The sequence below is a fragment of the Hydrogenophaga sp. L76 genome, assembly GCF_057654755.1.
The window spans coordinates 1,660,553-1,717,054 of the sequence record NZ_CM172807.1 but is presented as its reverse complement, the minus strand read 5'-3'; the positions used below and the strand labels follow the sequence as shown (position 1 = coordinate 1,717,054).

At 65.4% G+C, this 56,502-nt stretch carries 53 protein-coding genes, 1 tRNA gene and 2 pseudogenes (2 of these 56 only partly in view); 45 read left to right on the top strand and 11 right to left on the bottom strand.

Features of this window, described 5'->3' with window-relative positions; genetic code table 11:
* Positions 1-38 (top strand): annotated as a pseudogene (locus tag AC23D4_RS08125) (transposase); its annotated part reaches 160 nt to the left of the window's first position; the annotation flags it as partial.
* A 269-nt stretch (positions 39-307) separates the two neighbouring features.
* On the opposite strand, the gene AC23D4_RS08120 reads toward AC23D4_RS08125, so the two are convergent.
* Positions 308-1,333, bottom strand: a complete 1,026-nt coding sequence (locus AC23D4_RS08120) for an IS110 family RNA-guided transposase (RefSeq protein WP_472890611.1) — start codon at positions 1,331-1,333, stop codon at positions 308-310.
* A gap of 77 nt (positions 1,334-1,410) precedes the next feature.
* On the opposite strand from AC23D4_RS08120, the pseudogene AC23D4_RS08115 reads away from it, so the two are divergent.
* The 5 genes and pseudogenes from AC23D4_RS08115 to AC23D4_RS08095 form a co-directional block, all read left to right on the top strand.
* A pseudogene (locus tag AC23D4_RS08115) lies at positions 1,411-2,187 on the top strand (IS5 family transposase); the annotation flags it as partial.
* Between the two features lie 909 nt (positions 2,188-3,096).
* Positions 3,097-4,608, top strand: coding sequence for an IS21 family transposase (istA, locus tag AC23D4_RS08110; RefSeq protein WP_472890610.1), 1,512 nt, complete (start codon positions 3,097-3,099; stop codon positions 4,606-4,608).
* On the top strand, positions 4,595-5,359 hold the full coding sequence (istB, locus tag AC23D4_RS08105) for an IS21-like element helper ATPase IstB (RefSeq protein ID WP_472888557.1): 765 nt from the start codon (positions 4,595-4,597) through the stop codon (positions 5,357-5,359). The genes istA and istB overlap by 14 nt, the downstream gene beginning before the upstream one ends.
* Entirely contained in the window at positions 5,356-5,538 is a 183-nt protein-coding gene (locus tag AC23D4_RS08100; RefSeq protein ID WP_305335885.1) for a hypothetical protein, read from the top strand. Before istB ends, AC23D4_RS08100 begins: the two co-directional genes overlap by 4 nt.
* 754 nt (positions 5,539-6,292) lie before the next feature.
* On the top strand, positions 6,293-6,661 hold the full coding sequence (locus AC23D4_RS08095; protein ID WP_472889557.1) for a DUF1428 domain-containing protein: 369 nt from the start codon (positions 6,293-6,295) through the stop codon (positions 6,659-6,661).
* 30 nt (positions 6,662-6,691) lie between these two features.
* Here the strand turns inward: AC23D4_RS08095 and AC23D4_RS08090 are convergent, their stop codons facing one another.
* The 10 genes from AC23D4_RS08090 to cobA all read right to left on the bottom strand — a co-directional run bounded on the left by AC23D4_RS08090 (position 6,692) and on the right by cobA (position 17,876).
* The gene (locus AC23D4_RS08090) at positions 6,692-6,976 is read right to left on the bottom strand and encodes a hypothetical protein (RefSeq protein WP_472889558.1); all 285 of its coding nucleotides are present in this window, start codon (positions 6,974-6,976) and stop codon (positions 6,692-6,694) included.
* A 136-nt stretch (positions 6,977-7,112) separates the two neighbouring features.
* Positions 7,113-8,384: a phosphoglycerate dehydrogenase gene (serA, locus tag AC23D4_RS08085; protein ID WP_472889559.1), complete on the bottom strand. Its 1,272-nt coding sequence runs from the start codon at positions 8,382-8,384 to the stop codon at positions 7,113-7,115.
* Positions 8,385-8,469: 85 nt separating this feature from the next.
* Positions 8,470-9,588, bottom strand: a complete 1,119-nt coding sequence (locus tag AC23D4_RS08080) for an HPP family protein (protein ID WP_472889560.1) — start codon at positions 9,586-9,588, stop codon at positions 8,470-8,472.
* Positions 9,589-9,627: 39 nt separating this feature from the next.
* Positions 9,628-10,323 carry a substrate-binding domain-containing protein gene (locus AC23D4_RS08075; RefSeq protein ID WP_472889561.1) on the bottom strand — a complete coding sequence of 232 codons (696 nt, stop codon included), beginning with the start codon at positions 10,321-10,323 and terminating at the stop codon, positions 9,628-9,630.
* A 224-nt stretch (positions 10,324-10,547) separates the two neighbouring features.
* Positions 10,548-11,762 (bottom strand): MFS transporter, encoded by a 1,215-nt coding sequence (locus AC23D4_RS08070; RefSeq protein WP_472889562.1) that lies wholly within the window; start codon positions 11,760-11,762, stop codon positions 10,548-10,550.
* A 313-nt stretch (positions 11,763-12,075) separates the two neighbouring features.
* Complete coding sequence (locus AC23D4_RS08065) at positions 12,076-12,888, bottom strand: ABC transporter ATP-binding protein (protein WP_472889563.1); 813 nt, start codon at positions 12,886-12,888, stop codon at positions 12,076-12,078.
* The gene (ntrB, locus tag AC23D4_RS08060) at positions 12,885-13,820 is read right to left on the bottom strand and encodes a nitrate ABC transporter permease (protein ID WP_472889564.1); all 936 of its coding nucleotides are present in this window, start codon (positions 13,818-13,820) and stop codon (positions 12,885-12,887) included. Before ntrB ends, AC23D4_RS08065 begins: the two co-directional genes overlap by 4 nt.
* Positions 13,821-13,966: 146 nt before the next feature.
* The gene (locus tag AC23D4_RS08055; protein WP_472889565.1) at positions 13,967-15,244 is read right to left on the bottom strand and encodes a CmpA/NrtA family ABC transporter substrate-binding protein; all 1,278 of its coding nucleotides are present in this window, start codon (positions 15,242-15,244) and stop codon (positions 13,967-13,969) included.
* A gap of 365 nt (positions 15,245-15,609) precedes the next feature.
* The gene (locus tag AC23D4_RS08050; RefSeq protein ID WP_472889566.1) at positions 15,610-16,902 is read right to left on the bottom strand and encodes a nitrate- and nitrite sensing domain-containing protein; all 1,293 of its coding nucleotides are present in this window, start codon (positions 16,900-16,902) and stop codon (positions 15,610-15,612) included.
* Positions 16,903-17,021: 119 nt separating this feature from the next.
* The gene (gene cobA / locus AC23D4_RS08045; RefSeq protein WP_472889567.1) at positions 17,022-17,876 is read right to left on the bottom strand and encodes a uroporphyrinogen-III C-methyltransferase; all 855 of its coding nucleotides are present in this window, start codon (positions 17,874-17,876) and stop codon (positions 17,022-17,024) included.
* Positions 17,877-18,087: 211 nt separating this feature from the next.
* On the opposite strand from cobA, the gene AC23D4_RS08040 reads away from it, so the two are divergent.
* The 39 genes from AC23D4_RS08040 to nuoN all read left to right on the top strand — a co-directional run.
* Positions 18,088-19,809: a cytochrome D1 domain-containing protein gene (locus AC23D4_RS08040; RefSeq protein ID WP_472889568.1), complete on the top strand. Its 1,722-nt coding sequence runs from the start codon at positions 18,088-18,090 to the stop codon at positions 19,807-19,809.
* A gap of 122 nt (positions 19,810-19,931) precedes the next feature.
* Positions 19,932-20,279: a c-type cytochrome gene (locus AC23D4_RS08035; RefSeq protein ID WP_472889569.1), complete on the top strand. Its 348-nt coding sequence runs from the start codon at positions 19,932-19,934 to the stop codon at positions 20,277-20,279.
* Positions 20,276-21,550: a cytochrome D1 domain-containing protein gene (locus AC23D4_RS08030; protein ID WP_472889570.1), complete on the top strand. Its 1,275-nt coding sequence runs from the start codon at positions 20,276-20,278 to the stop codon at positions 21,548-21,550. Before AC23D4_RS08035 ends, AC23D4_RS08030 begins: the two co-directional genes overlap by 4 nt.
* 98 nt (positions 21,551-21,648) lie before the next feature.
* The gene (ahbB, locus tag AC23D4_RS08025) at positions 21,649-22,656 is read left to right on the top strand and encodes a siroheme decarboxylase subunit beta (RefSeq protein WP_472889571.1); all 1,008 of its coding nucleotides are present in this window, start codon (positions 21,649-21,651) and stop codon (positions 22,654-22,656) included.
* Positions 22,640-23,140 (top strand): Lrp/AsnC family transcriptional regulator, encoded by a 501-nt coding sequence (locus AC23D4_RS08020; RefSeq protein WP_472889572.1) that lies wholly within the window; start codon positions 22,640-22,642, stop codon positions 23,138-23,140. Before ahbB (AC23D4_RS08025) ends, AC23D4_RS08020 begins: the two co-directional genes overlap by 17 nt.
* The gene (gene ahbB, locus AC23D4_RS08015) at positions 23,127-23,609 is read left to right on the top strand and encodes a siroheme decarboxylase subunit beta (RefSeq protein ID WP_472889573.1); all 483 of its coding nucleotides are present in this window, start codon (positions 23,127-23,129) and stop codon (positions 23,607-23,609) included. The genes AC23D4_RS08020 and ahbB (AC23D4_RS08015) overlap by 14 nt, the downstream gene beginning before the upstream one ends.
* 15 nt (positions 23,610-23,624) lie before the next feature.
* The gene (gene nirJ / locus AC23D4_RS08010) at positions 23,625-24,902 is read left to right on the top strand and encodes a heme d1 biosynthesis radical SAM protein NirJ (RefSeq protein WP_472889574.1); all 1,278 of its coding nucleotides are present in this window, start codon (positions 23,625-23,627) and stop codon (positions 24,900-24,902) included.
* A gap of 73 nt (positions 24,903-24,975) precedes the next feature.
* Positions 24,976-26,511: a cytochrome D1 domain-containing protein gene (locus tag AC23D4_RS08005; protein ID WP_472889633.1), complete on the top strand. Its 1,536-nt coding sequence runs from the start codon at positions 24,976-24,978 to the stop codon at positions 26,509-26,511.
* 2 nt (positions 26,512-26,513) lie between these two features.
* On the top strand, positions 26,514-27,200 hold the full coding sequence (locus tag AC23D4_RS08000) for a cytochrome c oxidase subunit 3 (RefSeq protein ID WP_472889575.1): 687 nt from the start codon (positions 26,514-26,516) through the stop codon (positions 27,198-27,200).
* A gap of 11 nt (positions 27,201-27,211) precedes the next feature.
* Positions 27,212-27,487, top strand: coding sequence for a cytochrome C oxidase subunit IV family protein (locus tag AC23D4_RS07995; protein WP_472889576.1), 276 nt, complete (start codon positions 27,212-27,214; stop codon positions 27,485-27,487).
* 110 nt (positions 27,488-27,597) lie between these two features.
* Positions 27,598-28,032, top strand: a complete 435-nt coding sequence (locus tag AC23D4_RS07990; protein ID WP_472889577.1) for a c-type cytochrome — start codon at positions 27,598-27,600, stop codon at positions 28,030-28,032.
* Between the two features lie 14 nt (positions 28,033-28,046).
* A complete protein-coding gene (locus tag AC23D4_RS07985; protein WP_472889578.1) occupies positions 28,047-29,498 on the top strand; it encodes a cbb3-type cytochrome c oxidase subunit I in 1,452 nt (483 codons plus the stop codon).
* Between the two features lie 19 nt (positions 29,499-29,517).
* On the top strand, positions 29,518-30,330 hold the full coding sequence (locus tag AC23D4_RS07980) for a CbbQ/NirQ/NorQ/GpvN family protein (protein WP_472889579.1): 813 nt from the start codon (positions 29,518-29,520) through the stop codon (positions 30,328-30,330).
* Between the two features lie 53 nt (positions 30,331-30,383).
* Complete coding sequence (locus AC23D4_RS07975) at positions 30,384-31,442, top strand: 4Fe-4S binding protein (RefSeq protein WP_472889580.1); 1,059 nt, start codon at positions 30,384-30,386, stop codon at positions 31,440-31,442.
* 1 nt (position 31,443) lies between these two features.
* Positions 31,444-33,279 carry a nitric oxide reductase activation protein NorD gene (locus AC23D4_RS07970; protein WP_472889581.1) on the top strand — a complete coding sequence of 612 codons (1,836 nt, stop codon included), beginning with the start codon at positions 31,444-31,446 and terminating at the stop codon, positions 33,277-33,279.
* A 74-nt stretch (positions 33,280-33,353) separates the two neighbouring features.
* Complete coding sequence (locus tag AC23D4_RS07965; protein WP_472889582.1) at positions 33,354-34,058, top strand: Crp/Fnr family transcriptional regulator; 705 nt, start codon at positions 33,354-33,356, stop codon at positions 34,056-34,058.
* Positions 34,059-34,134: 76 nt separating this feature from the next.
* Positions 34,135-35,211, top strand: a complete 1,077-nt coding sequence (gene tsaD / locus AC23D4_RS07960; RefSeq protein ID WP_472889583.1) for a tRNA (adenosine(37)-N6)-threonylcarbamoyltransferase complex transferase subunit TsaD — start codon at positions 34,135-34,137, stop codon at positions 35,209-35,211.
* A 147-nt stretch (positions 35,212-35,358) separates the two neighbouring features.
* A complete protein-coding gene (locus AC23D4_RS07955) occupies positions 35,359-36,648 on the top strand; it encodes a branched-chain amino acid ABC transporter substrate-binding protein (protein ID WP_472889584.1) in 1,290 nt (429 codons plus the stop codon).
* A gap of 27 nt (positions 36,649-36,675) precedes the next feature.
* A complete protein-coding gene (locus AC23D4_RS07950; RefSeq protein WP_472889585.1) occupies positions 36,676-37,866 on the top strand; it encodes a pyridoxal phosphate-dependent aminotransferase in 1,191 nt (396 codons plus the stop codon).
* 134 nt (positions 37,867-38,000) lie between these two features.
* Positions 38,001-38,267, top strand: coding sequence for a 30S ribosomal protein S15 (gene rpsO / locus AC23D4_RS07945; protein ID WP_472889586.1), 267 nt, complete (start codon positions 38,001-38,003; stop codon positions 38,265-38,267).
* Between the two features lie 263 nt (positions 38,268-38,530).
* The gene (gene pnp, locus AC23D4_RS07940; RefSeq protein WP_472889587.1) at positions 38,531-40,705 is read left to right on the top strand and encodes a polyribonucleotide nucleotidyltransferase; all 2,175 of its coding nucleotides are present in this window, start codon (positions 38,531-38,533) and stop codon (positions 40,703-40,705) included.
* 19 nt (positions 40,706-40,724) lie between these two features.
* A complete protein-coding gene (locus AC23D4_RS07935; RefSeq protein ID WP_472889588.1) occupies positions 40,725-41,714 on the top strand; it encodes an NAD(P)H-quinone oxidoreductase in 990 nt (329 codons plus the stop codon).
* A gap of 14 nt (positions 41,715-41,728) precedes the next feature.
* Complete coding sequence (gene tpiA / locus AC23D4_RS07930; RefSeq protein WP_472889589.1) at positions 41,729-42,478, top strand: triose-phosphate isomerase; 750 nt, start codon at positions 41,729-41,731, stop codon at positions 42,476-42,478.
* Between the two features lie 35 nt (positions 42,479-42,513).
* Positions 42,514-42,909 (top strand): preprotein translocase subunit SecG, encoded by a 396-nt coding sequence (gene secG / locus AC23D4_RS07925; RefSeq protein ID WP_472889590.1) that lies wholly within the window; start codon positions 42,514-42,516, stop codon positions 42,907-42,909.
* 182 nt (positions 42,910-43,091) lie between these two features.
* Positions 43,092-43,176, top strand: a tRNA-Leu gene (locus tag AC23D4_RS07920).
* A gap of 49 nt (positions 43,177-43,225) precedes the next feature.
* Positions 43,226-43,585, top strand: coding sequence for an NADH-quinone oxidoreductase subunit A (locus tag AC23D4_RS07915; RefSeq protein ID WP_305362421.1), 360 nt, complete (start codon positions 43,226-43,228; stop codon positions 43,583-43,585).
* 60 nt (positions 43,586-43,645) lie between these two features.
* Positions 43,646-44,125, top strand: coding sequence for a NuoB/complex I 20 kDa subunit family protein (locus AC23D4_RS07910; RefSeq protein ID WP_472889591.1), 480 nt, complete (start codon positions 43,646-43,648; stop codon positions 44,123-44,125).
* 41 nt (positions 44,126-44,166) lie between these two features.
* Complete coding sequence (locus AC23D4_RS07905) at positions 44,167-44,787, top strand: NADH-quinone oxidoreductase subunit C (RefSeq protein ID WP_472889592.1); 621 nt, start codon at positions 44,167-44,169, stop codon at positions 44,785-44,787.
* 1 nt (position 44,788) lies between these two features.
* On the top strand, positions 44,789-46,042 hold the full coding sequence (locus AC23D4_RS07900; RefSeq protein ID WP_472889593.1) for an NADH-quinone oxidoreductase subunit D: 1,254 nt from the start codon (positions 44,789-44,791) through the stop codon (positions 46,040-46,042).
* Positions 46,039-46,575 carry an NADH-quinone oxidoreductase subunit NuoE gene (gene nuoE / locus AC23D4_RS07895; protein WP_472889594.1) on the top strand — a complete coding sequence of 179 codons (537 nt, stop codon included), beginning with the start codon at positions 46,039-46,041 and terminating at the stop codon, positions 46,573-46,575. The genes AC23D4_RS07900 and nuoE overlap by 4 nt, the downstream gene beginning before the upstream one ends.
* On the top strand, positions 46,572-47,945 hold the full coding sequence (gene nuoF, locus AC23D4_RS07890; protein WP_472889595.1) for an NADH-quinone oxidoreductase subunit NuoF: 1,374 nt from the start codon (positions 46,572-46,574) through the stop codon (positions 47,943-47,945). The genes nuoE and nuoF overlap by 4 nt, the downstream gene beginning before the upstream one ends.
* A gap of 14 nt (positions 47,946-47,959) precedes the next feature.
* Positions 47,960-50,083, top strand: a complete 2,124-nt coding sequence (nuoG, locus tag AC23D4_RS07885; RefSeq protein ID WP_472889596.1) for an NADH-quinone oxidoreductase subunit NuoG — start codon at positions 47,960-47,962, stop codon at positions 50,081-50,083.
* The gene (gene nuoH, locus AC23D4_RS07880) at positions 50,080-51,162 is read left to right on the top strand and encodes an NADH-quinone oxidoreductase subunit NuoH (protein ID WP_472889597.1); all 1,083 of its coding nucleotides are present in this window, start codon (positions 50,080-50,082) and stop codon (positions 51,160-51,162) included. Before nuoG ends, nuoH begins: the two co-directional genes overlap by 4 nt.
* A 15-nt stretch (positions 51,163-51,177) precedes the next feature.
* Positions 51,178-51,714, top strand: coding sequence for an NADH-quinone oxidoreductase subunit NuoI (gene nuoI / locus AC23D4_RS07875; protein WP_472889598.1), 537 nt, complete (start codon positions 51,178-51,180; stop codon positions 51,712-51,714).
* A 21-nt stretch (positions 51,715-51,735) separates the two neighbouring features.
* A complete protein-coding gene (locus AC23D4_RS07870; RefSeq protein WP_472889599.1) occupies positions 51,736-52,374 on the top strand; it encodes an NADH-quinone oxidoreductase subunit J in 639 nt (212 codons plus the stop codon).
* On the top strand, positions 52,371-52,679 hold the full coding sequence (gene nuoK / locus AC23D4_RS07865) for an NADH-quinone oxidoreductase subunit NuoK (protein WP_177135809.1): 309 nt from the start codon (positions 52,371-52,373) through the stop codon (positions 52,677-52,679). Before AC23D4_RS07870 ends, nuoK begins: the two co-directional genes overlap by 4 nt.
* Positions 52,680-52,704: 25 nt before the next feature.
* Positions 52,705-54,738, top strand: coding sequence for an NADH-quinone oxidoreductase subunit L (nuoL, locus tag AC23D4_RS07860; protein ID WP_472889600.1), 2,034 nt, complete (start codon positions 52,705-52,707; stop codon positions 54,736-54,738).
* A gap of 13 nt (positions 54,739-54,751) precedes the next feature.
* On the top strand, positions 54,752-56,227 hold the full coding sequence (locus tag AC23D4_RS07855; protein WP_472889601.1) for an NADH-quinone oxidoreductase subunit M: 1,476 nt from the start codon (positions 54,752-54,754) through the stop codon (positions 56,225-56,227).
* A 28-nt stretch (positions 56,228-56,255) separates the two neighbouring features.
* Positions 56,256-56,502 carry the 5' end (the start) of an NADH-quinone oxidoreductase subunit NuoN gene (gene nuoN, locus AC23D4_RS07850; RefSeq protein ID WP_472889602.1) on the top strand. Its footprint extends 1,250 nt past the window's final position, so 247 of the gene's 1,497 nt are visible here — the first part of the coding sequence; the start codon lies at positions 56,256-56,258; its stop codon lies off the right edge, out of view.

The following is a 56,502-nucleotide window of genomic DNA, read 5'->3' as shown; positions in this document are numbered from 1 at the left end:
ACGAGACCATGCTGCGCATTCATTTTTTGCATGTATGGACCCGACGCCTTTTGCAAGCCCCTTTTGGTGATGTTCAACGGTCTGCACACATGTATACGGCTTGCTGATGGGCAGTCGTCGATGCATGCCCGCAGCCTTGATGAGATCCGCGCGTTCCGTCCTTAGCAGCAGTTCGGCTTGAGTGATCAGCCGACAGAAAGTGCAGGCTCCCGGAACGCTGGTCTAACCGGTTGTGTCATCACGTTTAAGAGGCTTCGCAAACCAGTGCGGGTGCTCTCCCTTTTTTTGTTTTTGAACACGGTCGCAGCTACGCCGCAACCATCGCGGGGCAGTAGTTGGTCTCGTGACTCAACATCGCCTGAATGATCCGTGCGTTCTTGTTTGCCAGCGCAACCGTCGCACGGTTGTACCCACGCCGGGCAATCAATTCCTGCAGCCAGCGACTTCGCGCATCAGATTTGCAGGCAACACGGATCAGTACCGATCGCGCCCCGTGGATAAGCAATGTCCGCAGATAGCCGTCACCGCGTTTACTGATGCCCAGCAGACGGTTCTTTCCGCCTGATGAGTGTTGCCGTGGAACCAACCCGATCCACGCAGCGAGATGTCGTCCATTCTTGAACGCTTTGGCGTCCCCCACCGCCGCAACGATTGCCGTTGCCGTAATGGCTCCCACACCAGGAATGGTTGCGAGTCGTTGGCACAGAGCCGAGTTCTTCATGAAGGATGTGATCCAGTCCTCGGCTCTACCTATCTGGTTTTCGATCACTCGGAACTGCTCAAGAAGCATGGTCAGCAAGGACTGGCAGAACGTGGTCAGCTCCCCATCCGGCTCCGAGAGGATGTCGGGAATGGAGCGTTTGAACGCCGCAGGTGACTTGGCGATGATGATCCCGCGCTCAGCGAGCAGCCCTCTTGCCTGGTTGATCAGGGCTGTGCGCTGGTGCACCAACAGCTCACGAACACGATGAACTGCCTGAATGTCTTGTTGCTCAACAGATTTGACAGGTACGAAGTTCATGCTTGGGCGGCAAGCAGCCTCAACAATGGCCTCGGCATCGTTCCTGTCGTTCTTGTTCGTTTTGACGAACGGTTTGACGTAGTGGGGGCTGATGAGCTGGACCTCAATGCCCAGTGCTTGGAACTGCCTGGCCCAGTGGTGTGCGGAGCTGCAGGCTTCCATAGCGATGGTTCGTGGACGAAGTTGACGAATCGTTTCCATCAGAGCTGGGCGCGATACTTTGGATCGGTGCATCGCCTGACCTCGGCGGTCTGCTCCGTGAAGTTGAAACACACGTTTAGCAAGGTCGATCCCCAGGATGTCGATTTCCATGATGAACCTCCGCATTTCAACGGTTGATGAGGGACACACAGTTTCGCCGGAGGGTGGCGTCGGGTCCATCTCAGTAGCAGTGGTTCGGCCTGTCGGACCTGGCCATGGAAGAAGCCCTGTTCGAGACGCCGCTGTACCGTGACTTCGCTGGTCTCTCGGGCAGCGAGCGCATTCCGGATCGCGTGAGCATCCTGCGCTTTCGCCACCTGCTCGAAGAGCACCAACTCAGCCTGCAGATACTGGCCACCGTCAACAGCACGCTGGCCGCCAAAGGGCTGCTGCTCAAGAACGGCACAGCCATCGACGCCACGCTGATCGCCGCACCCAGCTCGACCAAGAACAGCAGCGGCGAGCGTGATCCTGAGATGCACCAAACGAAGAAGGGAAACCAATGGCACTTCGGCATGAAGGCGCACATTGGCGTGGATGCCGATTCGGGACTGGTGCACACGATGGTGGGCACAGCGGCCAACGTCAACGACGTGACGCAGGCCAGCGCGCTGGTGCATGGTGAAGAGAGCGATGTGTTCGCTGACGCAGGCTACCAGGGTGTGGCCAAGCGCGAGGAGACGCAGGCGATCAATGCCAACTGGCACGTGGCCATGCGCCCGGGCAAACGCAAAGCGTTGGACAAGAGCACGCCCATGGGCGCGATCATGGACAAGCTCGAACATGTGAAGGCCAGCATCCGGGCCAAGGTGGAGCACCCGTTTCGGGTGATCAAGCGCCAGTTCGGGTTTGTGAAGGTGCGCTACCGCGGATTGGCCAAGAACACGGCGCAACTGCACACGCTGTTCGCACTTTCCAACTTGTGGATGGCGCGGCACCGGCTTTTGCAGAAGGCGCAGGGATGAGTGCGCCTGCAACGCGCCCATGGGCCTCGATGAGGCCCCGAAAGGCCGGTAAATCGACCTTTGAACGGTGGATGTGAACGGCTGTCAGTTTCCGCGTAAATCTGGTGTCGGGAGCAAGCCAGACGCGTTCACCCGCTTCAGTCAGCTGAATGCCTTGAACTTCCTTTGAGTTGAATGGGGGGTGCCCGTTCTGCAGGGCACTGAGGTGTGCCGGGGGGGGGGCGTGCCTGCTTTGGCCGTGGCATGGCGGGCATGAGTCAGCGCAGGGGTATGGCGCAGCGCTGGTGTTTTGCGTTACATATCGCCTACCCGTGTAAGAAGCAGGCGCGACAGTGACAGTCACTTTCCGGTAAACCCACTGTCGCGCCCCGAGACCCACCGCTTTGGAGGGCGCCGTTGCCGCTGTCAGTATTTCACGAAGCGGGCGTGGCTGTCCATAGCATGGGCTCACGCATGGGAATGGAGCGCCCATGCCCACTGCCCAGCCCGCGCCGTCACCACCGCCCAGACGCTTTGTGTGCGCCCTGTGCCGCTGCCCTGTGCTCATCTGCAGCCACTGCGACCGCGGCCAGCGCTACTGCAGCGCGGCCTGCTCGCACCAGGCCAGAAGTGGCGCCCAGCGCGCAGCCGGCAAACGCTACCAGGACAGCCGCAAGGGCCGTCACGCTCACGCCAGACGCCAGGGGCAATGGAGGGCGCGCCAGCAAACAGTGACGCATCAGGGTAGCCCACCACCGCCCTGCACTGATGTACTCCCACCCGGCGAAACAACCGCTCTGATCCCAGACGCAAGTCAACGCTGCAAGTGCCAGTTTTGCGGCCGTTCGGTCTCGAATTTTGTACGCCTGGACTATTTGCGTTGCCGCTTTCGTCGCCCATCGAAACCATCCGTATGGAGTACCGACTCACATGGCCATTTCACCTGAACTCACGGCGCAGATCCTGCGCTACCACCACGCCGAGCACTGGCCGGTGGGAACGATCTCGTCCCAGCTGGGCGTGCACCGCGAGACCGTCATGCGCGTGCTCACCCAGGCCGGCGCCGCCCCCATAGTGCCCGCACAACGCACCTCGGGCGTGAGCCCCTACCTGCCCTTTATTGAAGAGACCCTGAAGCAGTTCCCCAACCTCACGGCCAGCCGGTTGCACACCATGGTCGCCGAGCGCGGTTACGAGGGACGCCCCGACCACTTTCGCCACATCGTCGCCAGGCACCGTCCACGCCCCCCAGCACAGGCCTACTTGCGCCTGCGCACCTTGCCCGGTGAACAGGGGCAATGCGACTGGGGCCACTTCGGCCACATCCAGATCGGGCAAGCCAGGCGACCCCTGATGGCCTTTGTGATGGTCCTGTCCTGGTCCAGACGCATCTTCCTGCGCTTCTTCCTGGGCGCGCACATGGAGAACTTCCTGCGCGGCCACGTCCAGGCCTTTGAATCCTGGGAGTCCGTTCCCAGGGTCGTCTTGTACGACAACCTCAAGAGCGCGGTGCTCGAACGCAGGGGGCAGGCCATCCGCTTCAATCCCACCTTGCTGGCACTCTCGGCGCACTACCGCTTCGAGGCCAGGCCCGTGGCCCCGGCCCGGGGCAATGAGAAGGGCCGCGTGGAGCGGGCCATCCGCTACATCCGCACGGCCTTCTTCGAGGGACGCACCTTTGACGGCCTCGACGATCTCAATGCCCAGGCCGATGCCTGGGTGAACGGGGCAGCCAGCGCTCGGCGCTGCCCCGAGGACTCCCAGCTGTCGGTGCAGCAGGCCTTTGACCAAGAGAAGGCGCACCTGATGGACATCCCGGTCACACCGTTTTGTTGCGATGAGATCCGCGGCGTGACAGCGGCCAAGACACCCTATGTTCGCTTTGACCTGAACGACTATTCCATCCCCCACACCCACGTACAGCGCAGCCTGAGCGTGCACGCCAGCCTGCATGAGGTGCGTATTCTGGACGGCCAGCAGGCACTGGCCACGCACCCGCGTTGCTGGGACAAGGCTCAGCAGATCGAGATCGAGGCCCATGTGCAGGAACTGGTGCAGCACAAGCGAGCCGCGCGAGCCCATCGCGACACGGACCGCCTGGTGCACGCGCTGCCTCAGGTGCAGGATTTGCTGACAGAGGCGGCCAAGCGGGGTGAGCCGCTGGGACGCATCGCCCGTGAGTTGCAGGAACTCCTGGATGTGCATGGACGCACGCAGATGACGGCCGCCGTCGCCGATGCCATGAGCCGCGGTGTGCCGCACCCCCATGCGGTTCGTCTGGCGCTGCAACACCAACGCCAACGCCAGCGCCAGCAGCAAACCCCGCCCCCGCTGGGCGTGGCCCTGTCCGCGCAGGTGCGCGCGCGCGACATCGCCGTGCGCCCCCACAGCCTGGACAGCTATGACCGTCTCACGCAGGAGAGTGACGATGCCAGCAACTGATTCGGCCACACTCAAACACCGCGCCCAGGCGTTGCAACTGCACGGGGTGCTGGCCAACTGGAGTACCTGCTGCACCGAACCCTGGGTGGGCACATTGCTGGACTGGGAAGAGCAGGAGAGAACCCGCCGATCCATGGAGCGGCGCCTGCACAGTGCGCGCATCGGGCGCTTCAAGCCCTTGGTGGATTACGACTGGCGCTGGCCCGAGCAGATTGACCAGGCCAGCGTGAGCGAGCTGATGACGCTGCAGTTCCTGCAAAACGCCAGCAACGCCATCCTGGTGGGGCCCTCCGGGGTCGGCAAGACCACGATCGCGCAGAACATTGCGCACCAGGCGGTGTTGCAGGGACACACCGTCCTGTTCACCACCGCCGGCAAGCTGCTGGGCGAGCTGGCCAGTCTGGACAGCGATTCGGCACTGCGCACCCGGCTGCGCCACTACGCCAGGCCAGAGCTCCTGGCCATTGATGAGGTCGGGTATCTGTCGTATTCCAGCCGCTATGCCGATCTGCTGTTCGAGTTGATCAGCCGGCGCCACGAGCACAAGAGCACGCTGATCACCACGAACAAATCGTTTGCCGAGTGGGGTGAAGTGTTCCCCAACGCGGCCTGCGTGGTCGCACTCGTGGACCGCCTGGTCCACCACGCCGAAATTGTCGGTATCAAGGGCCAGTCGTACCGGCACAAGGAGGCACAAGAACGCGCCCGGGCGCGCACCGCAAAGCGCAAACCGTCGAAGGAAACAGCATGAAGCCGTGGCACCCGCCTTCAGGACTGCACCATGGGCTGCCCTTCACGGTGGACGACACCTGGACACCAGAGCAGGCCTTGGCGGTGATGGAGTTGCTTGATGATCTGCGCGATCGCGTCTGGACCCATTACGGCCGGGTCATCCAGAACCTGCTGCGCGAGCAGCGCGTGACACAGTGAATCGCTGGACGACTTTGACCCGGAGTTGCCGTTCTGAACAACGACGAATCTCCCACGCCAACAGCAAGGGCCCCTGACGGGGCCCTTGCTGTTGGTGGCGCACTCAGCACCGAAAGCCGCCACCAGAATCCGCCGCCACAAATGACCACCGGATTCCGTCACCATTTACCGCCGCCAGATTTACGCGGGTTTAGATCGCCGCTAACAGTGGAAACTGATCGAAACGGGCACGGCGGTTTCATGTCGCGAGATCCATGCCCTCAACGCCCTTCACCGCTCCGGTTTTGAACATCATCCCTATTCGAACAAGGACTCAGCCATACGGCACGTGTAGAACATCAACGCCGCTAGAAGAAGGCAATTTTCTTCTTGTCCTTAGTTTTGTTGATGGGCTTGGCAGAGCGGGGGAGAGGACATACCGTCTCAGCCGAGAGAGTGGTCATCCTCATGCTGGCCTCAAGTTCCGGCGCGTTGATTCCTAACCTACGCTCAACCGGATCCGCTAAGGCAGGTCGGTCAGCTCGGACGTTGATCGACTGCTTTTCGCTTTGAGCATTGGCCGCTCATGGCCGGTAGCGCAGCGGCGGGCGACCTGGCAGACATGCTGCAGCGGCACTGCTCTAGCAGCGCCCCCACAGGGCGAGTGTTCTCCTGCTGGGGCAGGCCATGTCGATTTGGCACCCCGTTGTTCGTCGAAGGGGTACGGGGCGTCAACAGGCGGACGCTGACCGATCAACCCAACAGGAGTGAAGACATGTCATACATCGATGGTTTCGTGATCGCGGTGCCCACCGCCAACAAGCAGAAGTTCATCGAGCACGCGCGCCATTTCGACTCGTTGTTCATCGAGCTGGGCGCCATCCGGGTGATCGAGGGGTGGGGTGATGACGTTCCCGACGGCAAGGTCACCGACTTCCGCCGCGCGGTCCAGGCCACGGCCGATGAGACGGTGGCCTTTTCGTGGGTCGAATGGCCGGACAAGGCCACGCGCGACGCGGGCATGAAGAAGATGATGGAAGACCCGCGCATGGATCCGTCCACACCCGGCAACCCGCCGATGCCTTTCGACGGCAAACGCATGATCTTCGGCGGCTTCGAACAGGTGGTCGAAGTGAAGGTTTGAGTGGCGGCCGGGGTCTGACCGCGAGTCTCTTCAGCTCGGCTGCATGGGCTGGAACCGGTCCGCCCTATCGACCAGGCTGCGCATCTGTTCGGCCGCGTGGATGGTGACCGTGTGGGGCGTGTAGCCCGGCCGGGGCGAGATGTAGCTGGCCATTTCGCGCGCCAGCGCCTGTTGCTCGGGCGGTGCGTTGGCCAGCAGGGCGATGACCATGTTTTCCAGCGCGACCACGCGCACGCGCAGTTGCACCAGCTCGGCGTTGCTCAGGGCGGGGCTGTCGCTCGATGCGGGGGAAATGGGGTGCAATTTCTCGGACATGTTGTGCTCATGCTTGGGGGCGCGCGGTGCCGCGCCAGCACCATTGTGGAACCGTTGATTTCCAGCGCAACCCGGGTCTTTGCGCTGGCGTTCGGGGGCATTCTGTTGTTGGCTGGCTAGCGCGCTGCGCCGGCCTTCAGAACAGCACGCGGCTGCGCAGGGTGCCGGGCACGCGCGCGAGTTCGGCCAGCGCCAGCTCGGAGTGCGCGGCGTCGATGTCCATCACCACGTAGCCCACGTCTTCGCGCGTTTGCAGATACTGCGCCGAAATGTTGATCTGGTGATCGGAGAAAACCCGGTTGATACCGGAGAGCACACCGGGCACGTTGCGGTGAATGTGCAGCAGGCGGTGTTTGCCGGGGTGCGCGGGCAGGGCCACTTCGGGGAAGTTGACGGCCGAGGTGGAGGTGCCGTTGTCACTGTACTTGACGAGCTTTTCCGCCACCTCGATGCCGATGTTTTCCTGCGCCTCCAGCGTGGAGCCGCCGATGTGCGGCGTGAGGATCACGTTGTCCAGGCCGCGCAGCGGCGACTCGAACACGTCCTTGTTGCTGTGCGGTTCTTCGGGGAAGACGTCGATGGCGGCGCCGAGCAGGGCCTGGTTTTGCAGCGCGCTGGCCAGCGCGTCCACCTGCACCACGGTGCCGCGCGAGGCGTTGATGAGCACGGCGCTGGGCTTCATGCGCGCGAGTTGCGCCGCGCCGATCATCCATTGCGTGGCGGGTGTTTCGGGCACGTGCAGGCTCACCACGTCGGCGGTGGCCATCAGCTCGTCCAGGCTGGTGAGCGGCCTGGCGTTGCCCAGCGGCAGCTTGGTCGCCACGTCAAAAAACACCACGTTCATGCCCAGCGCTTCGGCCAGCACCGAGAGCTGCGTGCCGATGGCGCCGTAGCCCACGATGCCCAGCGTCTTGCCGCGGATCTCGAACGAGTTGCTGGCCGATTTCAGCCAGCCGCCGCGGTGCGCCACGGCGTTCTTTTCGGGGATGCCGCGCATCAGCAGGATGGCCTCGGCCAGCACCAGCTCGGCCACCGAGCGGGTGTTGGAAAACGGTGCGTTGAACACCGCGATGCCGCGCTCGCGCGCCGCGGCCAGGTCCACCTGGTTGGTGCCGATGCAGAAGCAGCCCACGGCGGCGAGGCGGTGGGCGTGGCTCAGCACCTCGGCGGTGAGCTGGGTGCGCGAGCGGATGCCCACGAAATGCGCGTCGGCGATCTTGGCCAGGAGCTGATCGTCGGGCAGGGCGCCGGGCAGGCTTTCGATCTGGCTGTAGCCCGCCGCGCGCAGCACTTCGATGGCCGAGGGGTGGATGCCCTCCAGCAGCAGGAAGCGGATCTTGTGCTTGTCGATGGAGGTCTTGGGGCCGGGCTGGACGGCTTGGGTCGGGGTGGTGGTGGCGGCGTTCATAGTTGACTAATGTAGTCGGGTATGGCGCCCAAGGCCATTTTTGAGGCCTTCGTCCCCGCGCCGCGCGGGGGATTCACCGCGGGTTTCAGGCCGGGCCGGCGGGGGCCATGAACAGGGCGGCCACCAGGTCCGACTGCGTGATCATGCCCACCAGACGGTCCTGCGCGTCAAGCACCGGCATGTGGTGCAGACCGCCATCGGAGAAGCCGCGCACCAGGTCGGCGATGGCCTGTTCGGGGCGGGCGGTGCGCACCTTGCGGGTCATGATGTCTTCGACCCGGCGCGCGGTGTTCATGCGCGGCACGCGGCTGGGGGCTGGCGCGCTCTGGCCGATGAAAAAGTCGTGCAGCGACACGATGCCCACCAGATGCTGCCCGGCATCCACCACGGGCAGCGCCTTGATCTTGTGGTGTGCCAGGCGGGCCCAGGCTTCGTCCACCGAATCACCGGGGCCCACGCTCACCACGTCGCGCGACATGATGTCCTCGCACCGCACACCGCCCCAGTGGCGGCGCTGCGCGTGCAGTTGCGCGCGCGTCATGATTTCTTCGAGGTCGTGGCGGTCGATGTCGAGCAGCTCGCCGAACGAGGCCAGCGCGGCGTCCAGATCTTCCTTGTTGTAGCCCGCGCGCTGGGTGGGCAGCGGGTCGCGCGTGTCGTGGGGACGGCTCTTGGCCACGCCGTGGTGCGGGTAGCTGCGCCCCATGGCGTTGTTGAACAGCAGGGCCAGCGCCAGCATGACCGCCGAATCGGCGGCCACGGGCCAGAGCGCAAAACCAAAACCCAGCTCGTGGATCGCCGGGCCACCCAGCACGGCCGTGAGCGCCACCGCGCCGCCGGGCGGGTGCAGGCAGCGCAGCGCGAACATGGCCGCCACGGCGCCGGTGCCCGCCACCGCGGCGGCCAGGCCCGTCGATCCGAGCCACTGGTGGCAGGCCACGCCGATCAGCGCCGAGAGCACGTTGCCGCCGATGATGGACCAGGGCTGCGCCAGCGGGCTCGCCGGCACCGCAAAAAGCAACACCGCCGAAGCGCCCATGGGCGCGATGAACCAGACGCTGGACGTCCCCAGCGCGTGGCGGCTGAGCCAGTCGGTGCACAGCAGCCCGAGGCCCACGCCCACGCTGCTCAGCCAGAGCTCCCCGCGACCGATGGTCAGCGGGGCCGGGTAGAACGAACGCAGCCAGTTCAGCAGCGGATTCAAGGGCGGGCTTTCAGCGGCCGTGTGTCAACGCCGACCGGATCAGCCTGCGGCCTCCATCCCGTTGCGTTGCTTCGTTGGCCCGGTGGCGGGCGACACCAGGAACGCGAGCAGCGCACGCACCGCTTCGGGCTGCGTGGAGGCCGTGGCCAGGCCGGCCGAGAAGGTGGTGATGATCTGGATTTGTGCGGGCAGGGGGCCGAGCACGTCGATGCCTTCGAGGCTCATGAGTTCGCTCAGCTGCTGGAAGCCCAGCTCGACCTCGCCTTGGGCCACCAGCGAGCCCACGGGCACGCCGGGCGGGGCGGTGACGATGCGGTCCTTGATCTGTTCGGCGATGCCCCAGCGCTCGAAGAGTTTGGCCAGTTGCACGCCGCTGGGGCCGGTGGAATAGCCCAGGGTGCGCGCGGCGAGCACGGCCTGTTTCACGGCGGCTTCGCTGGTGATATCGGGGTGCGGCGCGCCGCGGCGCACGGCCAGCGCCACGCCGGAGTGCACCACGTCCACGGTGCTGCCGGCCATCACCTTGCCGTCGGTGGTGAGCTGGGCCACCGCGTTGGACGCGAGGGCCACGATGTCGAACGCTTCGCCGGCCTGCACGCGTTTGGCGGCGTCCACACCGCCCACGGATTCGAGTTCGATGACCGTGTCCGGGTGCGCCTGCCGGTAGAGGGCGATCAGGTCGGCCAGCACCTGCTTGGTGGCCATGGAAGAAATGATGCGGATGGGGGAAGCCATGCGGTCAGCTCCGGGTGTGCAAGGGTTGTAGGGCGCGCCGCCGTGTTGCGGCGCGAACCCGTGCAATTTAACCGCAAGCCAACGGAGCGGTATTCCTCAGGCCGTGCGTGCACGCCCCCCCTTGTGTCTTCGGCCGCCCGCTGAAGCGGGCTTAACTTCGCTGCGCGAAGTTAGCCTGCGACGAAAGGGCGGCCAGGTGCTGCGCACCTTGTCTTCTGCGCAGATCACGCGCTGCGCGCGCGGCCTCCCTTTTCTGCCCACGTGCGTGTCCAGCGCACCTGCATCGTGCGCATCACGCCCAGCATCAGCACCGAGAACACCGCCATGATCACGAAGCCGGAGAGGAAGCTGTCGGTGTGCTGTTTGGACTGGCCCATCATGGCCGGCACGAGGCCGCCGCCCAGCGCGCCGATCTCGCCGATCATGGAGCCGGCCACGGCGGTGGACATGGGCCAGCGCAGCGGCACCAGCTGGAACAGCGCACCGTTGCCTGCGCCCAGCGCGGCGAAGCAGACGATCAGCAGCAGCGTGGTCAGCACGATGGAGTGCGACGACAGGCCCACGCCCACCAGCGCGACCGACACCACGACCAGCACCACGGTCAGCGTGTTGACGCCGCCCCAGTGGTCGGAGATCCAGCCGCCGAAGATGCGCACCACGGCGCCCATCAGCGCGGCGAGCATGGTGAGCTGACCGGCCTGCACCTTGCTCACGCCGAACTGGTCGTAGTAGTAGGTGGGCAGGAAGGTGGTGATGCCGATGAAGCCGCCGAAGGTGACGACGTAAATCAGGCTGAAGACCCAGCCGTCTTTCTCCAGCAGGCAGGCCAGGTGGTCTTTGATCTTGGCGTGTTGATCGCGGTCGGGCGGCTCCTTGGCCATGAAGGCCACCACCAGCATGGGCACGACCGAGGCGATGGCGGCGAAGCCGTACACCGTCTGCCAGCCGTAGGCCTGCGCCAGCGGCGGCGCCAGCAGCGCGGCGATGGCGGTGCCGGCGTTGCCCGCGCCCACCAGGCCCATGGCCAGGCCTTTGTACTTGGGCGGGTACCAGCCCGAGCCCAGCGACATGGCCACGCCGAAGCTGGCGCCGGCCACGCCCAGCAGCAAGGCCATCTTGAGCATGTCGTCGTAGCTCTGCACGAAGAAGTAGCCGTACGCCATCGTGAAGCAGATCAGCGCCAGCTCGACCAGGGTGGCGGTCTTGCGGCCGACGTATTGCGCCAGCAGGCCGAGCGGGAACCGCATGATCGCGCCTGCCACGATGGGGATGGACAGCAGCAGGCCTTTCTGGGCCGGCGTGAGGTTGAACTCCTCGCTGATGAAGGGCGCCATGGCGCCGTTCATGACCCAGATCACGAACGAGAACGTGAGGTAGAAGAACGCTGCAAACAGCGTCGGTGTGTGCCCGCTTTTCAGGAACGTACGGAAACCCGCCATGGCGTGAACCTTTGAGAGAGAGGTGGGAGGGGATGGAAACCCAGGCCGCAGAGCGTCCGGGCCAGACGGCCGGGTGCGGTGTTTGGGGTGCGCCAGGCGGCCGGAGCCGGCCGTCTGCTGCAACTGAAAAGGCCTTCGTTAGCCTTGCTTGTATCAAGCAGATTTCATGCCCGATCCCGGGGCGTTTCAAGGGGTGCGGATGGCCCGCTGTGCACCAAGCTTGTGTCGCGAGGAGCCGGCGGCGCAAAGAAAAGGGGCATGCCACAAAGCATGCCCCTTTTTGGGTTGGGTGCGGCGCGGGCCGCGTGCCAGTTCAAGCCGCCTTTTCCACGTGCGCCTGGCGCGTGTAGAGAAAGTCGATCACGGCCTTGCGGTGGTGCTGGTATCGCGGATCGTCGGCCAGGGCCACGCGGTTGCGCGGGCGCGGCAGGTCCACGTGCAGCACCTCGCCGATGGTGGCGGCGGGGCCGTTGGTCAACATCACGATCTTGTCGGACAGCAGCACGGCCTCGTCCACGTCGTGCGTGACCATCACCACCGTGCTGTTCGTGCGGGCCACGATGTCGAGCAGTTCGTCCTGCAGCTTGGCGCGGGTCAGTGCATCCAGCGCGCCGAAGGGTTCGTCCATCAGCAGCACCTTGGGTTCCATCGACAGCGCCCGGGCAATGCCCACGCGCTGCTTCATGCCGCCGGAGATTTCACCGGGGCGTTTCTGCGCGGCGGCGGTCAGGCCCACCAGGGCCAGCGCGGCGTCGGTGCGCACCTTCATCTGGATGCGGGTTTCGGTGCGGCTGAACACGCGCTCGACCGCCAGGAAGACGTTCTCGTAGCAGGTGAGCCAGGGCAGCAGCGAGTGGTTCTGGAACACCACCGCGCGCTCCGGGCCGGGGCCGGCGATCTCGCGGTCGGCGCAGAGCAGCACACCGCTGGTGGGTGTGGTCAGGCCGGCGATCAGGTTGAGCAGGGTGGACTTGCCGCAACCCGAGTGGCCGATCAGCGCCACGAACTCGCCCTTGGCGACCGTGAGGTTGATGTCCTTGAGTGCGGGGAACAGGCCCTTCTTGGTCTTGAAGGTCTGCTCGACGCCCTGGATGTCGATGTACCTCGCTTCGTTGCTGTTGCTCATGACTTCACCTCTTCAAACGTAAACAGGGTGGCGATTTTGATCAGGGCGAATTCGAGCAGCAGTCCGACGATGCCGATGACGAAGATCGCGATGATGATGCTGGAGACATTGAGGTTGTTCCACTCGTCCCAGACCCAGAAGCCGATGCCCACGCCGCCGGTCAGCATCTCGGCGGCGACGATCACCAGCCAGGCCGTGCCCACCGCGAGGCGCACACCGGTCAGCAGGTAGGGCAGCACGGCGGGGAACAGGATCTTGGTGAAAATCTTCCATTCGCTCAGGTTGAGCACGCGGGCCACGTTCATGTAGTCCTGCGGCACGCGCTGCACGCCCACCGCGGTGTTGATGATCATGGGCCAGATGGAGCAGATGAAGATGGTCCAGATGGCGGCCGGGTCGGCGCCCTTGAACACCAGCAGGCCGATCGGCAGCCAGGCCAGCGGCGAGACCGGGCGCAGCAGGCTGATGAGCGGGTTGAACATGCGGCTCAAAAACTCGAAGCGCCCGATGGCGAAGCCGGCGGGAATGCCGACCGCTGCGGCCAGACCGAAGCCGATGGCCACGCGCTGCAGCGAGGCCAGCACGTTCCAGCCCACGCCCTGGTCGTTGGGGCCGTTGCTGTAGAACGGGTCAGAAAACACCGTGACGGCCTGCGCCCACGTTTCCAGGGGTTTGGGGATGCCGGTGTTGCCGGTGCTGGCGATCAGTTGCCAGACCAGCACCAGGCAGGCCAGACCCAGCACGGGCGGCAACACCGCCATCCAGAAACCGCGGAAATCGCGGCTCGCGGCCGATGGCCGGGCGCTGACCGCGGCGGGTGCAGCGGGGGCTTCGGTCTTGGGTGGGCTCATGGCTTTTCCAATGGGGCTGGCATGGGACGTGGCGGGCGGCGCGATGGCCTCCAGCGGGGAGTGAAAAACGGCGCTGACCATGGTGGGTTTCCTTTCAGTGCAGAGCGAAGAGAGAGATGCCTTCAAGCGAGCGAGAGGCCTTCAACCCAGAACGCCGCGGAACCGGCTTTGCCGGGCCGCCAGCGTTGCCCCCTTGGGGGGTGACGGCCGAAGGCCGGCGCGGGGGGTTACGCTTTGATCGCGAAGCCATCGGCGTACTTCGCGGGGTCTTTGCCGTCCCACACGATGCCGTCCATCAGCTTGCTGCTGCGCATCGGGTCCTTGGGCACGCTGATGCCCATGGCGCTGGCGACCGACTTGTAGAGGTCAATCTGGTTGATCTGTTTGGCGATGCCGAGGTAGTCGGGGTGGCTCTTGATCAGACCCCAGCGCTTGTGCTGCGTGAGGAACCACATGCCGTCGGACAGGTAGGGGAAGTTGACCTTGCCGTCGTTGAAGAACTTCATGTGGTTCGGGTCGTCCCAGGTCTTGCCCATGCCGTTCTGGTAGCGGCCCAGGATGCGCTGGTTGATCGCGTCCACACCGGTGTTGATGTAGGACTTCTGCGCCACGGTCTCGGCCATCTTCATCTTGTTCTGCAGGCCGGCGTCGATCCAGCGGCTGGCTTCGAGCACGGCCATCATCACGGCGCGCGTGGTGTTGGGGTACTTTTTGGTGAACTCGGCCGTGGTGCCCAGCACCTTCTCGGGGTGGTCGCGCCAGATGTCCTGCGTGGTGTTGGCGGTCACGCCCACGCCGTCCATGATGGCGCGGTGGTTCCAGGGCTCACCGACGCAGAAGCCGTCCATGTTGCCGATGCGCATGTTGGCCACCATCTGCGGCGGAGGCACGGTGATCAGGCGCGCACCCGAGATCGGGTTGATGCCCGCGGCGGCCAGCCAGTAGTGCATCCACATGGCGTGCGTGCCGGTGGGGAAGGTGCCGGCAAAGGTGTAGTCGCGCTTGTTGGCGGCCATGAACTTGGCCAGCGACGGGCCGTCCACGGCGCCCTTGTCGGCCAGTGCTTTGCTCAGCGTGATGGCCTGGCCGTTGTTGTTCAGGCTCATCAGCACGGCCATGTCTTTCTTGGGGCCGGCGGTGCCCATGTGCACGCCGTAGACCAGGCCGTAGAGCACGTGGGCGAAGTCGAGCTCGCCGTTGACCAGCTTGTCGCGCACGCCGGCCCAGCTGGCTTCCTTGCTGGGGATGATCTTCACGCCGTACTTCTTGTCGAAGCCCAGCACCGAAGCCATCACCACGCTGGCGCAGTCGGTCAGGGGAATGAAACCGATCTTGACCTCGGTCTTTTCCGGTGCGTCGGAGCCGGCGGCCCAGACGCCGCTGTGGCCCAGGGTGGAGAAGAAGGTGGCGGTGGCCGCACCCTTCTTGATGAAGGCGCGGCGCGAGGCCGGTGCCGGGGTCTCGGGCACGGTCGCCACGGTGGGGGTGGTGCTGCTTGCGGTCATGTCCAACTCCTTGCTGAAGAAAAAAGCGGTGGCCAAAAACAAAACGGCGCCCATTTCCAGCCCAGCTTGGTGCGGGCTTGAAATGGACGCCGTTGTCCTGTGTGTCTCGGGAGACTTCGGGATCGCGCCGCCATTGGCGCTCACCCTTTGCGTTTTATCAAGCAGGGACCGTGCCAGAAGAAAGGCATCTACCGTGTCGGAACCCGAAGAAGCTTGTTATTCAAGGACAAAATGGCATTTCAGGGCACGTGGCTGGTGTCGGATCGGCCGCCAGCGCGGTGAAGTTCCGGTGCGTTGGGGGCCTCAGCTTGGTGCACCGGCGGGGTGCGGCACGGGTTTTGTGCGCTGCAGCACAGCGCGTGGTTTCAGCGCCGCCGATCGGGCAGCACCTCGGCCATGGACAGCACCGCTTCGGCCACGTCGATGAGGCGGCGGTTCTGGTTCATGGCCATCTGGCGCAGGGTCTTGTGGGCCTCGGCCTCGCTCAGGTTGCGGTGTGCCATCAGCAGGCCCTTGGCGCGTTCGACCAGCTTGCGTTCGTTGAGGCTGGCGCGCACGGTGTCGAGTTCGTCGCTGATGGCCTGCAGGCGGCGCGACTGGTCCTGCACCAGATCGAGGATGGAGCGGTCAAGCTGCACGCCATAGCCCTGCGCCGGGCCGGGGCCGCTCACGTGGTCGGGCACCGGGTCGTGGAAGAACGAGAGCGCGTCTTCGGGTTGCACGGCGGCCGGGTGGATGCCCTCGAAGGCCTTCAGCTCGGCCAGGGCGGCCTGGGTCTTGTGCTCGCACAGGCGCTGCAGGCTGTCGGCGAGCCGGTCCTCGACCGTTTTCATGCGGTCCATGCGCAGGCTGCAGCAGTCGAACCAGGGCTGGCTCTGGTTGGCGTCGATCGGGCTGCCGTCGGCGGCGGTGCAGAGCACGCGGCGCATGCGCTCGAGTTCGGCCCGGGCGGCCACGGTGTCCTGGTCGGCGGTGGCCCAGAGCGTGGCGAGTTCGTCGCTGGCGAATTCCTTGAACACCTGCAGGCAACGCTCCTGCGAGTCGATCAGGTGCAGCAGGCGCTGCTGCCCGGCGCTGTCGGCACGGCCGCTGGCATACAGGGCCGAGCCGGCAGCGCGCTCCTGGCCGGCGAACTCCTTGCCCTGCATGAAGTTGAACAGCGCCACCAGATGGCGCGAGATGGCGGGGTCGCTGGCGCTGTCGGCGGCCTCGAACACCACTGCGATCAGGCCGGCGATCAGGCGCACGTAGGCTTCGGTGGTTTCGCGCGCCGTCCAGGCCTGGGTGTCGATGCGCTCGCGCAGGGCGGGCAGGGCGTCGAGCCCGTGCAGCACGTAGGCGATGCGGCTGAACAGGCGCGCGCCGTGGCCGAGGTGGGCGGCCTGGGTGTCGAGGCTGTCAAAGCAGCAGCGCAGCTCGGCTTCGGTGGCCCGGCATTCGGCGATCTGCTGCTGGCGTGGTTCGGCAAAGCGGGTGCCCTGTGAGCCGAGGAACAGGTTGGACAGGCCGCGCTCGCGCTGCAGGCCATGCACCAGCCGGCCGGTCACGTTCACCAGCGCGCTGGTGAGTGCGAGCTGGCGCAGCGCGTCGATCTCGCAGCGCTTGGCGGCGATGAGGAAGTTCAGGCCCGATTTGAGGGGCAGGGCGGAGGGGGTCATGCTGGAATCGGATCAGCAATAACTGTGCCGTTCGCCGCAGAGGCGCGGCTTTCAGCGCGAGCCGGGCTGCCAGGCCCGGACAGTATCCGATGGTCCCGCAGGCCGGGGTGCCTGCGGTGTCAGGCCTGGGCGGCTTCGCTTTCGCGTGGGATCCGGGCCAGCGCGGCACCCGGCATCAGCTGCGCGCGCAGGCCCACCACGCCGCCCACCATGATCAGGGCCGGGGGCTTCACGCCGTGGCTCAGCGCCAGCTGGGGCAGATCGGCCAGGGTGCCGGTGATGCAGCGCTCGTCGGGCAGGGTGGCCTTTTCCACCAGCGCCGCCGGTGTGTCGCCCCGCAGGCCGTGGGCGATGAGCTGGCGGCAGATCTCGGGCAGGTTGTTCACGCCCATGTAGAGCACCACGGTCTGGCGCGGGCGCGCGAGCATGGGCCAGTCCATGTCGAGGCCGCGCTCGTCGCGCGTGTGGCCGGTGGCCAACACCAGCGCACAGGCGTGGTCGCGGTGGGTCAGCGGTATGCCCACCGACGCGGCCGCGCCCTGCGCGGCGGTGAGCCCGGGCACGACGGTGAAGGGGATGCCGGCCGCTGCCAGCGCCTGGGCTTCTTCGCCGCCGCGGCCAAAGATGTAGCCGTCGCCGCCCTTGAGGCGCAGCACCGCGCGCCCGCTGCGTGCGAGCCGCAGCATGAGTTCGATGATCGAGGCCTGGGGCAGGGTGTGGCGCGACGATTCCTTGCCCACATACACGCGGTCGGCACCGGGCGGCAGGAAGTCGAGCACGGCCGGGCTCACCAGGTGGTCGTAAAGCACCAGTTTCGCAGCCTGCAGGGCCTTCACCGCTTTCAGGGTGAGCAGTTCGGGGTCGCCGGGGCCGGCGCCCACCAGGGTCACCAGGCCGGGTGGGCGGTCGTCCGTTGCCGTGCCGTCCCCGGGCCAGCCGGGCGCCAGCCAGTGGCTGTGTTCCATCACGCTCATGGGGCTCTCTCCTGGGTGTTGTCTGGCGTTCATTGTTGTCAGGCAGAAAGCCAACGTCCTTGAACTGGTTCAAGGACAGGGCCCACGCGCCGCCCGACGATGGGCGCAGCTCGTTGACCGGCGATGGACAGCAGCCAGGCGAGCGGGTCTGACACCCCGGGAGGGCAGAGGGCCACATCCACAGCTGATCCAAGACGGAGAGAGAAAACCCATGAAACCCACCAAGATCATCCTGAGCTCGCTCGCGATGGCGGCCATGCTGGTTGCCGGCGGCCTGCACGCCCAGGACAAGAAGCACCTCAGTCAGCCGGAATCGAATTACCAGGCGGGCAGCTCGCCCATCGGCGACGAGCCCATGGTGCAGAGCGTGAACCCGAAGGCGCCGCCCATGACGCAGGCCGAGTTCGATGTGGCGCGCAAGGTGTATTTCGAGCGTTGCGCCGGCTGCCACGGCGTGCTGCGCAAGGGCGCCACCGGCAAGGCACTCACACCCGACATCACGGTCGGCAAGGGCACCGAATACCTGAAGGTCTTCATCGCCTACGGCTCGCCGGCCGGCATGCCGAACTGGCAGACCAGCGGCGAGATGACCGATAAGGAAGTGGACATGATGGCGCGCTACATCCAGCACGAGCCACCGACCCCACCCGAGTTCGGCATGGAGGAGATGAAGGCGACATGGAAGGTGATCGTGCCGCCCGAGAAGCGGCCCACCAGGAAGATGAACAACTACAACATCGCCAACATCTTCAGCACCACGCTGCGCGACACCGGTGAAGTGGCGCTGATCGACGGCGACACCAAGAAGATCATCAACATCGTCAAGACCGGCTACGCGGTGCACATCTCGCGCACCTCGGCGTCCGGGCGCTACCTGTTCGTGATCGGGCGCGACGCCAAGATCAACATGATCGACCTCTGGATGGCGACCCCCGACAACGTGGCCGAGATCCGCACCGGCCTCGAAGCGCGCTCGGTGGAAACCAGCAAGTACAAGGGCTTCGAAGACAAGTACGCCATTGCTGGTTCGTACTGGCCGCCGCAATTCGTGATCATGAACGGCGACACGCTGGAGCCGCTGAAGATCGTCTCGACCCGCGGCGTGACGGTGGACAAGCAGGAGTACCACCCCGAGCCGCGCGTGGCCTCCATCGTGGGCAGCCACTACAAGCCCGAGTTCGTGGTGAACGTGAAGGAAACCGGCCAGACCCTGCTGGTGGACTACTCCAACATCGACGCGCTGAAGGTCACCACCATCGGCACCGCGCGCTTCCTGCACGACGGCGGCCTCGATTCCTCCAAGCGCTACTTCATGGTGGCGGCCAACAACAGCAACAAGATCGCTGCGGTCGACCTCAAGGAAGGCAAGCTCACCAAGCTGATCGACGTGGGCAAGATTCCCCATCCGGGCCGCGGTGCGAACTTCATCCATCCGAAGTTCGGCCCCGTCTGGTCCACCGGCCACCTGGGCGATGAAACCATCGCCCTGATCGGCACCGATCCGGTGAAACACCCCAAGCAAGCCTGGACAGTGGTGCAGACCCTGACGGGTCAAGGCGGCGGTGCGCTGTTCATCAAGAGCCATCCGAAGAGCAAGCACCTGTATTCGGACACGCCGCTGAACCCCGATCCGAAGATCTCGCAATCGGTCGCGGTGTACGACATCAACAACCTGGAGAAGGGCTTTGTCGTGCTGCCGATCGCCGAGTGGGCGGGCATCAAGGACGACGGCGCCAAGCGCGTCGTGCAGCCCGAGTTCAACAAGGCGGGCGACGAGGTCTGGTTCGCGGTCTGGAGTGCCAAGAACAAGGAGAGCGCGCTGGTCATCGTCGACGACAAGACGCTCAAGCTCAAGGCCGTGATCAAGGACCCGCGCCTGATCACGCCGACGGGCCACTTCAACGTGCACAACACGCAAAACGACGTGTATTGACTCCCCCCTGCGCCGCTGACGCGGCTTCCCCCCTGAGGGGGGACGGCCCTGGTGGCCCGGCAAAGCCGGTTCCACGGGGCCCTGGGTGAAGTCACTTCGTTGTTGTGAGTCTTTTGATGGCCATGAACCTTCGTTTTCTGCTTTCTCTGTTGCTGGTGTCTCCTGCTTTTGCTGCGTCTGCGCAGCCTGCAGGTGAGCCGGATGCAGCGCGGTCGGCGGTGCTGGTGCGCATGGTCCGGCAGGACTGCGGGTCCTGCCACGGCATGCGCCTGACCGGTGGACTGGGCCCGGCCCTGACACCGGCGGCGCTGGCCGATTTCCCTATTGACAGCCTGTCCGCCGTGATCTTTCACGGGCGGCCCGGCACCCCCATGCCGCCCTGGCGGGCGATGCTCAGCGAGCCCGAGGCGCGCTGGATCGCACAACGCCTGCAACAGGGTTTTCCTGAAGAAATGGTGAAAGCACCATGAAACGCCGCACATGGCTGGCCACTGCGGCCACCCTGTCTTCTTTTGCCGCGCTCGGCGGCCTCGCCGGCTGCGCCGCGCCCGTGCAACGCGGCACCGGCGACCTCGGCGTGGTCATTGGCCGCGCCAACGGCACGCTCTACCTCGTGGACACCACGGCCCAGGTGCTGATCGGCAAGGTGCCCGACCTGGGCGACCTCTCGCACGCCTCGGTGGTGTTCTCGCGCGACGGCCTGTTCGCCTACGTGTTCGGGCGCGATGGTGGCCTCACCCAGGTCAACCTGCTGGAGCGCCGCATCACCCGTCGCGTGATGCAGGCGGGCAATTCCATCGGCGGCGCGATCAGCGCCGACGGCTCGCTGGTGGCGGCACAGAACTACACGCCCGGCGGCGTGAAGGTGTTCGACGCGCGCACGCTGGAACTGCTGGCCGACATCCCCGCCGAGTACGGTCCCGGAAAACTCTCTCGCGTGGTTGGCCTGGTCGATCTGCCCGGCCGGCGTTTCGCCTACAGCCTGTTCGACGCCAACGCGATCTGGGTCACCGACTGTTCGGACCCACGCCACCCCAAGACACAGAAGTTCGAGAACATCGGCCGCCAGCCCTACGACGCGCTGGTCACGCCCAACGGCCGCCACTACATCGCCGGCCTGTTCGGCGAAGACGGTCTGGCCATGATCGACCTCTGGGCAGAAGATTGCCCCCAGGTCAGGGCTGCGCCCAGCCCGCCCCCCGAGGGGGGCAAGGAAACTTGGGGCGGCCCGGCGTTTCCTTGTCAGCCCAAGGTCCAGCGCATCCTCGGCGGTTACGGCAAGGGCCAGGATCCGCTGCCGGTCTACAAGATGCCGCACCTGCGCGGCTGGGCCGTGGCCGGGCGCCGCGCCTACCTGCCCGCCATCGGCCGCCACGAGGTGCTGGTGGTCGACACCGAGACCTGGGCCGAAGTCGGCCGCATCCCCGTGGCCGGCCAGCCGGTGTTCGTGATGGCGCGGCCCGATGGCCGGCAGGTGTGGGTGAACTTCTCCGTGCCCGATTACCACCGCGTGCAGGTCATCGACACGCAGAGCCAGCAGATCGTGCAGACGCTGGAGCCCGGCAAGGCCGTGCTGCACATGGAGTTCACGCCGCGCGGTGAAGCGGTGTGGATCAGCAGCCGCGACGACAACCGCGTGAGCATCGTCGACACGCAGAGCTTTGCCACCCGTGCGCGGCTCGATGTGCCCGCGCCCAGTGGCATCTTCTTCACCGCGCGCGCCGCGCGGGTGGGGTTCTGAGCCATGAGCGCCGCCCGGCCGTCCCGAAGGCGTTCAGCCCCGCAGTGCGCAGCACGGAGGGCAGTCCAGTGAACGCGCGCGATGCCTCTTCCTTCCCGATGAGCGCAGCCGATATGGCCTTGCTCAATCCCTGGCAACACGGCTTCCCGCTGGTGCGCGAGCCGTTCGCTCACATCGCCCAGGCGCTGGACCTGCGCGAGGCGGACGTGCTCGCAGCCTGCGAGCGGCTGCAGCGCGAAGGTGCCATCAGCCGCATCGGCGGGGTCTTTGCCCCTGGGGCCGGTGGCGCGGCCTTGCTCGCCGCCATGGCGGTGCCCGCCGAGCGCATGGCCGCGGTGTCGGCCACCGTGTCGGCCCACCCCGGCGTGAACCACAACTACGAGCGCGAGCACGCCTTCAACCTCTGGTTCGTGATGACCGGGCGCGACGCGCCGGCCGTGGAAGCGGCCCTGTTGTCGCTGGAACAGGCCACGGGTCTGCCTGCGCTGCGCCTGCGCATGCAGCGCGCCTACCGCATCGACCTCGGTTTCGACCTGCGCCACAGCACCGCCGTGCGGCCCATGCGCGCGTCCAGCGGCGGGGCCGATCCCATTGCGCCGGCCGACCGGCCACTGGCCGAACAGGTTGAAGCGGGGCTGCCCATCACGGCGCACCCCTTCGACACCTGGGCCGAAAGAACCGGCCGGTCGGTGGTGGATGTGCTCTACACGCTGCAGCACTGGCTGGACGCCGGCACGCTCAAACGTTTCGGCGTCGTGGTGCGGCATCACGAGCTGGGCTTTGCCGCCAACGCCATGACCGTGTTCGACGTGCCCGATGAACAGGTGGATGCGTGCGGCGAGGCGCTGGCGCGCCAGCCCGGCGTGACCCTGGCCTACCGGCGCGAGCGCGCCGGGCCGTGGCCCTACAACCTGTATTGCATGGTGCACGGCACCGACCGCACGTTGGTGCAGGGCGTGATCGACCGCGTGGTGGCCGCCGCGGGATTGGCTGGCCACCGGCGCACCGTGCTGTTTTCCACCCGCCGCTTCAAGCAGACCGGCGCACACCGGTTCCGTGCGCTGCCGCTGCCCACCCAGGAGGTGTCCCATGCTCTCGACGGATGACGCCCGCCTGGTCAGCTTCTTGCACGGCGGCTTTCCGCTGAGCGACCGGCCGTTTGCCGACGTGGCCGTGCAGCTCGGCTGCAGCGAAGACGCGGTGATCGAACGCCTGCAGCACCTGCTGTCGCACGGCGACCTGACCCGTTTCGGCCCGCTGTTCCAGATCGAACGCGCCGGTGGCCGTTTCGTCCTGGCCGCCCTGGCCGTGCCCGAAGAACGCTTCGACGCCGTGGTGCAACAGCTGGACGCGATGAACGAGGTGGCCCACAACTACCGCCGCGAATCGGCGCACCCGGACCAGCCCGGCGCGACGCCGCTCAATATGTGGTTCGTGCTGGCGGTCGAGTCGGCGGATGTCATTCAGCGGGTGATCGCACAGATCGAGATCGCGACCGGTTTGCCGGTGTATGCCTTCCCCAAAGAGCGCGAGTTCTTTGTGGAACTGAAACTGCCTCTGTTCGAAGGAGGCGCCCATGGCCCTCGATGAACTCGACCGCCGCCTGATCCGCGCCACCCAGGCCGGTTTGCCCCTGGTGCCGCGGCCCTACGAGGCTGTGGGCGCCACGCTGGGCATCAGCGGTGAGCAGGTGCGCGAGCGCCTGCAGGCCATGCTGGACGCGGGCCTGATCCGCCGCATCGGCGCCGTGCCCAACCACTACCGCCTGGGCTTCACCGCCAACGGCATGAGCGTGTGGGACGTGGCCGACGAGGTGGTCGATCAACTCGGTGAACGCATCGGCCGGCTGCCCTTTGTCAGCCACTGCTACCGCCGACCGAGGCGCTTGCCGGTCTGGTCTTACAACCTCTTCGCCATGCTGCACGGCCGCTCGCGCGAAGAAGTCGAACAGCAGGCGCAAGAGATTGCCGTCTTGCTGGGCGGTGCCTGCCGCGCCCACGACATCCTGTATTCGACCGCGATCCTGAAAAAGACAGGCCTGCGGTTGACCGAATCCTGAAACGAAAGCCTCACCATGTTTCGCATCAGCCAGTACATGCGCGAGATCGCCGAAGCCGAGCGCACCGGCCAGTATCCGACGCCCGCGCCCCGCGTGCGCCAGCAGCCCGGCAAGGACGCCCGCGTGGCGGCGGGTCAACGGCCCGGTCCGGTCGTGATCTGGAACCTGATCCGTCGCTGCAATCTGACCTGCAAGCATTGTTACGCACTGTCCGCCGATCACGAGTACACGGGTGAGCTCTCGCGCGACGAGGTGTTCACCGTCATGGACGACCTCAAGACCTACCGCGTGCCGGTGCTCATCCTCTCCGGTGGCGAGCCGCTGATGCGGCCCGACATCTTCGACATCGCGGAACGCTCGCGCGCGATGGGCTTCTACACCGGCCTGTCCACCAACGGCACGCTGATCGACGCACCCATGGCCGACCGAATAGCCGCCACCGGCTTCGACTACGTCGGCATCAGCCTGGACGGCCTGCGCGAAATCCACGACAAGTTCCGCCGGCTCGACGGCGCATTTGACCGCAGCCTCGCGGCGGTGCGCCTGCTGCACGCCCGTGGCGTCAAGGTGGGTCTGCGCTACACCATGACCGCGCTCAACGCGCACGACTTCGCGCCGCTGCTGGACCTGATGCGCACCGAGCGGGTGGACAAGTTCTATTTCTCACACCTCAACTACGCCGGCCGCGGCAACATCCACCGCGGCCAGGACGTGCAGCACCTGGCCACGCGCGAGGCGCTCGACCTGCTGTACGAACGCGCCTGGGACGCCGCCCGCCGCGGGCTGGACGAGGAGTACGTGACCGGCAACAACGACGCCGACGGTCCCTACCTGCTGCAGTGGGTGCAGGCCCGCTTTCCGCGCTGGGCCGACGCGCTGCGTGAACGCCTGGTGGCCTGGGGCGGCAACAGCAGCGGCGTCAACGTGGCCAACATCGACAACCTCGGCCATGTGCACCCCGACACCATGTGGTGGCACCACACGATCGGCGATGTGCGCCAGCGCCCGTTCTCACAGATCTGGAGCGACACCAGCGAACCGCTGATGGCGGGCCTGAAGGCGTTTCCGCGGCCGGTCGAAGGCCGCTGCGCCAGTTGCCAGCACTTCGCCCTCTGCGGCGGCAACACCCGAACGCGCGCCCAGCAGCTCACCGGCAATCCCTGGGCCGAAGACCCGGGCTGTTACCTCACCGACGAAGAGATCGGCGCCGTGGCCGGGAGCGATGCCGACCGGCTCGCGCTCACACCGTTCCGCAAGGTCCACATCCTGCGTCAGGAGGCCAGCCATGTCTGATCCGATCAAGCAACGTGCCACCGCAGCGCTGGCCAATGTCGCCCGCGCCACGCTGGTGCTGGGCCTGTGCTGGATGGGGGTGGACATGGCCGGCGCACAGACCACCACGCCGAATGCCGCCGCGCTCTACACCCAGCACTGCGCCGCCTGCCACGGCGAGCAGCGCACCGGTGCCATGGGCCCGGCGCTGCTGCCGGAAAGCCTGGCGCGCCTGCGCCCGGCCGAGGCGCTGACGGTCATCACGCACGGTCGCACCGCCACGCAGATGCCGGGTTTTGCCGAGAAGCTGAGCGCTGCCGACATCGCCGCGCTCGCCGCGCACATCCGCACACCGGTGTCACCCGCGCCCGTGTGGGCCGAGGCGGACATCCGCGCCTCGCGCAGCTTCAACCCTGCACCCGCGGGCGAAGCCGCCAGGCCGTTGTGGAGCGCCGACCCCATGAACCTGTTCGTGGTGGTGGAGGGCGGTGACCACCACATCAGCCTGCTGGATGGCGACAAATTCGAAGTCATCACCCGCTTCCCCAGCCGCTTCGCGCTGCACGGCGGCCCCAAGTTCACGCCCGATGGCCGCTACGTGTTCTTCGGCTCGCGCGACGGCTGGATCACCAAGTACGACCTCTGGCGCCTGCGCGTGGTGGCCGAGGTGCGCGCCGGACTCAACATGCGCAACGTGGCCGTGAGTGGTGATGGGAAGTGGGTCATGGCCGCGAACTACCTGCCGCACAGCGTGGTGCTGTTCGACGCCGACCTGAACCTGCAGAAGACCTACGCCGCCGCCACGCTGGACGGCAAGGCCACCTCGCGCGTCTCGGCCGTCTACGACGCCACGCCACGCCAGAGTTTCGTGGTCGCGCTGAAGGACATTCCCGAACTCTGGGAGATTTCCTACAACCCCCAGGCCGAGCCGATCTACGACGGCCTGGTGCACGACTACCAGATGGGCGAGGCGATCGCCAAGCCGGGCTTCCACGGCGTGCGCCGCACGCCGCTGGACGAACCGCTGGACGATTTCTTCTTCGACCAGAGCTACCGCCATGTGCTCGGCGCCACCCGGCCCAAGTCGGCCGACGGCGCTGCCACCGCACAGGTCGTCAACCTCGACGCGCGCCGAAAGATCGCCGACCTGCCCATCGCCGGCATGCCGCACCTGGGCTCGGGCATCACCTTCGCCTGGAACGGCAGCACCGTGCTGGCGAGTCCGAACCTGAAAGGCGGGGCGATTGACGTGATCGACATGAAGACCTGGAAACCGGTCGCCACCATCCCCACGCCCGGCCCGGGCTTTTTCATGCGCAGCCACGAGAACACGCGCTACGCCTGGACCGATTCGATGATGAGCCCGACCGCCAGGGACACCCTGACCATCATCGACAAGACCACGCTGCAGCCGGTCGCCAGCGTGCGCGAACCGGGCAAGACGCTCGCGCACATCGAGTTCACGAAAGACGGCAGGTACGCCCTGGCCAGCGTGTGGGAGATGGACGGCGCGCTCATCGTCTACGACGCGACCACCTTCAAGGAGGTCCAGCGCCTGCCCATGAGCAAGCCGGTCGGCAAGTACAACGTGTGGAACAAGATCAGCCGCAGTGAAGGTACCTCGCATTGAAGATGAAGAAGCACCCCCTGCGCCGCTTCGCGTCTTCCCCCTCTCCTGCGGGAGGGGGACGCAGCCAGTGGCCCTGCGGAGCCGGTTCCACGGCGGCCCTGGATGGGGCCCGCGCTCCGGACGCGTTGTCGGTTGAACCCCGCCTGGCCGGCGACGGCGTGGTCTGGCTGCTGGTGCTGGCCGAGCTGCTGACTTTCGGCCTGCTGTTCGTGTCGTTCGCGTTCGCGCGCTGGCGGCAGCCCGACGTGTTCGCCCAGGGACAGTCGGCGCTGGACCTGTCCACCGGTGCGATCAACACCCTGCTGCTGGTCCTGGCCAGCTGGGCGGCCGTGCGCGCGGTGCGGGCTTTTGCATCTGATCGGGGCAATGCGGGCGCGAACTGGCTGCTGGTCGCGCTCGCCGGCGCCATCGGCTTCCTGGTGGTCAAGTCGCACGAATTCGCGGACAAGGTGCGGTCCGGATTCGACTGGGCGACCGACGCCTTCACGCTGCTCTACACCTTGCTCACCGGTTTCCATTTCCTGCACGTGGTCGTGGGCGCCATCGTGTTCACGCTGCTCTGGCGCAAGGCGCGGGCCGGCGCCTACGGCCGGGTCAACCACATGGGGCCGGCTTCCGGCGCGGTGTTCTGGCACATGGTGGACCTGCTGTGGATGGTGCTGTTCCCGCTGGTCTACGTCATCCGTTGAAAGGGAAAGGCATGCGGTTCACCAAGGCAGACACCGTGTTCGCAGGGCTGGTGCTGGCCACAGCCGCGAGCTGGTGGCTGGGCGAGGGCGCGGTCGTCAGCGGCCAGTCGCTCGGCACCGCGGCCACGCTCGCGGTGCTGGCACTTTCCGTCTTCAAGGGTGCGCTGATCGCACTCGATTACATGGAACTGCGCACCGCCCCCGCGTTGTGGCGGCGCGTGGTGATGGGCTGGCTGGGGGTGGTGATCGGGCTGATTCTGCTGGTTGGTCTGCTGCCACGGGCCTGACGCCGTTTTGAGCCCAGGCACCGCTGTTGCGGCCATTCCTTGAACCAGTTCAAGGACGATACCTGAGCAAAATAGGAGGATACCGCCATCGCCAACCGATGGAGGGTTCCATGAGCCAGAGTCAAAGCGGGTTTACCAAACAGATGGCCCGCAACATGTTTTACGGAGGCAGCGTGTTTTTCGCGCTGCTGTTTGCGGTGATCGTGTTCGACACGGAAAGCCGTATCCCCGAGCGCTCCAACGCCAAAGCCATCACGCCCGCGGTGGTGGCGGGCAAGAAGATCTGGGAAACGCGCAACTGCATCGGCTGCCACACGCTGCTGGGCGAGGGTGCGTACTTCGCCCCCGAGCTGGGCAACGTCTACCAGCGCCGCGGTGGCGACTTCATCAAGGTCTGGATGCAGGCGCAGCCCACCGGCGCGCCGCACCGCCGCCAGATGCCGCAGTTCAACCTGAGCGAGCAGCAGCTGGGTGACCTGGTCGAGTTCCTCAAATGGACCGGCGAGATCAACACCGAAAACTGGCCGCCGAACATCGAAGGTTGAGAGGAGAAAACAACATGACCATCGCCACACTCAAATACCAGAGCCAGTCGGTCTCCAAGCCCTACTTCATCGCCGCCATGGCGCTGTTCGCGGGCCAGATCCTGTTCGGCATCGGGCTGGGCCTGCAATACGTGATCGGGGATCTGTTCTTCCCCTACATCCCGTTCAACATCGCACGGATGGTGCACACCAACCTGCTGATCGTCTGGCTGTTGTTCGGCTTCATGGGTGCCGCCTATTACATGGTGCCCGAGGAGTCGGAGACCGAGCTCTACAGTCCCTTCCTCGCCAGGCTGCTGTTCTGGGTGTTCCTGGTGGCTGGCTCGCTGACCATCCTGGGCTACCTCACGGTGCCTTACGCCAAGCTCGCCGAACTCACCGGCAACGACCTGCTGCAGACCATGGGGCGCGAGTTCCTGGAGCAGCCGCTGCCGACCAAGGTGGGCATCGTGATCGTGATGCTGGGCTTCCTGTTCAACGTCACCATGACCGTGCTCAAGGGCCGCAAGACCAGCATCTCGGTGGTGCTGCTCATGGGGCTGTGGGGCCTGGCGCTGTTTTTCCTGTTCAGCTTCGTCAACCCGGAAAACCTGGTGCGCGACAAGATGTACTGGTGGTTCGTGGTGCACCTCTGGGTGGAAGGCGTGTGGGAGCTGATCCTGGGGGCGTTGCTGGCCTATGTGCTGATCAAGGTCACCGGCGTGGACCGTGAAGTGATCGACAAGTGGCTGTACGTGATCATCGCCTTCGCGCTGATGACCGGCATCCTGGGCACGGGCCACCACTTCTTCTTCATCGGTCTGCCGGGTTACTGGCAGTGGATCGGTTCGATCTTCTCGGCGATGGAGCCCATTCCCTTCTTCATGATGACGGTGTTCGCCTTCAACATGGTGCAGCGCCGTCGCCGCGACCACCCCAACCAGGCCGCCGTGTTGTGGGCCCTGGGGACCGCCGTCATGGGTTTCCTGGGTGCGGGTCTGTGGGGCTTCGCCCACACCCTGAGCCCGGTCAACTACTACACCCACGGCTCGCAAGTCACCGCCGCCCACGGCCACCTGGCTTTCTACGGCGCCTATGTGCTGGTGGTGATCACGCTGATCAGCTACGCCATGCCCACGCTGCGCGGCCGCATTGCCAACAGCCAGAAGGCCCAGGCCTACGAGATGTGGAGCTTCTGGATCATGACCATCGGCATGAGCATCATGGTGCTGGCCCTCACCGGCGCCGGCATCCTGCAGGTGTGGCTGCAGCGCATGCCCACCGAAGGTGCCATGGGCTTCATGGCCACGCAGGACCAGCTGGCGCTCTTTTACTGGGTGCGCGTGGCCGGTGGCGTGATCTTCCTGCTCGGCCAGTTCACCTACTTCGCCAGCTTCTTCGTCGGCGGCAAACACGTGCTGACCGACAAGGCCGTGACCTCTTCCGGTGGCGGCATGCTCGGCGCCCGCCCGGCCCAGCGCGCCTGAAACCCAGCGGGTGAACACCATGGACCACAGCGACATCCACCGCCTGGCACAGGTGCCGTTCTACGCCGAGCAGGCGGGTGAGGTGGCGCTCTTCGGGCACGCCTTCCGCCAGCGCCTGCCGGTGCTCATCAAGGGCCCCACAGGCTGCGGCAAGACGCGCTTCGTGGAGCACATGGCGGCCCGACTGGGCCGGCCACTCATCACCGTGAGCTGCCACGACGATCTGAGCGCGGCCGACCTCGTGGGCCGCCACCTGATCGGCGAGCAGGGCACGGTGTGGGCCGACGGGCCGCTGGCCCGCGCCGTGCGCAGTGGCGCCATCTGCTACCTCGACGAGGTGGTCGAAGCCCGCAAGGACACCACGGTGGTGCTGCACCCGCTGGCCGACGACCGGCGCGTGCTGCCGATCGAACGTACCGGCGAACAGCTGGTGGCGCCACCCGGATTCATGCTGGTCATCAGCTACAACCCGGGTTACCAGAACCTGCTCAAGAGCCTGAAGCCGAGCACGCGCCAGCGCTTCATCGCCCTGACCTTCGGCTACCCGGAGCCGGCCGTGGAGCGCGCCATCATCGAAGCCGAAACCGGCGTGGATGCCGCGCTGGCCGATCGCCTGGTGCGGCTGGCCACGGCCCTGCGGCGCCTGACCGACCACGACCTCGAAGAAACCGCGAGCACCCGCCTGCTGGTGATGGCCGCGCGCCTGGTCGCCAGCGGCCTGCCGCTGCAGACCGCCTGCCGCGCGGCGATCGTGGACGCCTTGACCGACGATGCCGAAACCGCGGCCGCGCTGGACGAGGTGGTGTTGGCCGTCATGGGCTCGACCGGTTAACCCGTCCTGTTTTGCGGCGGCGGCGTTGCGCTCCCTCCTCTGTTTGTCACACCATGCAACGCCGCCGTCTTTTCTTTCAAATCGGCTTCTTCGCCCTGTTCCTGCTGGCGCCCGCGCTGAACCTGCTGCGCTTCGACCTCAACGAAGCCCAGCTCTGGTTTCTGGGGCAGCGCTGGAGCCTGGGCATCGACGCTTTCAGGGCCGGCGAGATCAGCGCCAACGAGGCCGCGATGCGCATTTTTCTGCGCGCCTTCCTGCCCGCCATCGTGGTGGTTGTGGCCTTTCTGGGCGTGGCCTGGCGCTACGGGCGTCTGTATTGCGGCTGGCTCTGCCCGCACTTCACCCTGGTCGAGACGCTCAACACCGCGCTGCACCGCGCCTGCGGCAAGCTCAGTTTCTGGGACAAACACCGCACCGCCCGCGCGGGGGTAAAGCCCTCGGCCCGCTGGTGGCCGGTGTTTGGCGCGCTGTGCCTGGGTTTCGGTTTCATCTGGGCGATCACGCTGCTGAGCTACCTGCTGCCGCCCGCCACCCTCTGGAGCAACCTGTTCGCGGGCACGCTCACGCCCAACCAGGCGCGTTTTCTCGTCTTGGGCACCGTGGTGTTCACGGCCGAGTTTGCTTTCGCCCGCCACCTGTTCTGCCGCTTCGGTTGCGCCGTGGGGCTTTTCCAGAGTCTGGTCTGGATGGCGAATCCCAAAGGCATGGTGGTCGCGTTCGATCGCGAGCACGCGCGCGACTGCCGCACCTGCAGCACGGCGGCGTACCCCGGCGGCACGGCCTGCGACAACGGCTGCCCGATGCGCCTGCACCCGCGCAACATCAAACGCATGATGTTCTCCTGTGTGCAGTGCGGCCAGTGTCTGGACGCCTGCGATGAAACCCAGACCGCACAAGCGCGCGAACCGCTGCTGGAGTGGAAGCTCGGCGCCGACGCGGTGCGCGAAACCCTGCGCCAACGCAAGGCCGAACTGGAACGCGAACACGCTCCCGCGCCGCTTCGCGCCGTCGCCCCGGGGAGTGGGGTGCCCACCAGCAACCCGGCGAAGACGGTTCTGCGGCGTGCGCCGGATGCGGGTTCTGCGCTGGCAGTGACGGAAACGGAGCATTGAGATGGAAGAATGGGTCGGCCAGCAATGGCACCGTTTCATCCACCGGGCGGCGAGTCGCCAGCACGCGAGCGCCGCCGTGCACCTGCCGGAGGTGCAGCGTGCCATCGGCATGCTGTTCCGCGCCGCCGGTGGCGCGCACGGCGTGCGCCTGGCGCCCGCCACCGACACCCGCAGCGGTGGCCCGCGCGACTGGCTGCAGCGCATCGCCGGCAGCGGCACGCACGCGTCCACCGGCCGGCTGGAGCCCGAGGCGCTGTCGCTGCCGCCCACCGTCGCGGTGTTTGACGACGCGGCATTGAACCGCGCGCTCTACCTCTGGCTGGCGGCGCAGGGCGCCTGCATCGAGGCCACGGGCGACTGGCTCGGCGACAACGTGCGCGCCAGTGCGCAGGTGCTGCACACCTTTCCCGGCCTGGCCGCGCGCCACCAGGATCTGCTGGCGGCCCAGCTCGCGTTGCGGCCCGATCCGGCGCGCCTCAAGGGCGCGGCCGCCGAGGCCGAGCGCGCCGTGCAGCAGGCGCTGCGTGGCGCCTGGCCTGCGGCGCCGTGTGGCCTGCGGCCGGACAACGTGGCGCCGGTCTGGCTCTGGCTGGACGCGGGCGGTGAACCCGTCAGCGCTGTGGCGCGGTCCGATGGGGAGCAGGCACCGGGTGATGCCCGCAAGCCTTCGGCCAGCGACGCGCGTCGCAGACGTGCCCAGGCTGTGAGCGACGAGCGTGACAAGGCGCCGCTGATGATGTTTTTCCGCGCCGAGTCCATCCTGTCCTGGGGCGAGTTTGTCAAGGTCAACCGCGCGAGCGACGACGACCCCGACGACAACGCCGCCGGAGTTGCCAACGACATGGACGTGCTGGCCATCGCGCCCGACGGGCAGAGCACGGCCGCGCGTGTGAAGTTCGACCTCGACCTGCCCAGTGCCGCCGCCGACGACCGCCCGCTCGGCCCCGGCATCCGCCTGCCCGAGTGGGATTTCAGGCGCAACGCGCTGCTGCCGGAACACTGCGCGCTGCAGACCCTGGTGGCCACGCCCGCCGAACCCTATGTGCCCCCGACCGCCTTGCGCACCACGGCCCGGCGCGTGCGCCGCCGGCTGGAAATCCTGCGTGCAGGCACCGGCCGGCAGCGCGCCCAGCCCGAGGGCGATGAGATCGACCTCGACGCCTGGGTGCGCCACCGGGTGGACGCCACCGGCGCGCCACGCAGCGAGAGCCCGGCGGTGTTCACGCGCCGCGTGCGCACCGAGCGCAGCCTGGCCACGCTGCTTCTGGCCGACCTGTCCCTTTCAACGGACGCGTACGCCACGCAGACGGCGCGGGTGATCGACGTGATCCGCGACGCGCTCTACGTGTTCGGCGAAGCGCTCAGCGCCGGCGGCGATCCGTTCGAGATGCTGGGTTTTTCTTCGGTGCGGCGGCAGAACGTGCGCATCCAGCACCTGAAGGGGTTTGACGATCCGTGGAATGCCGCGGTGCGCGACCGCGTGGGGGCGATCAAGCCGGGTTACTACACGCGCATGGGTGCCGCGATCCGCCTGGCCACATTGCGCCTGGGCGAGCGCCCGGAGCGCCAGCGCCTGATGCTGATCCTGACCGACGGCAAACCCAACGACCTGGATGTGTACGAAGGCCGCTACGGCCTGGAAGACACGCGCCACGCGGTGCAGGCCGCGCGCGGGGCCGGTCTCATCCCGTTCTGCATCACCATCGACGAAGCGGCTCACGACTACCTGCCCATGCTGTTTGGCCAGCAGGGCTATGCGCTGGTGCACCGGCCGCAGGACCTGGTGGACCGGTTGACGGGGGTGTACACGCGTTTCATGCGCCAGTCGGCGCGCTGAAAACCACGTCGGGCGGGTACAGTGCGGGGCCGCCATTCCCCACATCACGACCTTGCGCGAAGCGCGCCCCGGCCATGGACATTGCCCAGTTCGACCTGCCCCGTTACCTTTCGATGCTGCCACTGTTTCAGGAAATGAAACCACCCGAGCTGCAGCGCCTGGCCCAGGCCAGCCGGCTGCGCCAGCTGGCCCGCGGCGACGATGTGTTCAACCTCGGTGATCCGTGCAACGAGTTCCACGTCACCGTCACCGGCCAGATCAAGCTGTTCGCCATCTCGCCAGCCGGGCAGGAAAAAATCATCGAGATCGTCGGACCGGGCAACAGCTTCGCCGAAGCGCTGATGTTCACCGACAAGCCCTATTTCATCAACGCGCAGGCGCTCACGGACACCCTGTTGCTCAGCGTGTCCAAGCAAAGCGTGTTGCAGGAGATCGAAAACGATCCGCGTTTCTGCATGCGCATGCTCGCGGGGCTGTCGCGGCGGCTGCATGGTCTCGTGAAAGACGTGCAGGCCTACTCGCTGCACAGTGGCGTGGAGCGGGTCATCGGCTACCTCATGCGCGACCTGCCCGAGGCCGGCAAGGGCGGTGCGGAAGAGTCTGCGCAGCGCGTGACGCTGCCGGTGAGCAAGGCAGCGATTGCCTCGCGCCTGTCCATGACGCCCGAGTACTTCTCGCGCGTGCTGCACGAGCTGGAGGCCAAGGGCCTGATCCTGATTGACAAGCGCGACATCCACATTCCGGACCCGCAGCGGTTGACGCGGTATCCGGTGGATTGACCCCCGCGCCGGCAAGCCTCTTGCAACAGAAGCACTTTCACATTCGAGCGCAGAGCACCCCCGTACACTCCCCGCCATGTTGATTCTTGGATTTGAATCGTCTTGCGACGAAACCGGTGTGGCCCTGGTGGACGCCAGTGGCAGCGCCGTGCCGCGCCTGCTCGGCCATGCGCTGCACAGCCAGATCGAGATGCACCAGGCCTACGGCGGCGTGGTGCCCGAGCTCGCGAGCCGTGACCACATCCGCCGTGTGCTGCCGCTGACCGACGCCGTGCTGGCGCAGGCGGGCCTGCCGCTGTCGGCGGTGGACGCCATTGCCTACACCCGCGGACCGGGCCTGGCCGGTGCGTTGCTGGTCGGTTCGGGCGTGGCGTGTGCGATGGCCATGGCGCTGGGCAAGCCGGTGGTGCCGGTGCACCACCTCGAAGGGCACCTGCTGTCGCCGTTCCTGAGCGCCGACCCGCCCGAGTTTCCGTTTGTGGCGCTGCTGGTGTCGGGTGGTCACACCCAGCTGATGCGGGTGGACGGCGTGGGTCGCTACGAGTTGCTGGGCGAAACCATCGACGACGCGGCCGGCGAGGCCTTCGACAAATCGGCCAAGCTGCTGGGCCTGGGTTACCCCGGCGGCCCGGCGCTGGCGAAGCGGGCGGAGCAGGGCAGCGCCACCGCCTACAAGTTCCCGCGCCCGCTGCTGCACAGCGGCGACCTCGATTTTTCCTTTGCCGGCCTGAAGACGGCGGTGCTGACCCAGGTGAAGCGCCTCGCCCACGCGCGGCCCGAAGGTCCGGCCACGCCGCAATTGGCCGAGGCGCTGGCCGCGCTCCAGATCGCCGACGTGGCCGCCAGCGTGCAGGCCGCCATTGTCGAGGTGCTGGTGAAAAAGTCGCTCGCCGCCACCGAATCCACCGGATTGAAGCGCCTGGTCGTGGCCGGCGGGGTAGGGGCCAACGCGCAGCTGCGCGAACAGCTCAACGCCGCCTGCGCCCGCCGCGGCGTGCGTGTGCACTACCCCGAGCTGCACCTGTGCACCGACAACGGCGCCATGATCGCGCTCGCCGCCGGCCTGCGGTTCCAGGCCGGGCTGCTGCCGGGCGCTGCGCCGACCTACCACTTCGACGTGTGGCCCCGCTGGCCGCTGTCGGCGCTCGGCTGAACACGACGCACGGAACCGGCCCCGGTTGAAATACCCGGGCGGGGTAGTCGTTGTAATTATGAATTACACTGACCAAACCAGTCGCCCAGGCGACACTGGATGCCGAGCAGTCCCGCCGGCAGGTACTGAACAACGGAGACCTTTCCCATGATTTTCACGACCCGTCTGCGCCGCCGCGCGCTGGCCACCGTCCTGCTGGCGGCCACCTGTGCCACGGCTGCGCTGGCCCAGGGCCAGGCAGCTTCCGCTGCCGCCCCCATCCGCATCGGCATGATCGAGGGCCTGTCGGGTCCGTTCGCCAACACCGGTGAGGCGGTGTACCGCAACCTGGTCTGGGCCACCGAGCGCGTCAACGCCCGTGGCGGTGTGAAGCTGCCCGGCGGCAACCGCCCGCTGGTGATCGAACGCTTTGACAGCAAGGGCCAGACCGAAGAGGCCCTGTCGGCCCTGCGCTCGGCCATCGACCGCGACATCACGGTGGTGACCCAGGGCAATTCTTCTGCGGCGGCCTCGGGCCTGATCGACGCCATCAACAAGCACAACGACCGTGACCCCCGGCGCCAGGTGCTGTTCCTCAACTATTCCGCGGTGGACCCGGTGCTGACCAACCAGAACTGCAGCTACTGGCACTTCCGCTTCGACGCCCACGCCGACATGCGCATGACCGCGCTCATGAGTGTGCTGCGCGAGGACAAGGACCTGAAAAGCGTCTACCTGATTGGCCAGGACTACAGCTTTGGCCAGGCCGTGCTGCGCGAAGCCCGCAGCCAGCTGGCCAGCAAGCGGCCCGACGTGAAGATCGTCGGTGACGAGCTGCACCCCATGGCCCGCATCAAGGATTTCGCCCCCTACGCCGCCAAGATCAAGGCCAGCGGTGCGCAGGCCGTGCTGACCGGCAACTGGGGCAACGATCTGACGCTGCTGGTGAAGGCAGCGCGCGAGGCCGGTTTTGACGGCAGCTTCTACACCTTCTACGGCAACGCCCTGGGCGCACCAGCGGCCATCGGCGATGCCGGCATCGGCAAGGTGGTGGCGGTGGCCGACTGGTTCCCCAACGTGCCGACGAAGGAGTCCGAAGCCTTCTACCAGTCGTTCCGCCAGCGTTTCCCCAACCCGGCCGACGACTATGTGCACATGCGCATGCAGCTGATGATCGAGTCGCTGGCGCAGGCCATCGAGCGCGCGGGGTCGGTCAAGGCCGCGGACGTTGCGGTCCAGCTGGAGAGGGCCGAGGTCCAGCTCGCCGGTCAGACCGCGCGCATGCGCGCCGCCGACCACCAGTTCCAGCAAGCGCAGGCCGTGGCCGTGATGGACCGCCAGGGAGCGCCGGGCGTGAAATTCGACGTCGAAGGCTCGGGCTACGGCTTTCGCGTGATCCGCAGCCTGAGCCCGCAGCAGGCGGAGCTGCCACACGCCTGTAACATGTCCCGGCCCTGATCGAGGGTTTGAATCCGGGAGTGCGGTATGCGGGCAGTGGTGGAAGGTCTGGAGGAATCGCGCATTCGCGAATTGGCCAATGAGGGGCTGGGTCGCAACGACGTGCTCAGGTTCTGGTTCGGCGAGAGCGACGAGGTCACGCCGGCGTTCATCCGCGAGGCGGCGATCGCCTCGCTGCAGGCGGGTGAAACCTTCTACGCCCACAACCTCGGCCTGACCGAGCTGCGCCAGGAAATCGCCGTCTACACCCACGGCCTGCATCCGCAGCAAACCACCGACCACTGGTTCGACCGCATCGCGGTCACCTCCGGCGGCGTCAACGGGCTGATGCTGGCTTCGCAGGCGCTGCTGGACGCGGGTGACGAGGTGGTGGTGGTCACGCCCGCCTGGCCCAACCTCGTGGCACAGCCGCAGATCATGGGTGCCCGGGTCAAGACCGTGCCGCTGCAGGTGGTGAAGCAGGGTGCCCAGGCGGGCGCCTGGGCACTGGACATGGCGGCGCTTCTCGCCGCCATCACCCCGGCCACCCGCCTGCTGATCGTCAACGCGCCCAACAACCCCACCGGCTGGACGCTGAGCCGCGACGAGCAGGCCACCATCCTCGCGCACTGCCGCCGCACCGGCACCTGGGTGCTGGCCGACGAGGTGTACGAACGCCTGTATTTCGCGCCGGATTCGCCCAATGGCGCTGCGCCGAGCTTTCTCGATGTGTCCGAACCCGAAGACCGGCTCATCGTCGCGCACAGTTTTTCCAAGAGCTTCCTCATGACCGGCTGGCGCCTGGGCTGGCTGGTGCTGCCCCAGTCGCTGACCCACGCCGTGGGCAAGCTGATCGAGTTCAACACCTCGTGCGCGCCGGTGTTCGTGCAGCGCGCCGCCGCGGTGGCGCTGCTGCGCGGCGCAGAAGTCACACCCGCGCTGGTGGACCACCTGCAGGCCTGCCGCGACACGCTGGTGCCGCTGCTCAAAGCCGTGCCCGGCGTGACGCTGGCCGAACCCAAAGGTGGCATGTACGCCTTTTTTCACCTGCAAGGGCACGACAACTGCCTGGACACCGCCAAGCGCCTGGTGCGCGAAGCTGGGCTGGGCCTGGCGCCCGGCAGCGCCTTCGGTCCCGAGGCCGCCGGCTGGCTGCGCTGGTGTTTTGCCAGCCGCGACCCGCAGCGCCTGGTGCAGGGGGTGGAGCGTTTGCGTGCCTGGCTGGATGCCCAACGTTGAGAACCGCTGGGCTATAATCTGCGGTTGCCATCTTTCCAGATGACAAACCACGCCCGTTGCGGCGGCCGGTGCCGGACCTGTTTCGGAGGACCGGCAGGCTGCGGCGGGACGCATGTAACCCCAAGGAATCCGACATGATCGAAAAATCCATCAAGGCCGCCGTCGTCGCCGACAACGCACGCGCCGCCAACGACACCGGCAGCCCCGAAGTGCAGGTCGCCATCCTGACCGCCCGCATCAACGAACTGATGCCCCACTTCAAGACCCACGCCAAGGACCACCACGGTCGCCGCGGTCTGCTGCGCATGGTGAGCCGTCGCCGCAAGCTGCTGGACTACCTGAAGTCCAAAGATGCTGAGCGCTACATCGCCCTGATCGCGAAACTGGGTCTGCGCAAGTAATTTGGCCCACGCCATGGCACGCAAAACGCCTGAGTTGGTTCGCTGGCTCGGGCGTTTTTTGCTTGTCAGTTCCCGTTTTTGATTCCGGAGCCGCGACAACAGAGCGAAGCTGTGTCATTCCAAAGGTGTTGTACATGTCTCGTGCATGTGCGCTCAGCCCCTCTGGAATGGCATCGTGTTCTGGGTTGCTTTTCCGGGTTTTGTGCAGATTGTCTGCACGCCATGCCACCCCTTGATTCGCGGGTGGTTCATAGGAGAAAACCATGACCATGTTCAACAAAGTCACCAAGACCTTCCAGTGGGGCCCGCACACGGTCACCATGGAAACCGGCGAAATCGCCCGCCAGGCCACCGGCGCCGTGCTGGTCAACATCGATGACACCGTGGTGCTCGCCACCGTGGTCGCCAAGACCGAAGCCAAGGCCGGTCAGGACTTCTTCCCGCTGACGGTGGACTACACCGAAAAATCGTACGCCGCCGGCAAGATCCCCGGCAGCTTCTTCAAGCGCGAAGGCCGCCCCAGCGAACTGGAAACCCTGACCTGCCGCCTGATCGACCGCCCCATTCGCCCGCTGTTCCCTGAAGGCTTCTACAACGAAGTCCAGGTGATCGTGCACGTGGTGAGCCTGAACCCCGAAGTGCAGGCCGATATCGCGGCCATGATCGCCACCTCGGCGGCCCTGTCGGTCAGTGGCATCCCGTTCAACGGCCCCATCGGCGCTGCGCGCGTGGGCTACGTGAATGGCCAGTACGTGCTGAACCCCGGTCAGACCCAGCTCAAGGACAGCCAGCTCGACCTCGTGGTCGCCGGCACCCAGGCCGCTGTGCTGATGGTGGAATCGGAAGCCGATCAGCTGTCAGAAGAAATCATGTTGGGCGCCGTGGTGTTTGGTCACGAGCAGGGCAACATCGCCATCGCCGCGATCAACGAGCTGGTGCGCGATGCCGGCAAGCCGGCCTGGGACTGGCAGCCGCCCGCCAAGGACGAGCCGCTGATCGCCAAGATCGACGAGCTGGCCAAGGCCAAACTCGAAGCCGCCTACCAGATCCGCAACAAGCAGGCCCGTACCCAGGCTTGCCGCAGCGCCTACGCCGACGTGATGGCGGCGCTGAAAGCCGAAGGCGTGGCTTTCGACAGCGTGGCCATCGAAAGCCTGCTGTTCGAGATCGAAGCCAAGATCGTGCGTGGCCAGATCCTGGCCGGCGAACCCCGCATCGACGGTCGCGACACGCGCACCGTGCGCGCCATCGAAATCCGCAACAGCGTGCTGCCCCGCACCCACGGTTCGTCGCTGTTCACCCGCGGTGAAACCCAGGCGCTTGTGGTGGCCACGCTCGGGACCGACCGCGATGCCCAGCGCATCGATGCACTGGCTGGCGAGTACGAAGACCGCTTCATGCTGCACTACAACATGCCTCCCTTCGCCACCGGCGAAGCCGGCCGTTTTGGCTCGCCCAAGCGCCGCGAAATCGGCCACGGCCGCCTGGCCAAGCGCGCGCTGATCGCCGCGCTGCCGACCAAGGAAGACTTTCCCTACACCATGCGCCTGGTCTCGGAAATTACCGAGTCCAACGGTTCCTCGTCGATGGCTTCGGTCTGCGGCGGCTGCCTGGCGCTGATGGACGCTGGCGTGCCCATGAAAGCCCATGTGGCCGGCATCGCCATGGGCCTGATCAAGGATGGCAACCGCTTCGCCGTGCTGACCGACATCCTGGGTGACGAAGACCACCTGGGCGACATGGACTTCAAGGTCGCCGGCACCACCAACGGCATCTCTGCGCTGCAGATGGACATCAAGATCCAGGGCATCACCAAGGAAATCATGCAGGTCGCGCTGGCCCAGGCCAAGGAAGCCCGCATGCACATCCTGGGCAAGATGCAGGAATCCATGGGCGAAGCCAAGACCGAAGTGTCGAATTTCGCGCCCAAGCTGTTCACCATGAAGATCAACCCCGAGAAGATCCGTGACGTGATCGGCAAGGGTGGCGCCGTGATCCGCGCGCTGACCGAAGAAACCGGTTGCCAGATCAACATTGACGAAGACGGCACCATCACCATCGCCGCGACCGAAGCTTCCAAGGCCGATGAAGCCAAGCGCCGCATCGAGCAGATCACCGCCGAAGTCGAAATCGGCAAGGTCTACGAAGGCCCGGTCACCAAGATCCTGGACTTCGGTGCCCTGATCAACCTGCTGCCCGGCAAGGACGGCCTGCTGCACATCAGCCAGATCGCCCACGAGCGCGTCGAGCGTGTGACCGACTACCTGAGCGAAGGCCAGATCGTCAAGGTCAAGGTGCTGGAGACCGACGAAAAGGGCCGCGTCAAGCTGTCCATGAAGGCCCTGATCGACCGCAATGCAGCACCTGCCGAGCAATCTGCTCAGCAGCAACAGCAGCAACAGCAGCAACAGCAGCAACAGCAGCAACAGCAGCAATAAGCGCCGCGAGTCCGAGGTCATGCAAGCGGTTGAGATCAGCGCCTTTGGCGCACCCGAGGTTTTGCGTCTGACGCAGCGTCCGATGCCGGTCGCCGGTGTGGGCGAGGTGCTGATCCGCGTGCGGGCTTCCGGCGTGAACCGGCCCGATGTGCTGCAGCGCAGCGGTGCCTACCCGCCTCCGCCCGGCGCTTCCGACCTGCCCGGCCTGGAAGTGGCCGGCGTGATTGAGGCGGGGGATGCCGATGCACTGGCGTCATCCGGCCTCTCGGTCGGCGACAGGGTGTGTGCGCTGGTGGCAGGTGGCGGGTACGCCGAATACTGTGTGGCTCCTGTCGGTCAGTGCTTGCCGGTGCCGGCGGGCTTCGACGACGTTCAGGCGGCTTCGCTGCCCGAGACTTTCTTCACCGTCTGGAGCAACGTGTTCGACCGGGCGCGGTTGCAGCCGGGCGAAACCCTGTTGATCCAGGGTGGCACCAGCGGCATCGGCGTGACCGCGATCCAGCTGGCGAAAGCCCTGGGCGCGCGCGTGATCGCCACAGCGGGCAGTGACGACAAGTGCGCCGCCTGCCTGGCGCTCGGTGCCGACCACGCCATCAACTACAAGACGCAAGACTTCTCGGCCGTGGCGCGCGAGCTCACGGACGGCAAAGGCGTCGACGTCATTCTGGACATGGTCGCTGGCAGCTATGTGGCGCGCGAGGTCGAGTGCCTGGCCGAAGACGGTCGTCTCGTGATCATTGCGGTGCAGGGCGGCGTCAAGGCCGAGTTCAACGCCGGTCTGGTGCTGCGTCGCCGCCTGGTCATCACCGGCTCGACGCTGCGTCCTCGTCCGGTGGCGTTCAAGGAGGCCATTGCAGCCTCGCTGCGCGAGAAGGTCTGGCCGTTGCTGGAACAGGGGCGCATTGAGCCCATCATCCACAGTGTGTTTGGCGCGGCCCGTGCGGCCGAGGCACATGCCCTGATGGAGAGCAACCAGCACATTGGCAAGATCGTCCTCACCTGGGCTTGAGACTCAAGGAGACCATGATGAAAAAACTGATCGCAGGCAACTGGAAAATGAACGGCTCGCTGGCCGCCAACGAAGCGCTGGTCAAGGCCATGCTCGACGGCCTGCAGGGCAGCGAACCCGCGGCCGACATGGCGCTGTGCGTGCCCGCACCCTATCTGGCCCAATTGCAGTCGCTTTTGCAGGGCAGTCCCGTCGCCTGGGGCGCGCAGGACGTGTCGGCCCACGAGCAGGGTGCCTTCACCGGCGAGGTGAGTGTGGCCATGCTGAAGGATTTCGGTTGCCGCTACGCCATTGTTGGCCATTCGGAGCGCCGCCAGTACCACGGTGAGACGGACGAGGTCGTTGCGGCCAAAGCTCAACGTGCATTGGCCGCTGGCGTCACGCCCATCGTGTGCGTGGGTGAAACCCTGGCGCAGCGCGAAGCCGGTGAGACCGAGGCCGTGGTCAAACGCCAGCTTGCCGCAGCGATTCACACGGTGGGGCACTGCATCACCGAAATCGTTGTCGCTTACGAGCCCGTCTGGGCCATCGGCACGGGCAAGACCGCCACGCCCGAGATGGCGCAAGCGGTGCACGCGGTTCTGCGTTCCCAGCTCGCTGCGGCCACCACCCATCCCAAGCGGGTGCACATCCTTTACGGCGGCAGCATGAACGCTGCCAACGCCGCCAGCCTGCTGGCGCAGCCCGACATTGACGGCGGTCTGATCGGTGGTGCATCGCTCAAGGCGGCCGATTTCCTTCAAATCGTGGCATCGGCTCGCTGAGCGCCGTCCACGACCTTTCCCTTCCGGAGAAACACATGAACGTTTTGTTGACCATTCTTCAGGCGGTGCAGATCCTGGCCGCCATCGGCATGATCGGCCTGATCCTGATGCAGCACGGCAAGGGCGCCGATGCGGGTGCGGCCTTCGGTGGTGGCGCTGGCTCGGCCAGTCTGTTCGGCGCGTCGGGAGGTGCGAACTTCCTGTCACGCACCACCGCTGTTCTTGCAGCGATCTTCCTGGCCTGCACCCTGGGGCTGGCCTATTTTGGCAACCTGCGCACCGCTGCGCCGTCGTCGGGCAGCGTGCTGGAGGGTGCCGTTCCAGTGCAGCAGCCCGCTGCACAACAGATTCCCGCGGGCACCGATGTGCCTGCCACAGCCGCTCCAGCCGAAGCGCCGGCGACAGGTGCTGCGCAGATCCCCGGAAAATAACCGGGGGGAGTACAACAGGCCCGGATCCCGCGCCGTGCCTGTGTTTTTGCGCTGCAGCAAATCAACCCTTTCCTTTTGAAAATCCGATGCACCCTCCCGAAAAGGGGGGTGTTTCAGGGTAAACTCTATGGGTTGTCAGCAAGGCTCACACGGTCCCTCGTGAGCCAGACAATGCAGACCCAGCCGACGTGGTGAAATTGGTAGACACGCTATCTTGAGGGGGTAGTGGCGAAAGCTGTGCGAGTTCGAGTCTCGCCGTCGGCACCAATCTTTGGACAACATGGCCCATGAGCCATGTCAGTGGAACTTACCCAAGATGAGTCTCGAACAATACCTTCCCGTGCTCTTGTTCATTCTGGTGGGTATTGCCGTCGGGATCATCCCGCAGGTTCTGGGCTACATCCTCGGCCCCAACCGCCCGGACGCGGAAAAAAATTCCCCCTACGAGTGCGGCTTCGAAGCCTTCGAAGACGCGCGCATGAAGTTCGATGTGCGCTACTACCTGGTGGCCATCCTCTTCATTCTTTTTGACCTCGAGATTGCGTTCCTCATCCCTTGGGCGGTGGCCTTTGCCGACATCGGTGCCACCGGCTTCTGGGCGGGTGTGGTGTTCCTGGCGATTCTGGTCGTGGGCTTTGCCTACGAATGGAAAAAAGGCGCTCTGGACTGGGAATGACCGCGGTCTGCGGGTTCGGTATAGCGCGTCACGCCCTGAGCGGGTGCATTGGAGCAGCACATGATTGAAGGTGTTTTCAAGGAAGGCTTCGTCACCACCAGCTACGACTCGGTGGTGAACTGGGCCAAGACCGGATCGTTGTGGCCCATGACCTTTGGTCTCGCCTGCTGCGCGGTCGAGATGATGCATGCGGCCGCCGCGCGCTACGACATCGGGCGCTTCGGCGCCGAGGTGTTTCGCGCCAGTCCGCGCCAGTCCGATCTGATGATCGTCGCGGGCACGCTGTGCAACAAGATGGCGCCCGCCCTGCGCAAGGTGTACGACCAGATGGCCGAGCCGCGCTGGGTTCTGTCCATGGGTTCTTGCGCCAACGGCGGTGGTTATTACCACTACAGCTACTCGGTGGTGCGTGGCTGCGACCGGATCGTGCCGGTCGACGTGTACGTGCCCGGCTGCCCGCCGACTGCAGAAGCCTTGCTGTACGGGATCATCCAGCTGCAGCAGAAGATCCGTCGCACCAACACCATCGCGCGCGCCTGAGCGCCGCACCGGCCCACAGGCTTCAGTCAGAAAGACGGTCCATGAGCGAAACCGCCACCCTTTACGCCACCAGTCCCGAAGTGTTGAAGAACACCCTCGCCGCCTTGCTGGGTGAGCGCGTGCAGTCCCTTGATGTCGAGCGGGATGAGCTCACCCTGGTCGTGGCCGCGTCGGACTATCTGGCTGCCATGCAGACCCTGCGCGACGCGCCTGAGGCGCGTTTTGAGCAGTTGATCGACCTGTGCGGCATGGACTACCAGACCTACGGCGATGGTCGCTGGGAAGGTCCGCGTTTTGCTGCGGTGGTGCACTTGCTGTCGGTCAGTCTGAACCAGCGGGTGCGGGTGCGGGTGTTCTGTCCGGAAGATGACTTCCCCGTGATTGATTCCGTGACCTCGCTCTGGGCATCGGCCAACTGGTACGAGCGTGAGGCGTTTGACCTGTACGGCATCGTGTTCGAGGGGCACAACGACCTGCGCCGCATCCTGACCGATTACGGCTTCATCGGGCATCCCTTCCGCAAGGACTTTCCGCTCTCCGGTCATGTGGAGATGCGCTACGACGCCGAGCGCGCGCGGGTGGTTTACGAACCTGTCACGATCGAGCCGCGTGAAGTCACGCCGCGCGTGATCCGCGAAGACAACTACGGAGGCCTGCACTGAAATGGCCGAAATCAAGAACTACACCCTGAACCTCGGGCCGCAGCACCCCGCTGCGCATGGCGTGTTGCGCCTGGTGCTGGAACTCGATGGCGAAGTCGTGCAACGCGCCGACCCGCACATCGGCCTGCTGCACCGCGCCACCGAAAAGCTCGCCGAGCACAAGACCTTCATCCAGTCGCTGCCCTACATGGACCGGCTGGACTACGTGTCGATGATGTGCAACGAGCATGCCTACTGCCTGGCCATCGAGAAGCTGCTGGGCATCGAGGTGCCGATCCGTGCGCAGTACATCCGTGTGATGTTCAGCGAGATCACCCGACTGCTCAACCACCTGATGTGGCTGGGCTCGCACGGCAACGACTGCGGCAGCTCGACCATCCTGATCTACGCGTTCCGCGAGCGTGAAGACCTGTTCGACATGTACGAGGCGGTTTCGGGTGCTCGCATGCACGCGGCCTACTTCCGTCCGGGCGGTGTCTACCGCGACCTGCCGGACACGATGCCGCAGTACCGGCACAGCAAGATCCGCAACGCCAAGGCGATGGCCGAGCTGAACACGAACCGCCAGGGTTCCTTGCTCGACTTCATTGACGACTTCACCCAGCGTTTCCCGACTTACCTGGCCGAGTACCACACGTTGCTGACCGATAACCGTATCTGGAAACAGCGCACCGTCGGCATCGGCGTGGTGACGCCCGAGCGGGCGCTCAACCTGGGCATGACCGGCCCCATGCTGCGCGGCTCCGGCATCGCCTGGGACCTGCGCAAGAAGCAGCCGTACGAGGTCTACGACCGCATGGACTTCGACATTCCTGTGGGTAAGACGGGCGACACCTACGACCGCTACCTCGTCCGCATGGAGGAAATGAAGCAGTCCAACCGCATCATCAAGCAGTGCGTGGACTGGCTGCGTGCCAACCCGGGTCCGGTGATCACCGACAACCACAAGGTGGCACCGCCCTCGCGCGAGGCCATGAAGTCGAGCATGGAGGAGCTGATCCACCACTTCAAGCTCTTCACCGAAGGCTTCCATGTGCCCGAAGGCGAGGCCTATGCCGCCGTAGAGCACCCCAAGGGTGAGTTCGGCATCTACCTCGTGAGCGACGGCGCCAACAAGCCCTACCGCCTGAAGATCCGTGCCCCGGGTTTCGCCCACCTGTCCACCATGGACGAGATGGCCAAGGGCCACATGCTGGCCGACGCGGTCGCCATCATCGGCACCATGGACATCGTTTTTGGAGAGATTGACCGATGATCTCTGAGCACAAGACCCCCAGCGGCGCCGTCCAGGCGATGAAGCTGTCCGAAGCCACGCTGGCGCGTTTCGCCCGCGAAGTGGCCAAGTACCCGGCCGAGCAGGCGCAGTCGGCCGTGATGGCCTGTCTGTCCATCGTGCAGCAAGAGCAGGGTCATGTCGCCCTCGAAGCCGAGAAGGCGATTGCCGACTACCTCGGCATGCCGGTCATGGCCGTGCACGAGGTCACGACCTTCTACAACATGTACAACCAGCGGCCGGTGGGCAAGTTCAAGCTCAACGTCTGCACCAACCTGCCCTGCCTGTTGCGCGACGGCGGCAAGGCGCTGGCGCATCTGGAGCACAAGCTCGGCGTGCAAATGGGTGGAACGACGGCCGATGGCCTCTTCACCCTGCAACAGAGCGAATGCCTGGGCGCGTGTGCCGATTCACCGGTGATGCTGGTGAATGACCGCCACATGTGCAGCTTCATGAGCAACGAGAAGCTCGATCAGCTGGTCGACGGCCTGAAGGCCGCAGAGGGCAAAGCATGAACGCAGAACAGGTGATTTCGCAGTTCAGCGCCACCGGCGTGCAGACCTGTTTCCACGGCCGTCACATCGAACCGCAGATCTACAAGGATCTGAACGGCAGCAACTGGTCACTGAAGGACTACGAAGCGCGCGGTGGCTACCAGGCCCTGCGCAAGATCCTGGGTCAGGATGGTTCGGCACCGAACCCCGAAACTGGCGTGGCCGGCATGACGCAGGATCAGGTGATCGCCACCGTCAAGGAATCGGCCCTGCGCGGGCGTGGCGGCGCGGGTTTTCCGAGCGGCTTGAAGTGGAGTTTCATGCCCCGCCAGTTCCCGGGCCAGAAGTACCTGGTCTGCAACTCGGACGAAGGTGAGCCGGGCACCTGCAAGGACCGCGACATCCTGATGTTCAACCCGCACATCGTCATCGAAGGCATGGCGATCGCGGCGTACGCCATGGGCATCAGCGTCGGCTACAACTACATCCACGGCGAAATCTTCGAAGTCTACGAACGCTTCGAAGCCGCACTGGAAGAGGCCCGCGCTGCCGGCTACCTGGGCAACAACATCATGGGCAGCAACTTCAGCTTCCAGCTGCACGCTTTCCACGGATTTGGTGCCTACATCTGCGGTGAAGAAACCGCGCTGCTCGAATCGCTGGAGGGCAAGAAGGGCCAGCCGCGCTTCAAGCCGCCGTTCCCGGCCAGCTTCGGCCTGTACGGCAAGCCGACCACGATCAACAACACCGAGACCTTCGCTGCGGTGCCCTGGATCATCCGCAACGGAGGCTCGGCCTACCTGGAATGCGGCAAGCCCAACAACGGCGGCACCAAGATCTTCTCGGTCAGCGGCGACGTCAACCTGCCCGGCAACTACGAAGTGCCCATGGGCACGCCGTTCGCCAAGCTGCTGGAGCTCGCCGGCGGTGTGCGCACAGGACGCCAGCTCAAGGCTGTGATCCCTGGTGGGTCGTCTTCGCCCGTGTTGCCCGCGTCCATCATCATGGACTGCACCATGGACTACGACTCGATCGCCAAGGCCGGCTCCATGCTGGGCTCGGGCGCCGTGATCGTGATGGACGATTCGCGCTGCATGGTGGAGTCGCTCAAGCGGCTGTCGTACTTCTACATGCACGAGTCCTGCGGGCAGTGCACACCCTGCCGTGAAGGCACGGGCTGGCTCTGGCGCCTGGTGGACAAGATCCACCGCGGCGAAGCGAAACCCACGGACATGGCACTGCTGGACAACGTGGCCGAGAACATCATGGGCCGCACCATCTGCGCCCTGGGTGATGCAGCCGCCATGCCGGTGCGCGCCATGCTCAAGCATTTCCGGCCCGAGTTCGCGGCCATGATCAAGGCCGACGCGGCCGCTACACACACCGTCTGACCCGACACATCACCATGGTTGAAATCGAACTCGACGGCCAGAAGGTCGAAGTGCCACCGGGCAGCATGATCATGCATGCGGCCGAAAAGGCAGGCACCTACATTCCCCATTTCTGCTACCACAAGAAACTGTCCATCGCGGCGAGCTGCCGCATGTGCCTGGTGGAAGTGGAAAAGGCCCCCAAGCCCATGCCCGCCTGCGCCACGCCGGTGACCATGGGCATGATCGTGCGCACCAAGTCCGACAAGGCGATCAAAGCCCAGCAGTCGGTGATGGAGTTCCTGCTCATCAACCACCCGCTGGACTGCCCGATCTGTGATCAGGGCGGTGAATGCCAGTTGCAGGATCTGGCCGTGGGCTACGGCGGCGGTGCCTCGCGCTACGAAGAAGAGAAGCGCGTGGTGTTTCACAAGGACGTCGGTCCGCTGATTTCCATGGAGGAAATGAGCCGTTGCATCCATTGCACCCGCTGCGTGCGCTTTGGTCAGGAAGTGGCCGGCGTGATGGAACTGGGCATGTCGCACCGCGGTGAACACGCCGAAATCGAAACCTTTGTCGGGCAGTCGGTGGATTCCGAGCTGTCGGGCAACATGATCGACATCTGCCCGGTGGGCGCGCTCACGAGCAAGCCGTTCCGCTACAGCGCCCGCACCTGGGAACTCTCGCGTCGCAAGAGCGTGAGCCCGCACGACTCGACCGGTGCCAACCTGATCGTTCAGGTGAAGAACCACAAGGTCATGCGCGTCGTGCCGCTGGAAAACGATGCCGTCAACGAGTGCTGGATTGCCGACCGCGACCGCTTCAGCTACGAAGCCGTCAACAGCGAAGACCGCCTGACCGCGCCCATGCTCAAGCAGGGCGGCGAGTGGAAAACGGTCGACTGGCAGACCGCGCTGGAATACGTGGCCAATGGCCTGAAGCAGGTCAAGGCGGATCATGGCGCTGGCGCCATCGGTGTGCTGGCCAGCCCGCACAGCACGCTGGAAGAGCTGGCCCTGGCCGGTGCGCTGGTGCGCGGCCTCGGCAGCGAGAACATCGACACGCGTCTGCGCCATGCCGACTTCTTCAATGCGGCATCGCCCAACGCGGCCCGCTGGCTGGGCATGCCGATCGCTGCCCTGTCGGGTCTGCAGCGCGTGCTGGTGGTCGGATCGAATCTGCGCAAGGACCATCCGCTGTTTGCCCAGCGCATCCGCCAGGCGGCTCGCAAGGGTGGGCAGGTGAACGTGCTCAACGCCCAGTCGCAGGACTGGGCCATGCCGGTCAAGAACGCCGTGCTGACCGACAGCACCCACTGGGTGTCGGCCCTGGCCGGCATCGCCAACGCCGTGGGCGCCGAAACGGGCGTGCTGGCACCGGTGGCCGCAGAGGTGAACGATGCGGCTCGCGCCATCGCCAAGTCGCTGCTCGGTGGTGAACACAAGGCCATCCTGCTCGGCAACGCGGCCGCGCACCATGCGCAGGCCTCCAGCCTGCTGTCGCTGGCCAACTGGATCGCCCAGCAGACCGGTGTCGCGGTGGGTTACCTCAGCGAAGCCGCCAACACCGTGGGCGCCCAGCTGGTGAACGCCATGCCGGGGCAGGGCGGCTTGAACGCCGGTCAGATGCTCGGTGGCGGGCTCAAGGCGGCGCTGCTGCTGAACAACGAACCGGCCTTTGACAGTGCGGTGGGGAGCCAGGGTCTGGCCAACGCCGGCATGGTGGTCACGCTCAGCCCGTTCAAGGCCAATCTGGACATCAGCGACGTGCTGCTGCCCATCGCTCCGTTCACCGAGACCTCGGGGTCCTTCGTCAACGCCGAAGGCCGGCTGCAGAGTTTCCACGCCGTGGTGCGCCCATTGGGCGATACCCGTCCGGCCTGGAAGGTGTTGCGCGTGCTGGGCAACCTGCTGGGCCTGCCGGGCTTTGACGCCGATTCGTCGCAGGCCGTGCTCGCAGCGGCTTTGCCGGGTGTGACGGCCGGCAGCGTGGTGGATGCTTCGCGCCTGTCCAACACCGGTGAGGCCTTCATTGACATGAACCCTGCCGTCGGCCAGCCCTGCGTGGCGTCCATCTACCAACTGGATTCGCTGGTGCGGCGCGCCAGCTCGCTGCAGCTCACGGCCGATGCCCGTGCAGCAGAAGGAGCACACGCATGATCGACGCGATGTACAACGGTGGCCTGGGCCTGATCGCTGCACCGTGGTGGACCACGGCCGCCTGGCCGGTGATCTGGGGTCTGATCAAGATCGTGGTCTTGCTGGCACCCCTGATGGGCGCGGTGGCCTACCTCACGCTGTGGGAGCGCAAGCTGCTGGGCTTCATGCAGGTGCGCATGGGCCCGAACCGTGTGGGCCCGTTCGGGCTGCTGCAGCCGATTGCCGACGCCGTCAAGCTGCTGACCAAGGAAATCATCAGCCCCAGTGCGGCGGCCGGTGGCCTGTTCCGCCTCGGCCCCATCATGGCCATCATGCCGGCCCTGGCGGCCTGGGTGGCTGTGCCTTTTGGTCCGGAAGCGGTCATTGCCAATGTCAACGCCGGCTTGCTGGTGATCCTGGCGATCACCTCGATCGAGGTCTATGGCGTGATCATCGCGGGCTGGGCCTCCAACTCGAAGTACGCCTTCCTCGGTGCGATGCGCGCATCGGCCCAGATGGTGAGCTACGAAATTGCCATCGGTTTCTGTTTCCTGGTGGTCGTCATGACCGCCGGCAGCCTGAACCTGGGTGAGATCGTGGCTTCACAGTCGCGTGGCATGGGTGCAGACATGGGCCTGAGCTTCCTGTCCTGGAACTGGCTGCCCCTGTTCCCGATCTTCATGGTCTACCTGATCTCCGGCGTGGCCGAGACCAACCGCCACCCGTTCGACGTCGTGGAAGGCGAGGCCGAGATCGTGGCCGGTCACATGGTCGAGTACTCGGGCATGGGCTTCGCGATCTTCTTCCTGGCCGAATACGCCAGCATGTGGCTGGTGTCCATCGTGGCGGTGCTGATGTTCCTGGGTGGGTGGCTGTCTCCCATCGACAGCGCGCTCTTCAACTGGATCCCGGGCTGGATCTGGCTCGGTATCAAGACCTTTGTCGTGGTGTCCATGTTCATCTGGATCCGCGCCACTTTCCCGCGCTTCCGCTACGACCAGATCATGCGTCTGGGCTGGAAGATTTTCATTCCCGTGACGCTGATCTGGCTGCTGCTCGTGGGCGGTCTGATGCAGACCTCGTGGAACATCTGGAAATAAGCAGGGCGAACGACCATGTCCACCACCGTATCCCCTTCCGCATCGCCTTCGGTTGTCGCGCCGTTCTCCATCGGCGACTTTTTCAAGAGCTTCCTGCTGGTCGAGCTGGTCAAGGGCATGGCCCTCACCGGTCGCTACGCCTTCCGCCGCAAGGTGACGGTGCAGTTCCCGGAAGAGAAGACGCCGCTGTCGCCGCGCTTCCGCGGTCTGCACGCCCAGCGCCGTTATGAAAACGGCGAAGAGCGCTGCATCGCCTGCAAGCTGTGCGAGGCGGTGTGCCCGGCCCTGGCCATCACCATCGAGGCCGGTGAACGCGCCGACGACGGCTCGCGCCGCACCACCCGTTACGACATCGACCTGACCAAATGCATCTTCTGCGGCTTCTGTGAAGAAGCCTGCCCGGTGGACGCGATTGTCGAAACCCACATCCTCGAATACCACGGCGAGAAGCGCGGTGATCTGTATTTCACCAAAGAGATGCTGCTGGCCGTGGGTGACCGCTACGAACCCGAGATCGCAGCCGCCAAGGCGGCCGACGCGAAGTACCGCTGAAGCTGGCGAAAGATAAGAACCATGGATTACCAGACCGGCTTTTTCTACCTGTTCGCGGCCGTGCTGCTGTTTGCAGCCTACCGCGTGGTGACCGCGCACAACCCCGTGCACGCGGTGTTGTACCTGATGCTCTCGTTTTCGCAGGCGGCGGCCCTGTGGTTGCTGCTCAAGGCCGAGTTCCTGGGTCTGACCCTGGTGCTGGTGTACCTCGGTGCGGTGATGGTGCTGTTCCTGTTCGTGGTGATGATGCTCGACATCAAGCTCGACGATGACCGCTGGGGTTTCTGGCAGAACTTCCCGCTGGCAGCGGCACTGGGCACCCTGGTGGCGGCCGAGATCATTGCCGTGCTGTGGGTGGGTTTCCCGACCGTCACGGGCGCGGGCATTGCCGCCGTGCCGGACAACTACTCGAACACCAAGGAACTGGGCAAGCTGCTGTACACCGAGTACCTCTATCCCATTGAAGTGGCTGCCGTGATCCTGCTGGTGGCGATGATCGCCGCGATCGCGCTCACGTTGCGCCAGCGCAAGGACAGCAAGGCGATCAACCCCGGTCTGCAGGTCAAGGTGCGTGCATCCGATCGCCTGGTCGTGCTGCCCATGGCCGCCACACAGAAGGCCGCTCCAGCGGCACCGATCCACGAGGAGGGCAAGGCATGAGCCTCACACTGGGACATTTTCTTTCCGTCGGGGCCATCCTGTTTGCCCTGTCGGTCATCGGCATCTTCCTCAACCGCAAGAACCTGATCGTGCTGCTCATGGCCATCGAGCTGATGCTGCTGGCGGTCAACATGAACTTTGTGGCGTTCTCCCATTTCCTGGGTGACATGCACGGCCAGGTGTTTGTGTTCTTCATCCTGACGGTGGCGGCGGCCGAATCGGCCATCGGTCTGGCCATCCTGGTGCTGCTGTTCCGCGCCAAGTCGTCCATCGGCGTCGAAGAACTCAACACCCTCAAGGGTTGAAGCCAGGGAAAGAACAGGCACAAAAATGAGCACCACCCTTTCTGCAAGCACACTCCTGGCGGTTCCGCTGGCGCCCCTGGTGGGCGCGGCGCTGGCCGGCATCCTGGGCACCACCTTTGGCGGCAACGTCATCGGGCGCCGCACCTCGCACACACTGACCATCCTGGGCGTGCTGATCGCCTTCGTCCTCTCGGCCATGACGCTCAAGAGCGTGGCCGTGGACGGCGCCCGCTTCAATGAAACCATCTACGAATGGATGGTGATCGGCGGCATGAAGATGGAAATCGGCTTCATGGTCGATGGCCTGACCGCCATGATGATGTGCGTGGTCACCTTCGTCTCGCTGATGGTGCACATCTACACCATCGGCTACATGGAAGAAGACGCCGGCTACAACCGCTTCTTCGCCTACATCTCGCTGTTCACGTTCTCCATGCTCATGCTGGTGATGAGCAACAACCTGCTGCAGCTGTTCTTCGGCTGGGAAGCGGTGGGCCTGGTGTCCTACCTGCTGATCGGGTTCTGGTTCAACAAGCCCACGGCGATCTTCGCCAACATGAAGGCCTTCCTGGTCAACCGCGTGGGCGACTTCGGCTTCATCCTGGGCATCGGCCTGATCGTGGCCTACACCGGCACGCTGAACTACACCGAGGTGTTCGCCAAGGCGCCCGAGCTCGGCACGCTGGGCTTCCCCGGCACCGACTGGCTGCTGATCACCGTGATCTGCATCTGCCTGTTCATCGGTGCCATGGGCAAGTCGGCCCAGTTCCCACTGCACGTCTGGCTGCCCGACTCCATGGAAGGTCCGACCCCGATCTCTGCGCTGATCCACGCCGCCACCATGGTGACGGCCGGCATCTTCATGGTCGCGCGCATGTCGCCGCTGTTCGAGCTGTCGGACACTGCGCTCAACTTCATCATGGTGATCGGTGCCATCACGGCGCTGTTCATGGGCTTCCTGGGCATCATCCAGAACGACATCAAGCGCGTCGTCGCCTATTCCACGCTCTCGCAGCTGGGCTACATGACGGTGGCGCTCGGTGCCTCGGCCTACAGCGTGGCGGTGTTCCACCTCATGACCCACGCATTCTTCAAGGCTCTGCTGTTCCTCGCGGCCGGTTCCGTGATCATCGGCATGCACCACAACCAGGACATCCGCTGGATGGGTGGCGTGCGCAAGTACATGCCCATCACCTGGATCACCTCGCTGCTGGGCACGCTGGCCCTGATCGGCACACCGCTGTTTGCCGGCTTCTACTCCAAGGACAGCATCATCGAAGCGGTGCATTTCAGCAACCTGCCGGCTTCGGGTTTTGCCTATTTCGCGGTGCTGGCGGGCGTCTTTGTCACGGCCTTCTACTCGTTCCGGCTCTACTTCCTGGTGTTCCACGGCAAGGAGCGCTACGACCAGAACCCGGACGCCCACCACGGCCATGACGATCACCACGACGACCATGGGAACGGCCACGACGACCACAAGCCCCACGAAACCCCCTGGGTGGTGACCGTGCCGCTGCTGCTGCTGGCGATCCCGTCCGTTGTGATCGGCTTCATGACGATCCAGCCGATGCTGTTTGGCGATTTCCTCAAAGACGCCATCACGATCAACGCCGGGGCCCATCCGGCCATGGCCCGTTTCGCCGAAATCTTCCACGGTCCGCTGGCCATGGCGATGCATGCCTTCTCGACCGCGCCGTTCTACCTGGCGCTCGGCGGTGCCGTGACCGCCTGGTACATGTACATGGTCAACCCGGCGCTGCCGGCCGCCATTGGCCGCACGTTCAAGCCGATCGTGACCATCCTGGAGAACAAGTACTACATGGACTGGTTCAACGAAAACGTGCTCGCCCGTGGGGCGCGCATGCTGGGTACCGGACTCTGGAAGGGTGGCGACCAGGGCGTCATCGAAACCGGCGTGGTCAACGCCAGCTGGAAGCTGGTGGGTGGCGTCTCTGCCGTGGTGCGCCGCCTGCAGACCGGTTACCTGTACCACTATGCGCTGATGATGATCGTGGGCATCCTGCTGTTCATGACGTACTTCGTCTGGCTCGCGAAATAAGAGGAAGAACAAGATGGGTTTGCTGAGCCTTGCGATCTGGACGCCGATTCTTTTTGGCGTCGTGCTGCTGGCCTTGGGCCGGGACGAGCACGCCAACGCGGTGCGCTGGATAGCGCTGCTGGGCGCGCTGGTGTCCCTCGCGATCACTGTGCCACTCTACACCGGGTTCGAACTCGGCACGGCTGCGATGCAGTTCGTGGAACAGGGCGTCTGGATCGAACGATTCAACGTCAACTACCACCTCGGTGTGGACGGCATCTCGCTCTGGCTGGTGCTGCTGACCGCCTTCATCACCGTGGTCGTGGTGATTGCCAGCTGGGAATCCATCACCAGCCGTGTCAACCAGTACATGGGCGCCTTCCTGATCCTCTCGGGTCTGATGATCGGTGTCTTTGCTGCGCTCGACGCGATGCTGTTCTACGTCTTCTTCGAAGCCACGCTGATCCCGATGTACCTGATCATCGGTATCTGGGGCGGCCCGAACAAGATCTACGCCGCGTTCAAGTTCTTCCTCTACACGCTCCTGGGCTCGCTGCTCATGCTGGTGGCCCTGATCTACCTGTACACCCAGTCGGGTGGCAGTTTCGATCTGGCCACCTGGCACAAGCTGCCGCTGGGCGGCACGGCGCAGACGCTGCTGTTCTTCGCCTTCTTTGCCGCCTTCGCGGTGAAGGTGCCGATGTGGCCGGTGCACACCTGGTTGCCCGACGTGCACGTGGAAGCGCCCACCGGTGGCTCGGCCGTGCTGGCCGCCATCATGCTGAAACTGGGTGCCTACGGTTTCCTGCGCTTCTCGCTGCCGATCCTGCCCGACGCTTCGCACGAATGGGCCTGGCTCATGATCACGCTGTCCCTGGTGGCCGTGGTCTATGTCGGTCTGGTGGCCATGGTCCAGCAGGACATGAAGAAGCTGGTGGCCTATTCGTCGGTGGCCCACATGGGCTTCGTCACCCTCGGCTTCTTCCTCTTCAGCGACATGGGTGTGGCCGGCGGCATCGTGCAGATGATCGCCCACGGTTTTGTTTCGGCCGCCATGTTCCTGTCCATCGGTGTGCTCTACGACCGCGTGCACTCGCGTGAAATTTCCGCCTATGGCGGCGTGGTCAACACCATGCCCAACTTCGCCGCCTTCGCGCTGTTGTTCACCATGGCCAACTGCGGCCTGCCGGGCACCGCGGGTTTTGTGGGTGAGTGGATGGTGATCCTCGCCGCCGTCAAGGCCAACTTCTGGATCGGCGCCGCCGCGGCCACTGCCCTGATCTTTGGTGCCGCCTACTCGCTGTGGATGTTCAAGCGTGTCTACCTGGGCGCGCCGGGCAACCACCACGTCAAGGCGCTGACCGATATCGGTTCCCGTGAATTCCTCGTCATGGCCGTGCTGGGCATCGCCGTGCTTTACATGGGCGTGCACCCCAAGCCCTTCACCGACGTGATGGACGCTTCGGTGGCCGAACTGCTGCGCCACGTGGCCATCTCCAAGCTGAACTGAGTCAGCCAAAAAACAAGAGAGCGTTTACATGATTGACAACCTCAGCTGGGTCGCGGCCTACCCCGAAATGCTGTTGCTGGTGATGGCCTGCGTGATCGCGCTGGTGGATCTTGGCGTCAAGGCCCCGCTGCGCGGCCTCACCTATGTGCTGACCCTGCTGACCCTGGCGGGTGTGGCCCTGATGCAGGCGGTGTACGCCAGTTCGGGGGAAACCATCATGGCCTTTGGCGGCATGGTGGTGAGCGACCCCATGGGCAACTGGCTCAAGTGTTTTG

Coding starts and splice junctions, on each gene's coding strand:
- AC23D4_RS08120 (WP_472890611.1), bottom strand. CDS start 1,333: ATGGAAATCGACATCCTGGGGATCGACCTTGCTAAACGTGTGTTTCAA.
- istA (WP_472890610.1), top strand. CDS start 3,097: ATGGCCATTTCACCTGAACTCACGGCGCAGATCCTGCGCTACCACCAC.
- istB (WP_472888557.1), top strand. CDS start 4,595: ATGCCAGCAACTGATTCGGCCACACTCAAACACCGCGCCCAGGCGTTG.
- AC23D4_RS08100 (WP_305335885.1), top strand. CDS start 5,356: ATGAAGCCGTGGCACCCGCCTTCAGGACTGCACCATGGGCTGCCCTTC.
- AC23D4_RS08095 (WP_472889557.1), top strand. CDS start 6,293: ATGTCATACATCGATGGTTTCGTGATCGCGGTGCCCACCGCCAACAAG.
- AC23D4_RS08090 (WP_472889558.1), bottom strand. CDS start 6,976: ATGTCCGAGAAATTGCACCCCATTTCCCCCGCATCGAGCGACAGCCCC.
- serA (WP_472889559.1), bottom strand. CDS start 8,384: ATGAACGCCGCCACCACCACCCCGACCCAAGCCGTCCAGCCCGGCCCC.
- AC23D4_RS08075 (WP_472889561.1), bottom strand. CDS start 10,323: ATGGCTTCCCCCATCCGCATCATTTCTTCCATGGCCACCAAGCAGGTG.
- AC23D4_RS08070 (WP_472889562.1), bottom strand. CDS start 11,762: ATGGCGGGTTTCCGTACGTTCCTGAAAAGCGGGCACACACCGACGCTG.
- AC23D4_RS08065 (WP_472889563.1), bottom strand. CDS start 12,888: ATGAGCAACAGCAACGAAGCGAGGTACATCGACATCCAGGGCGTCGAG.
- ntrB (WP_472889564.1), bottom strand. CDS start 13,820: ATGGTCAGCGCCGTTTTTCACTCCCCGCTGGAGGCCATCGCGCCGCCC.
- AC23D4_RS08055 (WP_472889565.1), bottom strand. CDS start 15,244: ATGACCGCAAGCAGCACCACCCCCACCGTGGCGACCGTGCCCGAGACC.
- AC23D4_RS08050 (WP_472889566.1), bottom strand. CDS start 16,902: ATGACCCCCTCCGCCCTGCCCCTCAAATCGGGCCTGAACTTCCTCATC.
- cobA (WP_472889567.1), bottom strand. CDS start 17,876: ATGAGCGTGATGGAACACAGCCACTGGCTGGCGCCCGGCTGGCCCGGG.
- AC23D4_RS08040 (WP_472889568.1), top strand. CDS start 18,088: ATGAAACCCACCAAGATCATCCTGAGCTCGCTCGCGATGGCGGCCATG.
- AC23D4_RS08035 (WP_472889569.1), top strand. CDS start 19,932: ATGAACCTTCGTTTTCTGCTTTCTCTGTTGCTGGTGTCTCCTGCTTTT.
- AC23D4_RS08030 (WP_472889570.1), top strand. CDS start 20,276: ATGAAACGCCGCACATGGCTGGCCACTGCGGCCACCCTGTCTTCTTTT.
- ahbB (WP_472889571.1), top strand. CDS start 21,649: ATGAGCGCAGCCGATATGGCCTTGCTCAATCCCTGGCAACACGGCTTC.
- AC23D4_RS08020 (WP_472889572.1), top strand. CDS start 22,640: ATGCTCTCGACGGATGACGCCCGCCTGGTCAGCTTCTTGCACGGCGGC.
- ahbB (WP_472889573.1), top strand. CDS start 23,127: ATGGCCCTCGATGAACTCGACCGCCGCCTGATCCGCGCCACCCAGGCC.
- nirJ (WP_472889574.1), top strand. CDS start 23,625: ATGTTTCGCATCAGCCAGTACATGCGCGAGATCGCCGAAGCCGAGCGC.
- AC23D4_RS08005 (WP_472889633.1), top strand. CDS start 24,976: ATGGGGGTGGACATGGCCGGCGCACAGACCACCACGCCGAATGCCGCC.
- AC23D4_RS08000 (WP_472889575.1), top strand. CDS start 26,514: ATGAAGAAGCACCCCCTGCGCCGCTTCGCGTCTTCCCCCTCTCCTGCG.
- AC23D4_RS07995 (WP_472889576.1), top strand. CDS start 27,212: ATGCGGTTCACCAAGGCAGACACCGTGTTCGCAGGGCTGGTGCTGGCC.
- AC23D4_RS07990 (WP_472889577.1), top strand. CDS start 27,598: ATGAGCCAGAGTCAAAGCGGGTTTACCAAACAGATGGCCCGCAACATG.
- AC23D4_RS07985 (WP_472889578.1), top strand. CDS start 28,047: ATGACCATCGCCACACTCAAATACCAGAGCCAGTCGGTCTCCAAGCCC.
- AC23D4_RS07980 (WP_472889579.1), top strand. CDS start 29,518: ATGGACCACAGCGACATCCACCGCCTGGCACAGGTGCCGTTCTACGCC.
- AC23D4_RS07975 (WP_472889580.1), top strand. CDS start 30,384: ATGCAACGCCGCCGTCTTTTCTTTCAAATCGGCTTCTTCGCCCTGTTC.
- AC23D4_RS07970 (WP_472889581.1), top strand. CDS start 31,444: ATGGAAGAATGGGTCGGCCAGCAATGGCACCGTTTCATCCACCGGGCG.
- AC23D4_RS07965 (WP_472889582.1), top strand. CDS start 33,354: ATGGACATTGCCCAGTTCGACCTGCCCCGTTACCTTTCGATGCTGCCA.
- tsaD (WP_472889583.1), top strand. CDS start 34,135: ATGTTGATTCTTGGATTTGAATCGTCTTGCGACGAAACCGGTGTGGCC.
- AC23D4_RS07955 (WP_472889584.1), top strand. CDS start 35,359: ATGATTTTCACGACCCGTCTGCGCCGCCGCGCGCTGGCCACCGTCCTG.
- AC23D4_RS07950 (WP_472889585.1), top strand. CDS start 36,676: ATGCGGGCAGTGGTGGAAGGTCTGGAGGAATCGCGCATTCGCGAATTG.
- rpsO (WP_472889586.1), top strand. CDS start 38,001: ATGATCGAAAAATCCATCAAGGCCGCCGTCGTCGCCGACAACGCACGC.
- pnp (WP_472889587.1), top strand. CDS start 38,531: ATGACCATGTTCAACAAAGTCACCAAGACCTTCCAGTGGGGCCCGCAC.
- AC23D4_RS07935 (WP_472889588.1), top strand. CDS start 40,725: ATGCAAGCGGTTGAGATCAGCGCCTTTGGCGCACCCGAGGTTTTGCGT.
- tpiA (WP_472889589.1), top strand. CDS start 41,729: ATGATGAAAAAACTGATCGCAGGCAACTGGAAAATGAACGGCTCGCTG.
- secG (WP_472889590.1), top strand. CDS start 42,514: ATGAACGTTTTGTTGACCATTCTTCAGGCGGTGCAGATCCTGGCCGCC.
- AC23D4_RS07915 (WP_305362421.1), top strand. CDS start 43,226: ATGAGTCTCGAACAATACCTTCCCGTGCTCTTGTTCATTCTGGTGGGT.
- AC23D4_RS07910 (WP_472889591.1), top strand. CDS start 43,646: ATGATTGAAGGTGTTTTCAAGGAAGGCTTCGTCACCACCAGCTACGAC.
- AC23D4_RS07905 (WP_472889592.1), top strand. CDS start 44,167: ATGAGCGAAACCGCCACCCTTTACGCCACCAGTCCCGAAGTGTTGAAG.
- AC23D4_RS07900 (WP_472889593.1), top strand. CDS start 44,789: ATGGCCGAAATCAAGAACTACACCCTGAACCTCGGGCCGCAGCACCCC.
- nuoE (WP_472889594.1), top strand. CDS start 46,039: ATGATCTCTGAGCACAAGACCCCCAGCGGCGCCGTCCAGGCGATGAAG.
- nuoF (WP_472889595.1), top strand. CDS start 46,572: ATGAACGCAGAACAGGTGATTTCGCAGTTCAGCGCCACCGGCGTGCAG.
- nuoG (WP_472889596.1), top strand. CDS start 47,960: ATGGTTGAAATCGAACTCGACGGCCAGAAGGTCGAAGTGCCACCGGGC.
- nuoH (WP_472889597.1), top strand. CDS start 50,080: ATGATCGACGCGATGTACAACGGTGGCCTGGGCCTGATCGCTGCACCG.
- nuoI (WP_472889598.1), top strand. CDS start 51,178: ATGTCCACCACCGTATCCCCTTCCGCATCGCCTTCGGTTGTCGCGCCG.
- AC23D4_RS07870 (WP_472889599.1), top strand. CDS start 51,736: ATGGATTACCAGACCGGCTTTTTCTACCTGTTCGCGGCCGTGCTGCTG.
- nuoK (WP_177135809.1), top strand. CDS start 52,371: ATGAGCCTCACACTGGGACATTTTCTTTCCGTCGGGGCCATCCTGTTT.
- nuoL (WP_472889600.1), top strand. CDS start 52,705: ATGAGCACCACCCTTTCTGCAAGCACACTCCTGGCGGTTCCGCTGGCG.
- AC23D4_RS07855 (WP_472889601.1), top strand. CDS start 54,752: ATGGGTTTGCTGAGCCTTGCGATCTGGACGCCGATTCTTTTTGGCGTC.